This is a genomic window from Uliginosibacterium sp. TH139 (genome assembly GCF_002855595.1).
In the GTDB taxonomy this organism is placed as follows: domain Bacteria; phylum Pseudomonadota; class Gammaproteobacteria; order Burkholderiales; family Rhodocyclaceae; genus Uliginosibacterium; species Uliginosibacterium aquaticum.
In genome coordinates, this window is the sequence record NZ_PKRR01000013.1 from 1 (window position 1) to 46,932 (window position 46,932).

Sequence of the window (46,932 nt, forward strand, 5' to 3'; positions counted from 1 at the left end):
CTTGAACTCTTCCGTGTACCGCTTGCTGCTCATAGACACCTCGACTTGGTCGCCAGTTTAAGGCTACGAAGTGTCTAGGAAGGCCGGGGCGATTCAGTGTGCCGGCCGACATCAAGCTCAAAGACCCCAAGGATTTCAAGCTGGTGGGCAAGCACGCGCCACGCAAGGACTCAGCGGACAAGATCAATGGCAAAGCGGTCTACACGCAGGACATCCACCTGCCCGGCATGCTGACCGCCGTGGTGGCCCACCCGCCGCGCTTTGGAGCCAAGGTGAAGTCTTTCAATGCATCGAAGGCCAAGGCCATCAAGGGCGTAGTCGAAGTCGTACAGATCCCGAACGGTGTCGCCGTGCTGGCCAAGGACACCTGGTCCGCCAAGAAGGGGCGCGATGCACTGCGCATCCAGTGGGACGAATCCAGCGCCTTCAAGCTTGGCAGCGAGCAGATCTTTGCGCGCTACCATGAGCTGGCCAAGCAGCCAGGCGCCGTCGCACGCAAAACGGGTGATGCCGATGCGGCCTTCGCGCAGGCCGCAAAAGTGATGCGTGCCAGCTACGACTTCCCCTTCCTCGCACATGCTGCCATGGAGCCGCTCAACTGTGTAGTACGGCTCGGCAAGGATGAATGCGAGTTGTGGAACGGCGAGCAAATGCAGACCGGCGATCAGATGGCGATTGCCGCGCTGCTCGGCATCAAGGTCGAACAGGTCAAGATCAACATGCTCTACGCAGGCGGCAGCTTCGGCCGACGCGGCAGCAAGGACTCTGACTACACGCTGGAAGCCGTCACCATCGCCCAGGCCATCAAGGGTCGCGCGCCGGTGAAGATGGTTTGGTTCCGTGAAGACGATATGAAGGCCGGCTACTACCGTCCGGCCTTCCACCACGTCATCGAAGCCGCGCTGGATGCACAAGGCCGCGCTACCGCCTGGCGCCATCGTCTGGTCGGCCAGTCCATCCTGACCGGTTCACCTTTCGCCGGCATGGTGCAGAACGGCATCGATCCAGTGTCGGTTGAGGGCGCTTCGAACCTGCCCTACGCCATCCCTGCCATCCAGGTAGATCTGCACACGCCCAGCGACATCCAGGTGCCGGTGCACTGGTGGCGCTCGGTAGGCTCCACACATACCGCCTACTCCACCGAAACCTTCATTGACGAGCTGGCCGTGGCAGCCGGTCAGGATCCGGTGGCCTACCGCCTCGATCTGCTGAAAAACCATCCGCGCCATACCGGCGTGCTGAAGCTGGCGGCCGACAAAGCCGGCTGGGGCACGCCCCTCGCACCGGGAGAAAATGGCGATCGCCGGGCTCGCGGCGTGGCTGTGCATGAATCCTTCGGCAGTTTCGTGGCCGAAGTCGCCGAGATCACCATCAAGCCCGATGGCAGCCTGCGCGTGGATCGCGTCGTGTGCGGGGTCGACTGCGGCATCGCGATCAACCCGGACATCATCCGCGCACAGGTCGAAGGATCGATCGGTTACGCCCTGTCTGCCGCGCTGTATGGCGCGATCACCTTCAAGGATGGCGCGGTCGAGCAATCGAACTTCCACGACTATCCGCCGATCCGCATCAACGAAATGCCTAAAGTCGAAGTGCATCTCGTCGCGTCCGGCGAGAAACCCACCGGGATTGGTGAGCCTGCCGTACCACCGCTGGCACCGGCCCTGGCCAACGCCATTGCGGCAGCTACCGGCAAGCGCCTGCGCGATCTGCCTTTCAAGACCGAAGGGCTGAAAGCCTGATGGACAGCATCGACCTTCAGGTGCTCTCCAGTGCACAGCGCTGGGCTCGTGAGGGCCGGCGCTTTGCCTGGGTTACGGTCGCCCACACCTGGGGCTCGGCGCCCCGCCCGCCGGGCGCCTGGCTGGTCGTTCGTGAGGACGGTCTGGTCGAAGGCTCGGTGTCCGGCGGATGCATCGAGGACGACCTCATCGCACGCATGCGCGAGGGGCGCCTCGGTGTGGAGCGCCCTTTCCCGCTGGTTTATGGCGTCACCAAGGAAGAGGCCGAGCGCGTCGGCCTGCCCTGCGGTGGCAAGCTGGAAGTGGTCATCGAGCCCTGCCCGGACCCGGTGATGCTCGATGAACTCGCCGCACGCTTGGCCGCACGGCAACTGGTCGTCAAACATGTGGACCTCACCAGCGGCCGCACCACGCTAAGCGAAGCACAACGCGGCGATGCCCTGCGCTGGAATGGCGAACGCCTCACCACCGTGCACGGCCCGCAATGGCGACTCCTGATCGTTGGCGCCGGGCAGATCTCGCGTTATCTCGCACAGATGGCCCTGGCCCTCGATTACGCCATCACCGTGTGCGATCCGCGCGAGGAATACAGCCCCGGCTGGGATGTGCCCGGCACGAAACTTGTCACCGCCATGCCCGACGATTGCTTGCTGGAGATGAAGCCAGACGCGCACTGCGCTGTCGTCGCCCTCACTCACGACCCCAAACTCGATGACATGGTGCTGCTCGAAGCCCTGCGCTCGCCCGCCTTCTACGTCGGTGCCGTGGGCTCGCGGTTCAACAACGAAAAACGTCGCGAACGCCTGATGAGCCACTTCGATTTTTCGCCAGAGGAACTGCAGCGCCTGCACGGACCGGTCGGCCTGCCGATCGGCAGCCATACACCGCCCGAGATCGCAGTTTCCATCCTGGCCGAAATGATTGCCGTGCGAAACGGCATCTCCCTGCCGCGATGGAGCGCCGCCCCCGCAGCTGCTTCCGACGCCCTCGCTTGCAGCATCGCCTGATCATATGAACAAGATCGTAGGCCTTCTCCTGGCGGCGGGCAGCGCCCGGCGCTTTGGCGGCAACAAACTGCTGCAGCGCCTGCCCGATGGCGAACTGATCATCGCCGCCAGCGCACGCACGCTGGCCACCAGCACAGACCGCTGCATCGCCTTGATCCGCCCCGATCAGCCCCAGCTACGCCACACGCTCACAAACCTCGGTATCGAATGCATCGAAGTCATCCATGCAGACGAAGGCATGGGCGTTACGCTCGCTAGCGGCGTGCAAGCCACGCACGAGGCTGCCGGCTGGCTGGTGGCGCTCGGCGACATGCCCTGCATCAAGCCGGACACCGTTCGTGCCGTCGCAAAGGCTATCCGTCTGGGGGCCGATATTGCCGCGCCATTCCATGAAGGCCAGCGTGGCCACCCGGTTGGCTTCGCCGCCCGCTGGGGCGAAGCACTTAGCGTGCTGACTGGCGATACCGGCGCGCGCAACATCCTGCGCGAGCAGGCCAATGCAATCGTACGCGTGCCGGTGAATGACTCCGGCTGCCTGCTGGATATCGACACGCCTGCCGATCTGCAGGCGTTGTCATCCACTCAAGGGTTCGCATGACGTACGCCTCTGCACGCCACCGCCTGCACATCCTGGCGCTCACTACCGCACTGTTTGCAGCCCCGCTTTTTGCTTGCGCTCAGTCAGTCGCTGCGCCAGGCAAGGACACCCAACCGATGAAAATACGTCTGCTCATCCATGGCCAAGTCATCCCCGCCACGCTCTACGACAATTCCAGCGCCCGCGACTTCTACACCATGCTGCCGCTCACGCTGGCGCTTGAAGACTACGCCGCCACAGAGAAAATCGGCTACCCACCACGCAAGCTCGACACCACCGCTGCGCCCGAGGGCCACGCCCCGGCAGTGGGCGACATCACCTACTACGCACCCTGGGGCAACCTCGCGCTGTTCCACAAGGGCTTTCGCTATTCCAGCGGGCTGGTGAGTCTGGGAAAGATCGAATCAGGTGTTGAGCTGCTCAGGCTGTCGGGGAAAGTTGCCGTAGTGGTAGAGCGGGTGGAGTAAGAAGCGGTTTACCGTCTTACGGTGAAGCCGTGATCAGGGCTCACGCGCTGCTCGGAAATGACCAAACGCAGAAGGGGCGCCTGGCGCCCCTTCCTGCTGATCAGCCCCCACTCACAATACGTAGGCCGAAACTTCGCTCTGCATCTTCCGCGCGAGTTCATCGAGCTCGCGTGCAGCCCCTGCACCGGAGCGGGCTGCCCGGGTGCTTTGCTCGGTCATCTGCGCGATGCGTTCCACGGCCTGGGCCACTGAGGTGCTGGCGGCACCTTGCTCACGAATCGAATCGCTGATCTCGTTCACCAGATGCACGGAAGCTTGCGCACTGCTGCTGATTTCGCGAATGGCCTCGCTGGCCTGGCTCGCGCGCTGCACGCTGCCACCCACTTCGGTCACCGCGTTGCGCATGCTCTGCGAGGCGTTTTGTGCCTGACTGCGCATGGTGTTGATGGTTTCAGTGATCTCGTGCGTGGAGCTGGCCGTGCGCTCAGCCAGCTTGCGAACTTCGTCGGCCACCACGGCAAAGCCACGGCCTTGCTCCCCTGCCCGCGCCGCTTCGATCGCTGCATTCAAGGCCAGAAGATTGGTCTGGTCGGCCACTTCGCGAATCACGCTGATCACCTGGGCGATCTTGCTGCTCTGGGTTTCAAGTTGTTCGATCAGGCCTGCCGAATCATCCACAAGCGAGGCAATCTTCTGGATATCCGCCACGGTTTGTTGAACGATGCGCTCGCCATTCATAGCCAGCTTGCCGGCCTGGCTGACCTGCTCGCTGGTCTGACTGGCGTGATCACCAATGTGGCTGACGCTCACCGTCAACTCCTCGATGCTCGCGGCGATGCTGGTCGCTGAACTGCTCTGGTCTTCAGCCGCACTGGCAACCTGCCTGGAGTATTCCGCGGTATTGACCGAAGCCGCCGTCACCTGATGCACCGAGCCGGAAACCGATTTGAAGCTGTTATGCAGCCGTTCAAGCAAGCGGTTAAAGGATTTTGCCATCCGCCCCAGCTCATCTTCACTCTGGTAATTGACACGGCGCGTGAGATCCAGGCGTTGCTCGATATGCTCCACGGTACTTTCCAGCGTACTGATGCCCAGTGTGATCGAACGAACGATCCACCAGCCAAGCATGGCCACCAGCGCAACGCTGGCAATGATGATGACGGTGTTGGTCGTCACGCCATTCTTGATGACTTGCTCAGCGTGGTTATTGACGGCATCGACCTGCTCATCATTGAGCTTGACGTGTGGCGTCACACCTTGCTGATTAACGCGGACCGCCACTTCACGCAGCTTTTTCAGCTCCGCTTTGGAAGCTTCGGCATTGTTGGCATTGGAGGCGGCGAGCACCTTCTCTGCCTGGTCCAGGTACTCCTTGAAAAGCTCCCGGTCCTTGGCAAGCATCTGCTTGTCCACATCATTGGTGACCAGTGTTTTTTCGTAGTCGTCCGCCAGCTCCATCAGTTGCGTCTTGAGTTCGGCAAAACGCTTGTCCTGATCTGCTTTGTCTTTGGGCGAGTCACTGGTGGCGTGCGTCAGCACGGCGAGCCGGATGTTGATGATGGCGCGCGTCATCTGGTTGAGCTTATAGACGCTCGGAAACAGATCCTGACGGATGTTATCCAGATCACCCTTCACGTTTGACGCGGTATAAAGCCCCGCAGCCCCCACGAAGATCACCGCTGCGACAGCCAGGGCAACGACGGACCAGAGCCTTTGAACAATACTGAGCTTCATTGTGTTCCCTTATAGCGAAAGTCTTTCGGCCCGAGCTTCAGCTTCGGGCGATGGCGTTAATCAAGGTAGCTCGATGATTTCGACCCAGTTCGGATTCTTGCCCATGGCATATTGCGCAAGCAGCGTCAGCTCGCCGCTCTGCGAGTCGATGCGATAGAGACTGAGCTGATGGGACTTCTGCCCCACGGCCAGCAGGAAGTTTCCGTCTGGCGAAAGGTTGAAGCCACGCGGCTGCGTTTCGGTCGGCCAGCTGCCGATCAAGCTCAACTCACCGCTCTTGGCATCCACACGGAAGCCACTAAGGGTGTTTGAGCCACGTTCGGAGGCATACAGAAAACGGCTATCTGGTGTCAGATGCAGATCCGCCGCAGCCGGTGTGCCGGTAAATTGCGCGGGAATGACGCTGGTGGTCTGCAGCAACTTCAGTTGCGGCGTATTGCTCGCGCGCTGCAACACATGCAGGCGGCCATCGAGTTCATCCAGCAGGTAGATGAAACGGTTGTCCTTGGAAAAAACAAAGTGCCGAGGGCCGGACTTGGCCGGCAAGCTCAACGCCGGTTCGCTGCTCGGTGTCAGCGCTCCCTTCACCGGATCAAAGCTGAAGCTCAGCAACTGATCCCCACCGAGCGAACTGGCATACACGATCTTGTTATCGGGCTGCGCCGTAATCTGGTGTGCCATCGGTGGCGTAGGCAGGATCTGGGTGGCGGCCAGCGGCACCCTGTTTTCATCCAGCGGACTCACACTGACCTGATTACCGCCATAGGAAGCGGCAAACAGGAATTTTCCACTGCGATCCAGCGAAATATTGGCCATGCTCTCGGGCAGCGGCGCCGAGCCATGCTCGCTGAGCTGGCCGCTCTTGGGATCAATCCGCAAGGCCACAACGCTGTAGGGCTTTGAGCGCAGGGCCGCATACAGCAACGCCTTGTCCGCCGAGATCGCCATCGGCATTACGGTGCCGCCCACCGGCATCGTCTGCAGGGCAACGAGCTGCCCATCACGGTTCAGGGAAAAAACCGAGATGTCCTTGGACTCCGCATTGGCGACATACACCACGGTCGCTGCCTGTGCTGCGCTGGCAGAAAAGACCAGCAAGCTGACAATCAATTTTCTGAACAGACCTGGATTGTGTGTGCGTGCGCGCATCGTGACGTCCCCGAGAGATTAGGCAGAAAGTGGTACGAACTTCCCCTAATACGGCAGAGGCGCTGCTTTCTTGAGATCAAGCGTGTGCTTTTTACACAGATGCGAGCGGGAGGTTCAGCCTGTGCCCATCCCTCGCACGGCAGATCCCGAAGACTGCCCGACGAGACATTTCTGAACGGCTCAAGGCGCGGTGGAAGGCGGTACTCGAGCGGGCGCCTTGCGCTCCCGGCGGCACAGTGCCTCCAGGGTCTCGCCGACACCCGCCTCCAACCCGGCAAACACGCCGCATGGCCAGGCCGAGCTGTCGTACTGCTCCAGATACCAATAAGGCGGCTCCGAAGCACAAATCTCCATGTGCTTCACTTGCCATGCACCTTGCGACTTGTGCAGCACCACCCAGAACATCTTGTCGAGCTCAGCGTTGCAATCGTCGGCCTTCGCCCAATCGATCCTTTTGCCCGGCGGACCAACAAGCTCCCCGACCAGCATCGCCCAGCCCGAGTCGATGTTGAGCGTGTCGACCCTGATGCGTACTGCCTGCCCCGCTTTCTCAGCCGCCATTGGGCGCGCAGCGTTGAGAATTGCCGCCCGCTCAGCCAGGCCATTGCCCCACGCGCCGCCGGCGAACAGCCCCCCGACAACCCACAACGCCATTACCCATCGACCCGCAATGCGCACCCTCAACCCTCCAATTCAATGAAGTAATAGCAGCCTGCCGGGAGCACTCAGCGAGGCATACGGCTCACCACCTCAGCGCCTCACTTCGGCGCACCGCCCTTGGCCAGCAAGGCATCGACGAGATGGCGAGCCGCCGGACCGGGCACGCCCTTCTTGAGGCGAATGACGAAGCTCGAAACGCTGGGCATGCGATCACGTCCTTCCCAGCTCTCCATGTCGAGCACGCACAGTCGGCCAGCCGCCAGATCCTCCTGCACCATGTGGGCGGGCAAGCTGCCCCAGCCAACGCCAGCACGCAGCATGTGCAGCTTGGCGTTGAGGTCGGTCACGTGCCAGGCGTCGAGCGCGTGCACGCCCAAATCGGTGCTGTCGGTCACCGTGATATTGCGCGTCCACACGATCTGCATCTGACCGCGCAACTGCCCTAATCCGATGGGGCCACGGATGGCGGCCAGCGGATGGCTGGGCGCTGCGACCGCGACCAGCGCCTGATCGACCAGCTGACGAGCCTCGAACTCATTGCCCAGCGACGAGATGGCAGCGACCACACCCAGCGTAGCCTGCCCGGCACGCACCATTTCGATGTCGTCGCCGAACGGCTTGACGGCCATGCGCACGCGTACCGAGGGATAGGCACGACGAAGGCTGTCGAGCGCGCCAATGACCAGCCCCTGATCGACAAACTCATTGACCACCAGCGAGACGGCCGCCTCAACCCCGTGAGCGAAACCCTCGGCATGGCGGTGAAAGTCGTCCAGGTCTTCCACCAGCAGTCGCGCGCGCGGTAACAGGCCGCGCCCGGCATCGGTCAGCTGGGGCCGGTAGTGCGCGCGGTCGAACAACACAAGGCCGGTTTGCTCTTCCAGCGCGCGAACAGCGTAGGTAATGGCCGACTGCGCACGCCCCAGCTTGCGGGCCGCTGCAGCGAAGCCGCCGCAATCGACAACAGCGATGAAAACCAGAAACTGATCCAGGGTATAGGCACTCACTCTATCTACCAATCTGAACAACTAGATCTGAATTATAGAGTTCTCATTCTCTTTTGTAGATGAAAAGATACGTTCACCCCAACATCTACAGGAGTCACACCATGGCATCAAACATTCAACCCACCGCCTCCAAAGGCATGCGCTTCGGCCTCTGGTTTTCGCAACTGCTGCTGGCGCTCGTTTACATGCCCGCCGGCCTGATGAAGCTGACCTCGCCGGTTGCGCAGGCGGCAACCCAGATTCCCTGGGCGGCCGACGTGCCCGAAATGTTCCTGCGCTTCATAGGCCTGGTCGATCTATCGGCCGGTCTGGGCCTGCTCCTGCCCGCCCTGACTCGCATCGCACCGCGCCTGACGGTATTCGCTGCGTATGGCTCGGTTGCACTGCAGCTATGCGCCTTCTTCTTTCACATCAGCCGCGGCGAGTACTTCGTCCTCCCGATGAACCTGCTGCTGATCGCCCTCGCCCTGTTCGTGGCCTGGGGTCGCACGAAGAAAGCCCCGATTGCCTCGCGCAGCGCCTTGGCTGTCGCGGCCTCTTGAGCCTCGGCGATACCTCCACCCCTGCAGCGAAGCCCATCATGCTCGACAAAATCATCCCTGCCCGGACCGATCCCGATACACGCATGCCGGTGTACTACCTGTCACACGGCGGCGGTCCCTGGCCTTTCATGGAAGGGCCATTCCGGGCGATGTTTACTCAGCTTGAGCGCTCCCTGCAGGACATTCCCCGTCAACTGCCCGCACCGCCACGCGCGCTGCTGGTCATCAGCGGGCACTGGGAAGAAGCGCAATTCACGGTCTCCACCGCGCCACAGCCGGGCATGATCTACGACTACGCCGGCTTTCCCGAGTCCATGTACCAGATTCACTACCCGGCACCCGGCTCGCCCGAACTGGCCGCACAGGTGGCCGCGTTGCTGGAAAAATCCGGTTGGCCGGTCGGTATCGATCCTGTGCGCGGCTTCGATCACGGCACCTACAGCCTGCTTAAGCCGCTCTATCCGGACGCCAGGATTCCCGTCGTGCAGCTTTCGCTGCGCTCGCCGCTCGATCCGGCCGAACACATCAACGTTGGGCGCGCACTGACGCCCTTACGCGACCAGGGTGTGCTGATCCTTGGCAGCGGCCAGAGCTTTCACACTATGCATATCCGTGGCACGCAGGCCCGGCAGGTCTCGGAAACGTTTGACGCCTGGCTGCGGCACAGCGTGCAGGCCGAACCCGATGCGCGCGCCGCCGCGCTCATCGAATGGGAGTTCGCCCCCAATGCACGCATCGCGCATCCGCACGCCGACCATCTGATGCCTCTGCACGTGGCTGTCGGCGCCGCCGGGAACGATCTGGCGAGCTGCGTGTTCAGCGACTACATCGCCGATCTCGCCACCTCAGCCTACCGATTTGGCAAGCATCTCGAGGACTCGACATTCGATACCCTGAGCCTGCATGAAAGACATCTACACCGCCACTAGGCATCACAAGCATGGCTAGCATGCACCGGAGGATTTCCCCATGAACACATGCAAACAGGCGCCCGGCGCTTTCATCCCCGTGATTGATCGCAACCGTTGCGAAGGCAAGGGCCCCTGCATCAACGTGTGCCCCTACCAGGTGTTCGAGATGTTCACGCTGCCACCCGAGGCGCGCGAAACACTGAGCCTGAAAGGCAAAATCAAGGGCTTCGTGCACCGCTGGCAGCAGGCCAACGTAGTGTTGGCCGAGCGCTGCATGGCCTGCGGGCTGTGCGTGTCCGCCTGCCCCGAGCAAGCGATCACGCTGGCCCGAAGCTGAAAGACTGCAGTGCGGGTTTTACGATTCAGGAAGAAGCGATCAATCTTCCGCTAGGGTTTGCACCCCACCCTTGAATCGGGGACCCCATCATTACCCTCCCGTACGCGGTGAAGTCAGTTGAATACCGTAGCGCAGGGCGTAGTTCGGGTGACGCTCAGCGGAATCGGGGGCCGGCTCGACACACCAGACAAAAGCCCCGGATTAAGGCGATACCTTCATCCGGGCTTGTTTTCGGATGGCAAAAGTAGGGTGCGCATTGCGCACCCTCTCGCCGGATCAACCACAACAAGGACTGCTCAAGAAGCTGGGAGGGATGGTCGTGAGATCCGCGTGCGCGGTGCGCACCCCACAAGGCTACGAATATCCGGGGTACGCGGTACGCCGGGCATTCATTCCGGGTTACGGTCTTAACTACATGAACATCCGATAGTCGTAGACGTCATTCACGATATCTGCTGACTGCTTCACCACTTCAGCAAAGACCTGAGAATAAACAAGCGTTACTGGCAGTGTTTTGTATAGCGTATTGTTGTTCCAGTCGACCTTGGTGAGGGCAAGAATGCTCGCGCATGTCGCATGCCATCCCCCTGCACCGGAGAAACGGCGCAACATTATCGGACTGGGAAGAGGTTTCAGCGGTGCTTCCTTGAAGACAGGCTGACTGGGTTTTTGCTGATTGATGCCATGGACAGACCCTTGTGTCCAAAGCAGACATTCGTTTTCAGTGAGCGGCTGATAAAGGCCGCGATCAACGGAATATCCTGCAGGGGCCGCGTTCTTGCTCCATTTGTCCGGCCCATCAATCTTTAGCCCATACCAATTGGTTCCGCGCATAATTTGAACCAGCTCTATCTCCATCCTCGATCCGAATGCATCGAATGCGCCCTGGATTTCATCCTCGGTGAAATGCGTTGTCTTGTGGACATAGATTTTCTTTGGCATGCGGCCATTATGCGAGTTTTGATAAAGCAGAAGGCTTTTCGATAGTACCGACTGCATCTCTTGATACGTCAGGTAAGGATTGCCTTTGCGATCGGTCGTGTACTCGCGCGTATCGTAGGCGATGAACTCGAAACCGGTGCCGTCCGGATCGAAGACCTGGCTGCAACAGGTGCTGTATTCCACACCGCTCTCAAGCTTTTTGATGGCGTAGCTAAGCCCGATATACGCCTCGTCTTTGTTCCAATCAGCGAGTTTCCACGGAATGCCGTTTGCCTTTGCATAAAGGGCGACACTCATTCCCCAGGCAACCTGCGCGCGGCACGTGCGTTCGAACATGCTGTCGTTGATGATCTGGATCGGAATGCCAAGCGGAGCAACCTTTGCTTTAATCCTGTCGTGAAGATTGAAACCTTCGTACAGATAAGATGCCTTCCAGGCTGCGGGCAAGTGGACGATCAAAACGTCGAACGTGTGCTTGAGTTTTTTCAGCGGAAGGATGGCCTGCAGTATCAAGTCAACTAACCCATGGCCATTTCCGGCTGCGGCCAGGGCATAGCACTCATTCGGTGTGGCAATGCGTAAAGAGTCAGTCGCCTGGACAAGTCTCGCCCGAAAAACTGTCTCAAACCCTTCGTATGCGATGTAGTAATTGGGGGCTTCACGCACTTGCTGCTTGTTAATCAATTCATTGGCGAGCTCATCAAGCCTAGGAAGGAGATCGTTGGGAGCAAGGTATGCAAGGCGAACCAGTTTTGGTGCGCCGATGTCGAGGCTGTAGGGGCCATAGTCCGTCAGGCCGCGCAACGGATGAGCGTGCGTTTTGCTTCCCGCGAAAAGTAGTTGCGGTTCTGGCAAGATGGAATTGGCTGGCAGCGCATTGGGGTCGTTAGACATTCTTGTCGCTCCTTCTGCTGAACGCCGAGCGCATGCTGATTTGAAATTGCGCAGAATGTTCGGTGTCTTTGTATGCAGTCACGCTAGCGTCGCCCTTACCAACACCACCGAGAAGAACTTCGATCCAAGCGCTGAGAAGGTTGGATGCTTGTTTGTTCCATCGGTATATCTTCTTCTTGCGGAGAAAGACCGTCGCTTCCTCGCGCATCTTGTTTGGAGAAATCCACACGTCAGGTTGCAGCAACAACCACAGTTGTCCGTCCCTTTCCTCAATCTTCAGCGAAACAGCCTCTGCCCAATACACATCTTTGAGGCCAGGAACCCGGCCATTAACAACGCCGTTGTGTAGCTTGCCGTCAAAGTCTTTCCTAGAAAGCGCGTCTCGCATAGATTTCAATGCATCGCTGTGGGCCTGCTCGTGGTGGGTGATGGCATACCAAGTCTTGTTTTGCTTACGCAACATGAGAGGCTTGTCGGCTACCAATGCGGTTGCAACGGTATGCTCCACCATCGACTTAAAGTAGGTTGAAGCGTTGATTGCATGAACCAAATCATCGATCTCGAATGACGTGATCGACTTCACCCGTTTGGGCTCATAAATCTTGGCAATCTCCTTACCGTCTCCCCAGAACAAAATGCGATCTGTGTGGCAAACCGAGCAAGGAGGTTGCTTCTCAAACAGGACGCTCTTCAACTCACCAATGTCCACAGCTCCGTCATAGTCGATCGTGCCGCAAGCGCTTGGAAATCCTGTGATTCGAAGTGCGTTCGTGCGAAGCATGGGATACGCGTTGCCTACAGGAGGCAGCGGAATTTTGACTTGTTTGGTAGTGGCGCTTCTGACCTTTGCGTCAACGTCCGGACTCTTCTCAGCGATCAATCTCCAGATTTTTGCCAACATCTCGTCGAACGTACCAGTTTCGACGATCCCGCCTTCAATGCCTTTGCTATTCGCATAGTCCATCAACTCACGCACTGGCGCTTCGACACGAGATATTTGGGTAACAGTCCAATACAAACCGTGGGGAAAAGCATTGTTCTGGTCAATCGCTTCCCGGAGCATTGCCATTACATTGCCGTCTCGCCCACTGTATCCGCTGACGATCATTCCGAAGCGAGAGGCGGCAGCCACAAGGCATTTCTGAATTTCACGATCATTGTGCAATAGATCGTCGCTTAGGTTCTTCACGCTCTGATAGCGAAAGTCGCCGTGAACTTTTGCGTAAAAAGGAAAACTCTCTGCGTTCAGCGCTTCAAGCGCTGCGTAAGAGCCTTCAAGATGAAAGGTCGTGAGATTTTTGCCTGCAATAGAAGCGTAAGCTGATTCGACGACCTCGTCGAAATTCGTTGTGAAGATGATCCGGGAAAGACCTAGATGGATGAGTGCTGCTAGCGCGCGGTGGCCGATCGTCGAGGAAATCTTCCCTGTCGCAAGCGCCTCATTGAGATACCTCTGTTGTGCGGCATAGTCTTTTCCAAAGAGCAGCTCGAAATAAAAGGAATATTCGGTTGGGTCCCAAAGAGGCGGAAAGCCTTTGCTAACCATGTACGCTTGTATGCGAGCTTGGACAAAGCGATTGCTCACGTCGTGTGCAACAACGTCCTGATTTTCCTGGGCGCAGTAGTATCGTCGTTTAAGGTCCCAAGTTAGGTCTGTTGCAGTCGGAAGGCCGGAACTACGAGACGCGCCAGCACCGAGGAACCACATTAGTTGCCGCCCGGTTTGGGCGACATGCTGACGGAATTCGATTTCATTGATTACTCGTGCCGGCATATTGAGCATTTCCTCGTTAAGTTGCAGAGCCTAAATGCTGCCAGGGCTAGTAATCCAACATTTAGCATCACACCCCTCCCCCTTCTTCAGCTCCCCAACCTTCCCCGCCATCGTCGGGTTCCCCCCGCGTCAGCCGCTTGATCATCACATCCTGCGCCTTGTCGTTCGCGAGCCGCAGATTGCGATCCGTGCCCAGCAGGGCTTCCTTGGTCTTCTGCAGGTGGTCGATGGATTTGACGATCTCGTCGATGACTATTTAGGACCGGAGTAAGGCGAGGTCGTAAGCACATCTGCATGCCATCTTACTCGCGCTCAGCGCGAATAAAGATTCGATGACTGCGTGAAATTCATGACAACCGGGACTTTGTTCACACCTCGAATTGCCGCAGCGCAGACTCCGGCACATGCAGTTCTTCGCGCTGGTGCGCCGGCCTGAAGGTGGGGCCGCCCTAGCAGAGGTGCGCAAGGCACCGGGCGAGCGCACTCATCAGGAATTCGCCGGCATCGAGCCGAAGCCTCCGGTGCATTGCAACGCTGGGGCTTGCATCGCTCAATCTGGCCAGCAGCCGAGTGCCGCTCACGTGCGGCAATGCGTGTTTGCAGAATCAGGCAAGAAAACCACCGGTCTGTGATACCGCCTCGAACTCGCATATTTCTAGACTTTCCCTATCGTCAGCCACGCATAGATCGGTTCGCGGGGTGTTCGACTACAGCCTTACCCAATTCACGGAGATCGTAAAAATGGGCATTCACATCTCGCGAAAGAAGTTCATCCAGAGTGCGCTTGTTGGCTGCGCTGCCTTGATGGCGCTTGCGCATTCCGCACTGGCCGCTAAAGCGGAAACCGAAAAGGGAAACACCATGCAATTGACACAGGAATGGGACAAGACCTTCCCCAAGAGCAGCAAGGTCGATCATCAGAAGGTCAGCTTCAAGAACCGCTATGGCATCACGCTGGCGGCCGATCTCTATCTGCCCAAGGATCGCGGCAACAAGCGATTGCCCGCATTGGCCGTAGGTGGCCCCTTCGGCGCGGTGAAGGAACAGTCTTCGGGCCTCTATGCGCAGACCATGGCCGAGCGCGGCTTTGCGGCGCTGGCCTTTGATGCCTCGTACACCGGCGAGAGTGGCGGCGAGCCGCGCAATGTGGCCTCTCCCGACATCAATACCGAAGACTTCAGCGCCGCTGTGGATTACCTCGGCCTGCATCCTGCGGTGGATCGCGAACGCATCGGCATCATCGGCGTCTGCGGCTGGGGTGGCATGGCCCTCAATGCCACGGCGGTAGACAAGCGCATCAAGGCGGTTGTGACCAGCACCATGTACGACATGACCCGTGTGATGTCCAAGGGTTACAACGACAGCATGGCCCTGGAGCAACGCACGCAAGCGCTGGAGCAGATGAGCCGCCAGCGCTGGGTGGATGCCGAAAAAGGCAGCCCCGCTTACCAGCCGGCTTACAACAGCCAGCCGGCCAGCGACGCACCGCAGTTCATGAAGGATTACTACGACTACTACGGCACCCCGCGTGGCTACCACAAGCGTGCGGTTAACTCCGGCAATGCCTGGACGCAGACCACGCCGCTATCGTTCATGAACATGCCGATCCTCAGCTACATCAAGGAAATCTCGCCGCGCCCAGTTCTCTTCATTCACGGCGAGAACGCGCACTCGCGCTACTTCAGCGAAACCGCCTATGCGGCCGCTGCGGAGCCGAAGGAGCTGCTGATCGTGAAGGGTGCCTCGCACGTTGATCTCTACGACAACAAGGCAGGCAAGATTCCTTACGATCGCATCGCAGACTTCTTCAGCAAGCATCTGAAGTAATGCCCCGGGGCCGAGCTGGCGCGCCTGGATGGCAAGCCGGCTCACAGGCCTCACGCCCTGAAGTATTTAGCGCTAAGTCTGCGTAGCCCGCCGCCTACAAGGCGGGCATGCCCCCTCAGTAGAGAAACCCCATGCCTCCCCTCCCCTCACAGTCTGCCCTCTCCGGCCTGACGGAGAAGCAGCGTCGCCACGCCGTGCTATCCATGTCCTTATGCGTGGCGATGCTGATCGCCGCCGAGTTCATGCCAGTGAGCCTGCTCACGCCCATCGCACGCGATTTGAACGCGACGGATGGACTCGCTGGTCAGGCGATTTCGATCTCCGGCTTCTTCGCGGTGATCGCCAGCTTGGGCATCGCGAGGCTCACTGCCCGCCTCGATCGCAAGCCGGTGCTGATGGCGCTCACGGCCGCCATGCTGATCTCGCTGGTGATGATTGCGATGGCGCCCAACTTCGGCCTGCTGATGCTGGCGCGCGCCTTACTGGGGATCGTGATCGGCGGCTTCTGGTCGCTGGCCACCGCAACCGTGACGCGCCTGGTGCCGCCCGATCAGGTCGCGCGTGCGCTGGGCACGCTCTACATGGGTAATGCGGTAGCCACGGCCTTCGCCGCCCCTATTGGCAGTTATCTGGGCGGCATCATCGGCTGGCGCGGGGTGTTCTGGGTGCTGGTGCCCATCGTTGCGCTGAACCTTGTCTGGCATTGGCGCAGCCTGCCAGCCTTGCCGCCACAGGTAGGCAGCGCAGCACTGGGGCCACTGGGCCTACTCAAACGCCGCAACGTGCGCTTTGCACTGCCGGCGGTGATGCTGACTTTCGCTGGCGCCTTCTCGGCCTTCACCTATTTTCGGCCCTTTCTGGAAACCCAGACGCATGTGAGCCTGCCCCAGCTCTCGATGCTGCTCTTCGCCCTGGGTCTGGCGGGCTTCGTGGGTACACGCGGCGCCAGCATCACGCTGGACAAACACCTCTATCGCCTGCTCGGCTGGTCACCCTTTGCACTGGCCATCGTGACGCTGGTGCTGCTGCAGGTCAGCACCTTGCTGTGGCCGGTGGCCATTGCGCTGTTCATCTGGGGCACGCTGTATTCCGCCATTCCGGTCGGCTGGTCTGCCTGGATGGCACATGGAGTCAGCGATCAGGCTGAGAGCGCAGGCGGGCTGATCGTCGCCGCCATCCAGCTGGCGATCCTGCTCGGCGGCGCTTTAGGTGGCCTGCTGCTGGATCACGTGTCGATTCAGGCAACTTTCGTCGGCAGTACGCTTCTTCTGGTGCTCGCTTCACTTATCGTGGGCAACGGCAAGCGCCTCCGGCCTGCGCTCTGAATACTTCAGCCGAAAATCCGTGATCAAGCCAGCCGGCTCATCATGTCCTTGATGATGGCGTGCTGAAAGCTCCACAAGCCGCCCACCTGCTGCGAGCGACCGACTTCCGACTGATTGATCGTTGCGTGCAAAGAGCGGCCGTTCATGGCTTACCTCCACGCTTGAGAGGGATTCCATGCCTGCACCTGACGAGCACTCTGGCCGGATGCATCCGCCGATTTGGCCGGGGCTCGCCCGTACAGGCCTGGTTCAAGTCGCGTAGCAGGGGATTAACCCCGATTCATGGGCGTGAGTCTGAACAGACTTCGGCTCGCTCCCCTGCTCCAGTTGAATCGCGTGATCGAACAGGTTCGCAAGCCGGCTCTGGTGGCTCACGCTGACCAGGGTCATGCCCGGCAATTCACGCCGCAGCATCTCGTGCAATGCCACTGCCGCGCTTTCATCGAGCTGGCTGGTGGCTTCGTCCATGAACACGCAATCCGGCCGCTGCAACAGCACCCGGGCGATCGAGAGACGTTGCTGCTCACCACCGGAGAGCACGCGCGACCATTCCGCTTCCTCCGCCAGACGTGTCTGCAAGGCCCCCAGCCCGCTCAACACGAGGGCCTGCTGCATGGCGGCCTCCGGCAGTGGATGAACTGCGGGATAGGAGAGGATGTCGGCCAGACTGGCTGTGGCGAGATAGGGATGCTGCGGCAGGAACAGGCTGCGCCCCCGCTGCAGCCGCAACTCGCCCTCGAAGTAAGGCCACAGCCCTGCGAGGCAGCGCAGCAGGCTCGACTTGCCCAGCCCGCTCCGCCCGGCCAGGCGCACCCAGCTGCCGGGCTCCACCCGGAAACTCACCTGCTCCAGCAAGGCGCGGCCATCCGGCAGATTCACATTCATGCCCAGCGCTTCCAGGCGCTCGGCCTGCTCGAAGCTGCGCACGCTCACCCGGGTGTTTTCAATCGCCAGCCGGAACTGGGTCAGGCGTGCCACGGTGGCCTTCCACTTGGCGATCTCGTCATACGCCTGAATGAACCAGCTGAGCGCTGAAGCCGTCTGGGTAAAGGCGGTGCTGATCTGCATCAGGCCACCCAGCGTGATGGACTTGGCCATGAAAGATGGCAAGGCTGCGAAGATGGGTACCAGTCCATTGATCCGGTTGTAACTGACCGAGAAAAAACCCAGCGACCGCTCGCGATTCATCAGGGCGCGCCAGTTCCCGGCGATCTCGCCGAAGCGTTGCATCAGCCGGCGATGCTCATGCGCCCCGCCACCATAGAAAGCAATCTGCTCGGCATGATCGCGCCGGCGTAAGAGCTCAGCGCGCAGATCGGCCTCGCGCCGCTGTTGTTCGTAGTTGAGCGATTGCAACACATGGCCGATGCGCTCGGCCACGAAGCTGCCGAAGATCGCGTAGCCCAGCGCAAACCAGACGAGGTAGCCCGGAATGCGCACCGACTGGTCCACGAAAGGCAGTACCAGATCGCTGGAGAGCCCCCACAACATGCCAGCGAAAGACACGATTCGCGTCACCGCGCTGATGAAGGAGCGCAGGATGTCGAGGCTGTCGGTCACCAGCAGGTTCACGTCTTCAGCGATGCGCTGGTCGGGGTTGTCCGGCTCGCCGGCAAGGCCGAGGCGGTAGAAGGCGTTGTCGTGCAGCCAGTCCGCCATCAGCTGCTCGGTCATGAAGGCCCGCCACTTCAGGATCAGCAGCTTGCGCAGCCAGTCGAGATACACCGCCATCACCACCGCGGCTGCGACCAGCAAGCAATACTTGCCCAGAAGCGGATAGATGCGGGCGGTATCGACCACCGCCAGCGCATCGTAGAAATCCTTGTTCCAGTAGCTGAACCACACGTTGAGCTGCACCAGCAACACACCAATGCCGATCACGCTCGCCAGCAGCAGCCAGGCGAGGCGGCTGTGCCGCGTGCCCCAGAACGGGCGCGCCAGCGCCCAGAAATCCCGCAGCACGCTCATTGGCCGGCCCCCTTGCCTTCCACCGCCGGCAGCAGGATTACGCTGGCCATGTCCCGCGTGAGGGCGAGCTCGGCAGCGAGCGCGCGCAGGGTCCGCACATTCATGCCGTCGAGCAGGTGCTGGCTGTCCGCCAGATAGCGGGCATCTCCCCAGCGCGCATAGCTCAGCTGGAGGCGAGCGAAGCGTGACCCGGCATCCTCGCGCCGCCGTCCTTCGGCGGCCTTCATGTTCCGGATCTCGGCCTCGAGCAGGGCATCGTCGAGCCGCGCTGGCAGTGTGGCCAGCACCTTGTGTGCGTGGCCCCAGAGCTCATCGATGCGTGCCGGGTCGGTGGTGAAATACAGCTCGCTGCCCAGACGCCCGCTCGCGGGGTCGAGCGTCATCGTGAAGTTCAGGCGGTAGATGCCGTTCTGCGCTTCCCGAAGCTCGCTGCGCAACACGCGGTAAGCGACGCGGGAGAGGATGGCAACGCCCACCGCGCGCTCGGGTGACCAGTTCATGGACTGACTGCCGATGGCGCGCACGCTGGCCTGCGGCTCAATGCCGATGGCCAGCCGCGACTCATGTCGGCCCGCGCGCTGCAGCAAGGGCTCGGCGGCCACCGATGCCGGGTCGCGCGGAATGCCTGCAAGATGCCGGCCCAGCAACCCACGCAGCACCTCAGGCTCGATCTCGCCGGCCAGGAAGTAGCGCACCGGCGCGGCAGACAACTGCCTTGCCAAGTCCTCGATGCGCGCCTGTCCCGCCTCACCCTCCAGCGCCAGCAGCGCTTCGGCGGTGGGGGAAGCGTCGAGCTCGGCAGCGGCGAAACGCAGTACGGCCATTTCGCGAGCCAGCGCGGCGCTGACACTGGCCGGCTGGCGTGCGATCTGGCGTGCAAGCTGGCGCAGGCTGCCACTCAAGGCCTGCGGATCGATACGGCTGGCCGTCTGCCGCGCCGCATAAAGCCGCAGAAGATCTTCCAGCTGGGCCGCTGTGCTTTGCCCGCTGTAGCTCAGGCTATCGTCCTTCTGCTCCTGATTGAGGTTCAACTTCTGCTCGCTCGCCCAGCGGCTCAAACTGCCCGGCGGCTGGGTGGCGGGATCGGCCTCGCGTGCGAGCTGGGCCGCGATCTGCCACTGCCAGGCCGGAGCTCCCGACTGGCGATAGCCGGCTGCCGAGCGGGCGGCAAAGCGGAGCTGCGGGTCCTGCGTGCGATGCCAGATGAATTCATCGCCGTTGGAAAGCTTCCAGCGGATGACATGGTTCTTTTCATCCACCTCCTCGGCCATGAGCCGACCGACCGGGCCCGGCTCCGGCGCCCGCGCTACCACCTTGGCAGGCGCCGCCTGAGGAACCGGCAAGGGCTCGGACGCAATGCGTGCGCGCAGGGCCTCCACCTCGGCCTGGCTAGGCAGGCGTAGCGGGCTCAGACCGGGTGCCAGCATGAACAGCAGCTGATCCGGGCTGGCGAGCCATTCGCGCACGCGTGCCTCCACATCCGCCGCCGTGATGCTGGCCATGATGGCCTTCACCTCGGCCTGCTTCTGTTGTGGATCCTGCAGGATTCGCCTCTCCACGAGGGCCTCCCCCAACAATTGCTGCCAGGTGCTGATGTCACGCCTGGCATGACCCTCCAGCGATTTGTCATTGAGCCGGTGGACCTCCGCTATCTCCTCGGCCAAGGCCTTGCGATCCACGCCTTCACGCCGTAACTGCTCCTGAGCCAGCAGGATCTGGCGTAGCCCTTCCTGATGGCCTCCGAGCGCCACACTTGCCGCGAAACCGAGCGAAGCCACGTTCCCGCCCAACTCGCCCCGGCTGCTGGTGAGAGACTCCACCGCAGATGGCAGTGCGCCCGCCCGCTGGCGCACTGTATGGCGCACCAAACGTTCGGCCAGGCGATCAATCAGGCGATTGCGAAAACCGGCCCGGTTCTGCTCCGGGTCACGCTTAAAACGAAACACCCAACCCACCTGGCTCGTACCACTCTCGGCATCCTGTACACGCGCAATACGCAGCTGGGTGCCCAACACCGGATCAGCTGGATTGCGGGCAGGTAGCTCCGCCGGTTCAAGCCCGGAAAAGCGAGCACGGATCTTCAGCTCCATTTCGGCGGGATCGACATCTCCGACGATCAGCAAAGCCATATTGCCCGGCCGGTACCAGTCAGCATAGAAGCGGCGCAAGGCACTGGCCGGCTGAGTACGGATGCTGGCCTCGCTGCCGATGGTGGGGCGGGCCGGATAAAGCGAACCGGCACGCAGCAGCGCACGGCGCTGGCGCTCCATGCGCTCGGTGAGGCCCAGCTTGGTCCGCCACTCCTCAAGGATAATTTTGCGTTCGCTCTCCAGACCAGCATCCGGGATCTTTGCGCCGCCGGCGATTTCTGCCAGCACGTCGAGCGCGGCCATCATCCGCTCTGGGCGCTTTTCCGGTGACAGCATGTAGAGCGTGCGCTCGAAGTTGGTCTGCGCGTTGTAGTGCCTGCCGACTTGCCAACCCAGGCTGGTCATGTAGTCCCGCAAGCCTTCGGGATGTTTCTGCGACGCATGGAAAACCATGTGCTCGACCATGTGGGCGACCCCGGACTGGTCATCGCGCTCGTCCAGCGAGCCGACGCGCACCACGAGCTGCATCGAGACCTGGGCCGAGCCATCCTTCACTGGCACGATGTAGTAGGGAAAGCCATTGGCCAGCTCTCCGCGCACGACACGAGGATCCCACAGGAATGCACCGGGCTCCGGTGCTGCACTGGCCAGCAGCGGCAGCGCGCAAGCAACCAGTAGGAATAGGGCCCGCAGCCAGGCGGCTGAACAGAAACGAGAGATGAACGGCATGAAGACTCCTGCCGCACCCGGCGAGGGCGCGGCTAGACGGGTGATGACGGGGGCGGTCAGAACGAGTAGCCGAGTTCGAGTGCGAAGCTGCGACCGCGCTCGTAGGTGGCGTAGGTGGAACTGGCGGAAGTCTTGTTCTTCTGATCGGTGATGTTTTCGATCGTGAGCTTCACTTCGAGACTCTGGTTAGCGTGGATGCGCGGCGTCCAGCTGATCACCGTATCCAGTGCGATCGAGCGCGGCAGCGAGGTTTGCTCCCATACATCCACCGTCGTGCCTTCGTAGGTGGTTTCACCGTTCTGCAACATCTGGCGATAGCCATCGCGGATACGCAGGATGTTGGTGAAGCTCAGCTGCTGTGCCGGCAGGCTGCTCATGGCACCGATGCGCAGCGTCCAGGGCCGGTTGTAGTTGTCAGCCGGCATCTCCGAATAACGGATGAACTTGCCGTCGTACTGGATGATTTCGTCATTGGCGAGTGCCGTGCCATAGACATCCGCGTAAGTCGAGTAATTGGATTTCACATCACTCTTGTTCACGGCAAACCAGAAGCGGGTGGCAACCGGGCCAGACTTGAAGGCCTTGTTGCTGTTCCAGCTGAGCGTCAGATCCTTGCTCAGGCTGCCACCTTCATTGGTGTAGACGTAGCACTGGTTGCTGTTGCAATCGGTCTGCTTGGTCACCAAGCGCTTGACGATCTGATCCTTCCCGTCACGGCGGGTGAAACGCAGGCTCAGGGGCCCGTTGAGCCAGTCGCTGTCGTAGTTCAGGCCGGCAGTCAGCTCATCGTCATACGGGCTGCGCATATCCTCGAGGCGATTGCTGGGTTTGGTCTGGGTCGCGCTGCTCCAGGCCAGGGTGCCGCTGCGAGTCTGGGTGTAGATGAGCGAGCTGACTTTTTCCTGCATCGCATAAGCGAACAGGTTGCGGCCGTAATAGCGGTTGGCACCGATATTCAAGGACAGCGGCTCACTGGCTTGCCAGGTGAGGCTCGAACGCGGTGAAAGATTGGTGTCTGCCGTCAGCGAATCGCGATCCACACGACCGCCCAGACGCAGCTTGAGATTGCGCCAGCTTGCCTCGTCTTCCAGGTAGGCCGCCCAGGTGTTGGCATCCACATCAAAACTGCCAGCCTTGTAGGTCATCAGGCGGCGAAAGTACTGCCCCACCGTCTTGCCCTTCGTCGGCGTGGTGGAGCAGGCTTCGCTATCGAGTGCACCGGTACTGGTCTGGCAGCGCGAGATCGCACCGGAAGTTGGTAGATCGGCCACCGTCAGGTAATAGCGCGTGTCTTTCAGGCGGGTGTACTCGGCATGCTTCTGCTGGTACTCGAGGCCGCTGCTGACGCGGTGCCGGGTGTCGCCCAGCGAGAGTTCATGAAAAGCGGACTTGAGCTTGTAGCCCAGGTTCTGCATCTTCTGGTCGATGTCGCCGAAAGCACCCTCGCCGCTGCTGGCATTGCTCTGGCTGGCATCGCCCCAGTTCTTGTCCGCCGACCAGCGCCAGTCGCGGTAGTAATCGGCATCGCTGCGGCGCGACTGGTCGGTTTCGGAAAACGAGATCTGCTGGCTGAGCGTGGCGGGCGCCAGTCTCGACTCCAGATGCCCCGCAAGATTTAGACCGCCGGATTTGATCGTGTAATCGCTGTTGCGATAGTTCTCGATGAAGTAGCTGTTCTCCGTCGGTGCATAGACGAGCGAAACATCCCCCTTGTGGGCGCTGCCGGCGGGGGCAAAGTCGGTCTTGATCACCAGCGTGTCCTGGATCCGCTGCTGGGTGACTTCGCGGCTCTCGGTGGTGCCCGCATTGGTCGTCGAAAAGCGGTTGAGCGGAATGTCGGATTGCTTGCGAACCACGCTCATCAGAAGGCCCCAGGAGGGATCCGGGCGGGTTTCAAGGGTGGTCTTGTAGGTCCACTTCTTGAAGCGGGGCTGATTGTCCGCTGTGGAGGAGTTTTCAAATTCCTCCTGTTTCGCCGGATCGATGAAGAGGTGAGTCCAGTCCGATGAGGTGTAGCCAATCGCGAGGCTGCCGCCAAAGCGTTTGCGTGCCGAGCAGATCTTTGCGTCCACCACACCGCCGGTGAAGCGCCCGTATTCCGCGGACACGTTGGAATCCTTGACCTCCACATCGCACAGGATGCTGCTGTCGATCGCCAGCGCTTGGGCATTGCCCGGGATGTATTCAGGATTGGTGGTGACGATCTTGTTGCCCGGGTCGAGATCATTCGCAATCGACACACCATCCAGCAGGATTTCGTTCTGATACGGCTTGGCGCCGTGAATGCTGATCTCCGCCGGTGCTATCTCGCCAGCCGTCTGCGAAGAGAGCTGGGCTTCGCTGTACTGGATGTTCGGATTGAGCTTGAGCTGACTGGTGAGATCCCCGTTAATCGCCGGCATGTTGCGGATCATCTGGCGATCGAGCTTATCCACCCCGGCCAGATGACGGGCAACGACCTTGACCTCGGCAAGCTCCGGTGCCTCGCTAGCATTTTCCGTGGCGGCCTTGCGGGCGGGTGCCGATGCGGGCGTGCGGCGCAACACGAAGCTGCCCGAGGCCGTCTGTGCAGCCTCGAAACCACTGCCCGCGAGCAGCGCCGCAAAGCCCGCAGCTGTGCCGAAACGGCCCTGCACGCCCTTGGACTCTAGCCCCTTGAGCTGGGCTGCATCAAAAGCCAGCACCACGCCGGCCTCGGCCGCAAAGCGGTTCAAGGCCTCGGCGAGCGGCCCGGCGGCAATTGCATACTGACGCTGTGGGCTGGAGGCAGGCGTTGCCTGAGCATGAGCGCCGGCCTGCAAACCAATGACCAGACTGGCTGCCATCAGGGCCATGACAAGCGGCTGCGGACGCGCTGGGCAAGCCGCTGTGGCGAGGGGAGAAAACGGGCTGCGCGGGGGAAGTAAAAACATGTTGTAGCCTGCGAATGAGAAGTGTTTCATTCGGTAGGCCGAACGAGCGCACAAAAAGGACACTCTCCGCAGCAAATTATTTTGCGCACAGTGCGGAGTCCGCCCTGGCCTGCCCTGAGTGAAAGCCAATCCTTGGTCAGATTGCGCAGCTGATGAGCAACACGCTCCGGATTTCGGCCCGCTCGCCTGTGGCTAGCCAGCCGAATCAGTCGCGCCGGGGCAAGAGACGCAAGGCGCCGGCTGCTGTGGTCTCGACACGCAATCCGTGCAGAGCGGCAACGCTCTCCAGTGAGTGGGCGGGCTGATCGACCAGATAGCTGCCGGACACGCGCAGGCCGGCAATCCGCGCATCGCATTCGATGGCTTTGCCGGACTGATGTGCGAGCGCAGTCGTGAAACGCGCCAGCGGCATGTCCAACACCACCAGCAAACCTCGCGTCCAGGCATCATCAGCCGCCGATGACGCTACCGGCACACCGACGGCGCTAGCCGAGAAACGCACGGCCTGCCCGGCCGCGATACGCAGCGGCGAGGCTTCCCGCTGCGGCTGGGTTAGCTCGACCGCATGCTCCTGCACCGCCAGTGTCGTGCCGGACTCGTCTTGTTGCAGGGTGAAGCGGGTTCCCAGCGGCCTGACCTGCCCGTCCCGCGCCACCACCAGGAGTGGTCTGGGCGAAGTACCCGCCGCCGGATCGTGGCCGCTCTGCACCTGCAACTCCCCGTCTTTCAGACGCAGCTCGCGTCGCCGGGCATCAAAGGAGATGCCGACGGTGGTCGCTGAGCCCAACAGCAGCCGGCTACCGTCCGAGAGTTTCACTACGCGGCGCTCCCCCTGTGCGGTGGCCACCCATTCGACGGGCGCTTCTGGTGAGGCACGCATCAACAGAAAGGCCAGGCCACACGCCAGCATGAGCCCGGCACAGGCTGCAAGGCGCTGGCGCTTGCCTGACGCCGCTGCATCCAGCGCACGGCGCGTCTGGGCGGGTGCCTGGGTCAGCAGCCCCTGCAAGCGTTCAACGCGCGACCAAGCCTCGCGGCACTCGGGGGAACTGTCGTGCCAGCGCTGCCAGGCGGCGTGGTCCGTAGCACTCGCCTCACCGGAGCACAGACGTACATACCAGGCTGCCGCCGCCTCCAGATGCACGGCAACACCGCCGCTCTGCTCTGCCTTCACAGACACTGGAGGCATTGCAGCACCGCTTTCTGCATGTACTTCTTCACGCTGCTGACCGACACGCCGAGTTCGGTCGCGATCTCGGCATAGCTCCAGCCATCCAGTTGCGACAGCAGGAAGGCCCGCTTGGCCTTGGCACCCAGACCATCCAGCATGCGATCAATCTCGAGCAGGGTTTCGAGCAGGATGGCCCGCTCCTCAAGCGACGGCTGGGCGGCCTCCGGCAAGCTGGCCAGCTCGGCAAGATAGGCACGCTCCAAGTCCTGACGACGGAAATGATCGACCAGCAAACCACGCGCGATGGTGGCCAGGTACTGTCGCGGCTGTTCCAGCTCGGGCGGCCGCTCACCCGCCTGCAGGATGCGCAGGAAGGTCTCCTGAGCGAAGTCTGCAGCCCGATCCGAGCAATATCCCAAACGCCCGCGCAACCATCCCGTGAGCCAGGAGTGGTGCTCGCGGTAGAGGCCTTCGTGAGTCAGGGCAAGCATTGTGTGTCAGGGGAAGCATTATGTATTTATGAGAATGATTATCATTTATACAGGTGCTTCGCACAAGAGCCATTACATCGCCCGAATTCGCTCAGGCCTTGCGAACGCCTCCATCCGGCCGGTGCAGCGCCACTCTATTCAAGGGCCTGTGCCGCAGGTATTGCAGCCTGGGCCCGACGAGCGCCACGCCTAACCCGTCTGCTCAAGTACGTTCTGAAACGCAATCTCGTTCCGCAGCGTGTTGTACCCGGCGTCACCGGCATAACTGCACTCGCCGCTCCCGCTATCCACCCCACCTAACAGAGGACAGGCGCCGAACAGCTCAGCCACCCAGTCGACAAATGCACGCACTTTCGGTGACAGATGACGGTTCTGCATGTAGGCCACCGAAATCTGCATTGGCGCTGGCGCCAGCTCGGGCAAGACCTCGACCAGCGCCCCCGATTCAAGCAAGGGCAAAACGGTAAAGCGGGCCGGCTGGATCATGCCGAACCCCTGCAAGGCACAGGCAATGTAGGCATCCATGTCATTGACTGAAACGCTGCCCTGCATCTTCAAGGGCGTCGTCTGACCATCAACAATGAAATCCCAGTCGAAGTTGCGGCCCGTACGATGCGAAAAATAATGCACGGCAACATGCTGCTTCAGGTCATCGAGGCTATGCGGCACGCCATAGCGTTCGAGGTAATCGGGTGTCGCGCAGGTAATCATCTTGATCGCACCGATTCGCCGGGCCACCAGGGTTGAATCCTGCAAATCACCGGCCCGGATGACGCAATCCACCGCTTCACGTACCAGATCAACCAGACGGTCCCCCATGCCGATGACCAGCTCGACATCTGGGTAGCGCGCGCGAAATTCGCACAGACGCGGGATCAGCACGAGGCGACCAATAGGCGAAGGCACATCGACACGCAGGCGCCCCTTGGGCCCCTGCCCCACATCCCGAAACGACGCCTCAGTCTCCTCGACCTCGCCAAGGATGCGGGCGCAATGCTCATAGTAGGCGGCCCCGTCCGGCGTCAGGCTGATGCGCCGCGTGGTCCGGTTGAGCAAGCGTACCCGCAGCAGGGCCTCGAGATTCTGAATGATGGTGGTCACGGTTGCCCGTGGCAGGCCAAGCATGTCTGCCGCACGGGTAAAGCTGTTGGCGTCTACCACCCGGGTAAACACCTGCATGGCCTGGAAACGGTCCATCCTGCGATCTCCTGAGATCTTTGATTGTTTGCTGCTGATGAATAGTATTGTTTAAAACGACGTATTTATCCAGCCAGAAACAACGCAGAGAATGGCTCCATCCCAATTTCTGGCAGTCTCCTGCCCTGGATGCGATGCAAGCCACCACCCCGCAGCCGCCGCAAGACCTGAGCATTCCCGGCCCAGCCGGCCCGCTCGCTCTGCGCGTATACCGCCCCGGCACCGCCCGGGCGGGCTTGCCCATCGTGCTCTATTTCCATGGTGGTGGCTTCATCGGCGGCAGCCTGGATGATGCCCATGCCGCAGCAGCGTTTATCGCTGAGCACACGCCGGCCTTGGTCATTGCCGTCGATTACGCCCTGGCCCCGGCCAAGCCCTTCCCAGCGGCCCCCGAGGATGCCTATGCCGCTGCGCGGTGGGCCGTTGAGCACGCCGCCGAACTAGGCGGCGCTCCTGAGCGGTTGGCGGTTGCCGGCGACGATGCCGGCGGCAACCTGGCGGCAGCCCTGAGCCTGATTGCCCGTGATCGCAATGGCCCGGCCATCCTGGCCCAGGTGCTGGTCGGACCAATGCTCGACCCGAGCATGACCCGCCTTGGTGACGGCGCCCGCCTGAACTCGGATCTCAGCGCCGCGACCTGCGCCGACTGCTATCGCCAGTATCTGCCCCAGCCGCGCCAGCGCCTGCACCCCTACGCGTCGCCGCTGGTTTCGGTACGCCAGGCAGGCTTGCCGCCGGCATTGATCATCACGGCGGAATGCGACGTGCTGCACAAGGAAGCCGAGACCTATGCCGAAGCCTTGATCGCCGCCGGCGTTGCCACTCAGGTCGTGCGCCTGGCCGGCCTCAAGCACGCTGCACTGGCCAGCCACCGCCCAGCACTGGCTGAAATTGCCCATTTCCTGCGCCGCCGTCTTGGCGAGCAAGAGATTCCGGCAGACCCGCCCGACGCGCTGGATCAGCGCAATGAACACCAAAGCCCCCCCAGATCCTCGTCAGAAACCCGATAAGCCCCGCCCCCATTATTCAAACCCCCCAGAGGAATCATCATGCCCCTACGCCAAAAAAGCTTCGTTCTCGCCGCCGCCCTGGCCGGCCTCTTCAGTCTCGGAGCTGGTCTCGCCGTTTACCACGGCCAGGCCGGTGCAGCCCCCAACACTGCGCCGGCCGCGGCCACGGTGGATGTCGCCGAAGTCATCGGCCGCGCAGTCACCGAATGGCAGCAATACTCCGGCCGCCTCGAAGCAGTGGAGCGGGTCGAGATCCATCCCCAGGTCTCCGGCATCCTGACTGCCGTGCATTTCAAGGACGGCAGCCTGGTCAAGAAGGGTGAGCTGCTGTTCACCATCGATCCGCGCCCCTTCGCTGCCGAGGTAGCCCGTGCCGAAGCCCAGCTCGCTGCGATGGACGCTCGCGTCGCCTACACCGCCAGCGATCTGGCGCGCGGCGAACGACTGCTGGCCGAAAACGCCATCGCCCGCCGGGATTTCGACGAGAAGCAGAACGCCGCCCGCGAAGCCAAAGCCAACCTGCAGGCGGCCAAGGCTGCGCTCAATGTTGCCCAGCTCAATCTCGAATACACCCGCATCACCGCGCCGATCACCGGCCGCGTCTCGCGTGCAGAAGTCACCGTTGGCAATCTGGTCGCTCCCGGCAACGGCCCGGCGCTGACTTCGCTGGTCTCCGCCGATCGCATCTATGCCGCCTTCGATGTCGACGAGCAGAGCTACTTGAAGGTCGTCAGTGGCAGCCAGGGCAAGGCACTGCCCATCCATCTGGGCCTCGCCAACGACGAGGGCTACTCGCTTCAGGGGCGGCTGAGCTCGGTGGATAACCGCCTCGACAGCAGCTCCGGCACCATCCGCCTGCGGGCCTTGGTCGACAATCCGGACGGCAAGCTGCTACCCGGCCTCTATGCCCGCATCCGGCTTGGCGCATCCGGCCAGCGTGATGCCGTGCTGATCGATGAAAAAGCGGTCGGCACGGACCAAGCCAGGCGCTTCGTACTGGTGGTCGGCGAAGGCAACCAGACCGCTTACCGGGAAGTCCGCCTGGGCAGTCTGCAAGACGGCCTGCGCGTCGTCGAAAGCGGTCTCAAGGCCGGCGAACGCATCGTGGTCAACGGTCTGCAACGGGTACGCCCGGGCGACCCGGTGACCCCCAACATCGTCCCGATGGGCGCTGCCGTGCCGGCTGCCGCCAAGGGCTGAGGACTCACCGTCATGAACATCTCAAAATTCTTTATCGACCGGCCGATCTTCGCCGGCGTACTCTCCATCCTGCTTCTGCTCGCGGGCGTGCTGGCAGTGTTCCAGCTGCCGATCTCGGAGTATCCCGAAGTCGTGCCGCCTTCGGTCGTCGTGCGCGCCCAATATCCCGGCGCCAACCCCAAGGTGATTGCTGAAACGGTGGCCTCGCCATTGGAGGAGTCGATCAACGGCGTCGAAAACATGCTCTACATGCAGTCGCAGGCCAACAGCGACGGCAATCTGACGGTGACGGTCAATTTCAAGCTCGGCGTCGATCCTGACAAAGCCCAGCAACTGGTCCAGAACCGCGTCTCGCAAGCCTTGCCACGCCTGCCCGAGGATGTGCAGCGCCTGGGGGTGACGACGGTGAAAAGCTCGCCGACGCTGACCCTGGTGGTGCACCTGATCTCGCCGGACGACAAGTACGACGCCACCTATCTGCGCAATTACGCCGTGCTCAACGTCAAGGACCGGCTGGCCCGCATCTCCGGGGTCGGCGAAGTCTCGGTATGGGGCGCCGGCAACTATGCCATGCGCGTCTGGCTTGATCCGCAGAAAGTTGCCCAGCGCGGCCTGACCGCCAGTGAAGTGGTGGGCGCCATCCGCGAGCAGAACGTGCAAGTTGCAGCCGGCGTGATCGGTGCCTCGCCGAGCGCGCCGGACACGCCGATGCAGTTTTCGGTCAATGCCCAGGGCCGCCTGCAAAGCGAGGAAGAGTTCCGCGACATCGTGCTCAAGACCTCTCCCGACGGCAGCGTTACCCGCCTGGCTGACGTCGCCCGCGTCGAGCTCGATGCAGCGGAATACGGCCTGCGCTCACTGCTCAACAACAAACCCGCCATCGGCATGGGCATCATGCAATCGCCCGGCGCCAACGCCCTCGAGGTTTCCTCCCAGGTGCGCGCAGCGATGGCCGATCTGGCAAAAGACTTCCCGGCCTCGGTGGAATACCGCATCGAATACGACCCGACCCAGTTCGTGCGCTCCAGCATCAAGGCCGTGGTGCACACCCTGCTCGAAGCCATTCTGCTGGTCGTGCTGGTCGTGATCGTTTTCTTGCAGACCTGGCGTGCCTCGATCATCCCGCTGCTCGCCGTGCCGGTCTCCATCGTCGGCACCTTCTCGCTGATGCTCGGTTTCGGTTACTCGATCAATGCCCTGTCGCTGTTCGGCATGGTGCTGGCCATCGGTATCGTGGTCGATGACGCGATCGTGGTGGTTGAAAACGTCGAGCGCAACATCGAGGCCGGGCTGACGCCTCGCGACGCCACCTACCGGGCAATGCGCGAAGTCAGCGGGCCGATCATCGCCATCGCGCTGACTTTGGTTGCCGTGTTTGTGCCGCTCGCCTTCATGACCGGCCTCACCGGCCAGTTCTACAAGCAGTTCGCGATGACCATCGCCATCTCGACGGTGATCTCGGCCTTCAACTCGCTGACCCTGTCCCCGGCCCTGGCCGCCATGCTGCTCAAGGGCCACGGCGAAACACCGGACTGGCTGACGCGGCAGATGAACCGCTGGTTCGGCGGCTTCTTTGCAGCCTTCAACCGCTTCTTCGGTCGCGCTTCCGAGAGCTACGGCCGCGGCGTCACCGGCGTCATCGGTCGCAAGGCCTCGGCGATGGGCGTGTATGCCGTGCTGCTGGGGCTGACAGTGGGCATCTCCTATCTGGTGCCCGGCGGCTTCGTGCCGGCCCAGGACAAGCAGTACCTGATCGGCTTCACGCAATTGCCGAACGGCGCCTCGCTCGACCGCACCGAAGCGGTGATCCGCAAGATGGGTGAAATCGCGCTGGCACAACCGGGCGTTGAAAGCACCATTGCCTTCCCCGGCCTGTCGATCAACGGATTCACCAACAGCTCCAGCGCTGGCATCGTGTTCGTGACCCTGAAACCCTTTGATGAACGCCATGGGCCGGAACTCTCGGCAGGCGCCATCGCCGGCGCGCTGAACCAGAAATACGCCGCGATCCAGGAATCCTTCATCGCCGTCTTCCCACCACCACCGGTGATGGGCCTGGGCACGGTGGGCGGCTTCAAGATGCAGATCGAGGACCGCGGCGCCATCGGCTACGCCGAGCTGAATGCGGCCGCCAATGCCTTCATGGCTGCAGCATCCAAAGCGCCGGAACTGGGGCCGATGTTCTCCAGCTACCAGATCAACGTGCCCCAGCTCGATGTGGATCTCGATCGCGTCAAGGCCAAGCAACAAGGGGTTTCGGTGACCGATGTGTTCGACACCATGCAGATCTACCTCGGCTCACTGTATGTGAACGACTTCAACCGCTTCGGCCGCACTTACCAGGTCCGCGCCCAGGCCGATGCACCGTTCCGCGCCCATCCGGAGGACATCCTGCAACTGAAGACGCGCAACAATCAGGGCGAAATGGTGCCGCTCTCCTCGCTGGTCAAGGTGCACTCCACCTTCGGCCCGGAAATGGTCGTGCGCTACAACGGCTATACCGCCGCCGATATCAACGGCGGCCCGGCACCCGGCTATTCGTCGGCCCAGGCCGAGGCAGCCGTCGAGCGCATCGCCGCAGACACTCTGCCGCGAGGCGTGCGTTTCGAGTGGACCGATCTGACCTACCAGAAGATTCTCGCAGGCAACGCCGGCATCTGGGTCTTCCCGATCAGTCTGTTGCTGGTCTTCCTGGTACTCGCGGCACAGTACGAAAGCCTGACCCTGCCGCTGGCAGTGATCATGATCGTGCCGATGAGCATCCTGGCCGCGCTCACGGGCGTCTGGCTGACCGGTGGTGACAACAACATCTTCACCCAGATCGGGCTGATGGTGCTGGTGGGCCTGGCGTGCAAGAACGCCATCCTGATCGTCGAATTCGCCCGCGAACTGGAACTGCAGGGCGCGACCCCGATCGATGCGGCCATCGACGCAAGCCGCCTGCGCCTGCGCCCGATCCTGATGACGTCCATCGCCTTCATCATGGGCGTCATCCCGCTCGTCATCTCAAGTGGTGCCGGCTCCGAAATGCGCCATGCCATGGGGATTGCCGTCTTCTTCGGCATGCTCGGCGTGACCTTCTTCGGGTTGTTCCTGACCCCGGTTTTCTATGTGCTGCTGCGCACCCTCGACAAGCGCCACAAGCTGCACACCGCAGCTCCGCATGAGGCTCCGATCACCCCGGCTCACACCGCCCCTCAGCGTGCGGTCTGACCCCCAGGAGAAATGAACATGAAACATCTCACTTCGCCCGCCCTCCATGCCGCCCCGGCGGCGGTCAGGCCCCGCAGCCGGGGTACGGCCACCCGGCTGTTCCCGCTGCTGGCGGCACTGCTGACGCTGGCCGGCTGCTCGCTGGCCCCGGCCTATCAGCCACCGCAGGTCGAGACGCCGGCCGCCTTCAAGGAGGCACCCACTGCGGCGCAATGGAAGACCGCCGAACCCGCCGAAAACGCCCCGCGCGGTGAATGGTGGAAAGCCTTTGCCGATTCGACGCTCAACGAACTGGAAAGCCGTGCCGCAGCGGCCAACCAGGATCTCAAGGCCGGCGCTGCCCGTCTGAGCCAGGCCCGTGCCCTGCAACAGAACGCCCGTTCGGCGCTCTTCCCGCAGATCGGTATCGGCGCCGGAGCCACCCGCCAGCGCCCCTCGCCAGCCTCGCAAGGGCTAGCTGCAGACGCCGACACCGATATCTCGACGTTGTGGCGGGCGCAAGGCACCGTTGCCTACGAAGCCGACCTGTTCGGCCGGGTGAGCAGCAGCGTCGATGCCGCGGCGGCCACCAGTGCGCAGCGCGAAGCCCTGTTCCATTCACTGCAACTGGCCATCCAGGCCGATGTCGCAAATGCCTACTTCTCCTTGCGCGAACTCGACGCCCTGGCCGCGCTGTATGCAGACACCGTCACGCTGCGCGAGCAAAGCACCCGCCTCTTCCAGCGCCGTTTCGATGAAGGAGACATCAGCGAGCTGGAGCTAGCCACCGCCCGAACCGAACTCGCCTCGGCCCGCTCGGAAGCCATCGGCATCGCCCGCCAGCGTGCCGTGGCCGAACACAGCCTGGCCATCCTGCTCGGCGAGGCGCCGGCCGCCTTCGCCCTGCCCCCTCAGCCGCTCGACCGGGTTGAGCTGAAAGTGCCGGCCGGGCTACCGTCCACCTTGCTCGAAAGACGTCCGGACATCGCCGCCGCCGAACGCGCGATGGCCGCCGCCAATGCTCGCATCGGCACGGCGCGGGCCGCCTTCTTCCCGCGCCTCTCGCTGACCGGGGCACTGGGTTACGAGTCAGCCGAGCTGGGCGATCTTTTCAAATGGAGCAGCCGCACCTTCCTGCTGGGTCCGATGGTCGGCACGCTGCTTTCGCTGCCGGTCTTCGATGGTGGCGCTCGTCAGGCGGGGGTGGATCAGGCACGTGCCGCCTACCTCGAAGAGGCTGCCAACTACCAGCAGACGGTGCTGCGCGCGTTCAAGGAAGTAGAGGACAACCTGGCCCATCTGCGTCTGCTCGAAAGCCAGACACAGGCTCAGGACGAAGCCGTCAGCTCGGCCCGGCGGGCCGCCCGGCTATCTCAGGTCCAATATCGTGAAGGCTCGGTCAGCCACCTGAATGTGATCGATGCCGATCGCAGCGTGCTGCTGCAACAGCGCGTAGCCGTTCAGCTCGAGGCTGAACAGGCGCGGGCTACGGTCAGCCTGATCCGCGCCATTGGCGGTGGGTGGCAGGCACAGGCCGCCGTCAATTGACCCGTAAGCAGTGAAAACACCTGTGTGAGCAGGCGGGGCCAAGTCCGCCCTCACACGGGCCCCGCATTCATGATGCGGAGGCTTGCCGGGCAGAACAGTCGTCACATAAGTGAAATTCGCCCAAGCCCCAATTGCCGCGCGCTGAAGGGCATCCTCCGGTGCGGGCAACCCTGCGTCACTGCGCGTCGGCCTGCTCCGGCTCCGAGGGCTGGGCTTCTGGGCTATCGGGCAAACGCAGCACATGTCCCATCCGCTGCCGTTTGGTCTGCATGTAACGGTGGTTGTCCGGATTGGAGGGCACTTCGTGTGATAGCGACTCCAGTACCTTCACGCCCTCGCGCTCCAGCGCCTGTCGCTTGGTCGGGTTGTTGCTCATCAGCCTGATGCTGACAACACCCAGATGGCGCAGTATTTCTGCCGGCGCCGCGTAGCTGCGACGATCGGCCGGTTGCCCAAGCGCCAGATTCGCCTCGACGGTATCCAGGCCCTCATCCTGCTTGGCGTAGGCCGCAATCTTCTGCTGCAGGCCGATGCCGCGCCCTTCGTGGCCCCGCACATAAATACAGACCCCGGTGCCCGCAGCCGCAATGCGTTGCAGGGCAAGCTCCAGTTGCTCACCGCAATCACAGCGCCGCGAACCGAAAACGTCTCCGGTCAGGCATTCGGAATGCACGCGGACGAGCACCCCGGTCTGCCCCTCGACAACACCGCGCACGAGTGCAAGATGCTCCACACCACCATGCTCACGGAAGGCATGGACACGGAACTCGCCATGCGCTGTCGGCAGGACGGACTGAGAAATCTGATCAAAGATGGACATGAACTGACAAACCTGACTGCTCGAAGGCTGTTCGACAGCCGCGCTCTGAGGTGGTTCGAAAACTCCGGAGCATCCCGCCCCGAGGCTCAAGGGATAGTGATCGCGACCCACTAGCGATGTACGCCGCGCTTCCGGAGGAATCCGCTATTTTGCCCGGCCTTGTGCCCAAGCCCAAAGCACTATCTCGTCTATGCATTGCGCCAAAATCCATCGCCAGGTGATGAATTGAGTGATCCGCCCTGATTTGGGAACATGCAGCCCCTTGCACTGGGCCTGCCTCACCGGAACGCGCCAGCTCGTTGTACCCAAACAAAGGGGCGGATCGGCCATGGCGATCTGCTCAACACTTACCGTGAAATAAAGAGCGCGGCGTCTCTGCACAGCGCGCAGGCATTCAGAAGAACCAGCGCGCATAGGCTTCCAGCCGCCAGTTCGAAGTCTTGGTCGTGAACTCAGCGTTTTCCGGCCCGCCGAGCAAAATCGCCCGACTACGCAGTTCGAGATTCGAGAAGCCGGTATAGCTGACTTCGGGCTGGATCTGCCAGCTGCCGTCACCGATATTGGCCATGGTGGTCAGCGCCACGCTGCCATAAAGCCAGCCAAAGGGCTCAGCCTTGCTAGCCTTCAGATAGAGATAGTCCTGCCCGGGATTGGCTTTGGCATAGCCGGACTGAGCCACCGTGCGCGCCTTGCTGCTCAAGCTGGCTGAGGCCCCCTGAACCGTAGCGCGGTCCATGAAGGCGTAGTAATCGTCCAGCTCATCTGCCGTATAGCCACCACCATTGTGGTAGTACTCACCTATCAGGGTGATCTCGCCAAGAGTCAGGTAGCGAAGGCCAATCAGAAATGCGTTGTAATCGAGTGGCGTGCTGCTGGAGACGCCACTTTCGCTGACCGTAGTACGCGTCGCATCCAGGGTGCGCGCCCACTCGCCATGCACTTCAAGCGCAGGACTCAGGTTGCGCGAGAAGTCGGCACCGAAGCTCTGCGGACGCGCGCCCTCTCCCCGCCACATCAGATCTACATCGGTATCCCAGGCGAGCAAATAAAGTTTCGCAGCCGGATTAGGGTTCTGCTGCTTGCCAAAATCATTATTCAGGTTGTCGTTTGTGGGTACGGCGAGCCCTGTCAGACCAAGGGCGCTCACCGGCCCGGCAAGGCTGCGGTTCCACTCTACGCCAGCCATCACAAAGCCCTCCCGGCTGGCAGTAGGATCGACCGGATCCTTGGGGCGTTCCACAAACCCCACTGGGTTCCAGGCATAGCCCTTGCCCCAGCGCTGCACGCGCTTGCCAAGGTCCACTGTCAATGCAGGCCCCGCGCTCCAGCGTAAGCCACCGTCCATCAAGGCCCCATAGCTCACGCGTTCGAGCAGGGTGTCCGCCGCATAACTAGCCTGGGCTCGTGCATCGGCTGTAAAGCCGCGCCAGCTGGTCTTACCGGAAAGCTCCAGGGTGGTCGTGGTGCGATTGAGCCAGTCGCGCGGTGCTTCACCCGGGTACGCAATACGGTAAGCCGAGCTGTCGCCGCGCAGACTGAGCGTTTCGAACTTCTGCTCGAGGTAGCCGCCGAACTCGTAAGGTTTTTTCTCGAATTCGCTGGCATCGAATACAAACTCCTCTGCCTGCGCAGCCATGCCAGAGAGTATCCAGAGCATGGCCACAGCACATGCTTTCATTTACGCAACTCCTCCAGGCGCGACATGAAACCCTGCGTGAACACTTCATCGCTGACCACGCGCTTCTTCAGACCGGAGTAGAGCATCACCGACTTGTAACCCTTGTACAGCGGGCTATCCGTCTCGACCGTAGCTGGCCGCTTGATGCCGCCGCCGAAGTCCTTGATGTCCTTGAAACGCAAGGTCTTGATCAGCATGCCGCTGGAAGCAAAGGCCTCAATTTCAAGTGGCAGTACGGTTTTCTTGTCGACCACCATCTTCAATTGGTCGTAGGCGACTTCCACCGTTTTCGCCTTCAGTGTGAGCAGGTAAGTGTCGCCCTGATCTTCGGCGCGGGTTACGGTGTATTCCTCGGTGTAATCAATCCGCAGGATGTCGGCATTGCTGAACACGCCGCCGGTAATCGACTGCTGGCTGGTGATGCGCATCGGTTTGCCTACGCTGGGCACGTAGAGCCACATGTTGTCACCCTGGCGGAGCGTACTGCGGCCCTTGTCGCTGGCGGGGGAGAGAAACAGGGCGGCGACGTTGTCCTTGCCCTTCTTCACCGAGAACAGTACGAATTCCTTCTTCGTCCCGTCCGGTTCGATGTTGATGAGCTTGCGATACATCTCGTAGCTCTCCGGTTCCAGATTGCGGTCGACCTTCTGCAAGATGGCGATGCCATCAATGGCGGACTGGCTGAGCGAGGTGGCGAAGATGGCCACAGCAGCCAGTGAAAGTGCGATGAGTTTCTTCATGGTGAGTCTCCATTTAATTCAGGGACATCGGGTTCTGTAAGGCCGACTTCAGTCGGCTATCTACATCGGGTGTGTGGCTCAAGCCGCACTTGCCCAGTTACACGTGTTTCAGCGCCTGAATCGGGTCCATATTCGCTGCACGCCAAGCCGGCTGCAGACTGGCCAAGCCGGACACCAGCACCGCCAGGCACAGCACCAGCAGCACTTCGCCCGTCGCCAGATCCGGCACCAACGAGAGCTGGCTGCGGCCGTAGGTGAATTCGATGGGCCAGGCATGGAACACGGCGACCAGCGCGTAACTGATGGCCACCCCCACCACCGCACCAGCCAGCCCGAGCAGCAGCCCTTCACCGAGGAACAGGCCCATGATCTTGCCGGGTTTGGTGCCGATGGCGGCCAGGGTGCCGATCTCGCGGATGCGCTCATACACGGCCATCAGCATCACATTCATCACGCTCACCAGCACGATGGCGATCAGCATCACGCGGATGAAGAGGGTCATCAGGTCGATCATCTTCACGATGGTGGAGAAGGGCGACAACTCCTTCCAGGTATGCAGTTCGGTGGCCGGCTTGTCTTCCTTGTTTCTGATCGTGTCGAGCTGACTGGCAAGGCGTTGTTGCACTTTCTCCAGCCCGTCCAGGCTCTTGAGGCGCACGGCGATTTCCATGACTTCGGGCTTGTCCATGCGCAGCAACTCGCGTGCATCCTTGATGTGGATGTAGCCATCGCGCCCGCCGGGGCCGGTCACCTGATCGAGGATGCCGCGCACCGTGAAGGGCCGGGCATTGACCGAGCCGGAGGCGTTGGTGACGACCAGCACCACCGAGTCACCCACCTTCACCTTCAGGCCTTTGGCCAGCAAGGTGGGCAGTAGCAATTCGCCTTCCTTGACCAGTACACCGGTCTTGTCGCCATCGAGAATGCGTTTGCGCAGAGCGGGCACGGTGGCGTCTTCCGCTTCGGGTTCGATGCCGTTGAGGCGGATCGCACTGGTCTCGGCGTAGTTGGAGAACATGGCGCCCATCTTTACCCGTTTCGAGTAGGCCACCACATCCGGATCTGCCTTGAGGAATTCTTCAACCTTGTCGCTGGCCTTAGGCTGCAGGTTCATGTTCAGCGGCGAGTTGTCGGTTGCGGCCTGATAGCCTTTGCGGTGGACTTGCAGGTGGCCGAGCATGCTGTCGGTGATTTCACCGACCATGGTTTGCTTGAAGGCGCCGGCGGTAGCAACAAAAACCAGCAGAGCCACCACGCCTAGCGTGATCAGGCCCGCCGTGAGCAGGGTGCGGCGTTGATAGCGCATCAGGTTGCGCGCCGAGAGTTTCAGGGTCGCAATCATGCTGCACCTCCTTGCTGGTGGAGTGTTCCGTCTTCGAGAACGAATGTCAGTTCGGCCTCGCTCATGATCTTCGGGTCGTGGGTGGAGAACACGAAGCTGGTGCCGAAGTCGTCGCGCATCTTTTTCATCAGATTGAGGATGCGGTAAGCGGTGTCATGGTCGAGGTTGGCGGTCGGCTCGTCGGCCAGCACCAGCTTGGGTTCGCCCACCAGCGCGCGCGCCACGGCGATGCGCTGCTTTTGCCCACCGGAAATCTGGTCCGGCCGCTTGTCTGCTTGCTCGGCCATGCCGACCGCGTCGAGCATCTGCATCACGCGCTCGCGACGTTTCGCTTCGGACCAGCCGCGTACCATCAGCAACGGGTACTCGACGTTCTCGTAACAACTCAGCACCGGTACCAGATTGAAGTCCTGGAATACGAAGCCAAGATGTTGGCCGCGAAAAGCGGCAGCGGCGTTGCGTGACAAGGTTGAAATGTCTTTTCCATACACCTTCATCGTTCCGCTGCTAGGGTGATCAAGACAGCCGATCAGGTTCAGCAGGGTCGACTTGCCGCTGCCGGAAGGGCCGACGAAAGCGGCAAAGGCGCCTTCGCCGATCTCGAAATTCACGTCTTTCAGTGCCGGGTATTCGATGTCGCCCACCCGGTAGATTTTCTTGATGTGTGTCGCTTGGATCAATGACATGGTTTGTCTCCCGTTTTGATTCCTGATGCCGGATCTAGGGCGGACTTCAGCCCGCCTCCAAGCTTGGCGTGCGACTGAAGTCGTACCTACGAAAACTTGCTCAGCCGAACTTGATGAACATCTTGGAATAAGGGGCTTTGATTTTTCCCAGTGCTTCTTTGACCTTAGCCTTGTCCTGCGAGAACAGGGCAGCCTTGAGGTCTGTCACCGACTTCTGAAGGGCTGCATACGAAGCCTTGAACTCTTCATTGCCGCGAAAATCTGCCGAGGCTTCGCTGGCGAGCTTGTTGGCGAGCATTTCCAGCGCACCTGTCTGGGCGGTGAGCTCCAGAAAACCGTTAGCACCGTCGAGAATCTTCGGGCCTTCGATCAGCACATGCTCCATCTGTGCGTGATAGGCATTCATGTGGTCGCTGAACACGATCACGTTGTTGCGAGCGCGCAGCTGGGCCATTACATCACGGGCTTCTTCCAGCGTTTCGTGCGCTTCAATTAACTGCCCCTGGTCGATTTCGGCAGCTGCTTTGTCATATACCTTGCTGACCTCGGCGAGCGAATCGGCAAACTGGGTGTCGCGGTCGTAAGGAGGCGGCGCCTTGACCATGAATTGCTTGAGGATGCTGGCCCAGGTTGTGCGTGCCTGAGCAATAGCTTGTTGTGCGTCAGGCTGTGAGGCCTGGTTGGTCTTGAAGAGCGCTGCGCGGTAAGGCGCATAGGCCTTCTGCATGGCGTCGGTAAAGGGGTCAGAAGCGTTGGCTATCCCAGTCGCAAGCAGAAAGCTGAAGATCAGGGCGGGCTTGAACATGATGTTTCTCCGGTCAGCAGTAGATAACTGAAGTGTGGCTTCCCCCCGGTAGAAAACTGTTAGCAGTTTGTCCTGCTTTGTAAGCAGATGTTGCCAACGGGAACTTTGGCAACATCTGCATGCACATCACGCCGATTTCATGGTGTAGGCATTTTGGCGGGTGAGCGTGGATCAACATTAGCCTTGAGGCCACCGCTGAAGCTCTTCACATCAAAACCTTCCTGTATCAGCAGGCGAGCCGCGAAGTAGCTCATTTTTCCGAAAGCACAGACGGTAAGGACCGGACGCGTGCGATCCAGCTTGGCAAGATTGGCTCGCAGGGTTGGAAACGGAATGTTGATCACGTTTGCGGGCGCCGGGAAGGCTTCAGCCAGGGGCTGGGGGCGCACATCAACGATCTGCACCTGTGGATCGGTGGGCAATTCTGTAATGTGGCGCACCAGTCCGTCACGACGATTGCAGGCGGTGAACCCGGCGAGGTTGATCACATCCTTGGCCGAGCCGAAAGGCGGTGCATAGGCCAGTTCCAGATGACACAGATCGTCAATCGTCATGCCGCCGAGAATCGCGGTGGCCATCACATCCAGCCGCTTGTCTATGCCTTCAAAGCCGGTGGCCTGGGCACCTAGCACACGACCACTGTTAGGCTCCCACAAGATCTTGAAGCTGAGCGGTTTGGCGCCGGGATAGTAGCCAGCATGATGCTGGTCATTCACAGTGACCGTTGCATAGGGTTTGCCTGCTGCTTGCAGACGTTTTTCGCTCCAGCCAGTAATGCCGGCAGCCACCTCGAAACCACGCACGATGGCCGTACCCAGCGACCCGGGATAGGGGCGCGCTTTGTCCGCCATGAAGATGTGATCCGCAGCCACCCTGCCCTGACGATTGGCCGGCCCGCCCATGGGCACGTTGACCGGGCTGTCGATCACGCGATCGCGGGTCTGCACCGCATCACCGGCGGCGTAGATCGACGGGTCGGAAGTCTGCATGAAATCATTCACTACGATGTGGCCGCGCGGGCCAAGCTCCAGCCCAGCATCGTGTGCGAGTTCAGTATCGGGTTTGACACCGATGGAGAGAATCACCAGATCGGCGTCCAGCACCTTGCCCGAGTTCAGGTGGCAGCGCAGATGACTTTCTTTAGGCTCAAAACGTGCCACGCCATCGCCCAACGTAATCCCTATGTTGTGACGACGCAGTTCGGATTCGAGTAGTGCCGTCATCGGTGCATCAAGCTGCGGGAAAATCTGCGTCTGCAATTCCACCAACTCAACCGAGAGGCCTTTGTGGCGCAGTTGCTCAGCCATCTCGATACCGATGAAACCAGCGCCGATCACCACTGCACGCATGCCTTCATCCGTGGCAGATACGATGCGGTCCATGTCCTGCAGATTGCGCAGCGTGAACACGCGATGATCGTCTATGCCAGGCAGCGCCGGGCGCAGTGGTGAAGCGCCGGGGGCCAGCATCAGCTTGTCGTAGCTAATCCATTCGCTGCGACCATCGGCGAGATACTTCACCTCCACGCGCTTGCCGGCTCGGTCAATCTTCACGGCCTCGCAACCGGTACGCACATCAAGATTCAGCAAGCTCTTGAGACTGGCTGGAGTCTGTACAGCAAGAGCCGTGCGATCGCAGATCTCTCCGCCTACGTAATAAGGCAAGCCACAGTTGGCAAAGGACACGTCCGGCCCGCGCTCGATCATGATGATTTCGGCATGCTCATCAAGACGGCGCGCACGCGCAGCACAGGAGGCCCCAGCGGCCACGCCGCCAATAATCAGCAATCGGTTTGAGGTGCTCATGGCAGATCCTTTCGGCGAGTGAGTGGAAGTTTTGCCGTTCAGTACTTCAACTGGACACTTATCCGGCTGCCTGTGGCAGGCAGATCAAAGGCGCTATCGGCAAAGGCGGGTGGGCCGAAGACAGCAGGATTGTTGGAGAGGCCATAGCCTTCAAGCGGGAACATCCCCAGGCGCAAATCCAATTTGCCACTGGCATTTTCATCGTGATAGGCCATCAACGCGTAAGACCCGGGCGGAACATCCTCAAATCGCAGCAAGGCTTTACCGCTCTGTGCCGGCACGACCAGCACACGAAAGGCCTGCGCCTCCTTGCGGAATGCGTCTTGAGGACGATAAAGGCTTGCCCGCAAGCTGCCACTGGCATTGCGCACACCGGCCACTTCGACCTCCAGCGAGCCACTGGTTGGGGTTTGCGCCTGCACCGTGAGCGCACAGAACAGAAAGAAAACAGAGAAGAGGCGATTCATCGTGCACTCATCCTAGAAAAGGGGAAGCCCAGCGCACGATATCCTGCGCCGGACGGGCACCTGCTTCGCGTGCCACTTCGTTGCCGGCCTTGAAGAGGGCTAAGGTGGGAATACTGCGGATACCGAAACGTGCGGCGATCGTCGGTTGGGCTTCGGTATCCAGCTTGGCTAGCAAAGCACGGCCATGCAGCAAGCGCGCCGCCTCAGCATACATCGGCGCCATGCTCCGGCAGGGACCACACCAGGGCGCCCAGAAATCCACCAACACCGGCAGGCCATTACGCGCAATCACGGCATCAAAACTGTCTGCTGTGAGCACGACTGGCTCAGCCGGAAGAATCGGCTGCTTGCAGGCTCCGCAGATCGGACCATCCTGAAGACGCCCGGCTGGCACGCGGTTGATGGCCTTGCAGTGGATACACACGATCTCCATCACGCTTCTCCGGTAGACAAACCAAGACGATATTATTCTACTATTTGGTTATATAGCAATCTTAAAACTCAAAAGCTAGTAGCACTTACCGGCACCATGACATATGCAAGTTCGGTCAGTGCGAAGAGTTCGCGATGGCATGGAGTCTGGCTACACAAGTGAAAGTCGCCGATCGTGAATACGGTTCAAGCGCTGGCATGTCCAGGAAAATCAGGATTTCACCGAGCAAGATGAAGAGCTCCTGTTTCACGCCATCAAGCAGGCAGCACAGCTGGAGGTCTGCGCCGACAAAGTCGCACCCCTGAATCAGCAAGATCTAGTCAATGAACAGTCAAGCTTGAGGCTGCGAGTAGACGATGCCTGGCATAGGGCCAGGCCATGGTGGTCACGCACATCCTCTCTCTTCCGCAAGGTGTTTCAGGCGGCCTTCACGAAGGATAAAGCTGGCCCTGATGTGGGGGCATCGCTCACCGCATTCGGCGTGAGTCAATGGGTGCGCAGGGCTGCCGCGAACAAAAGCGATCATTGCTTATGCATGATTTTGTTATTAGCAATGCGATTTTTATTCGTTCTCTTGATAAACGGTGTTTCATAAAGTGTCCATGTCGCCTCACTCAACAATGAAAGGACACCCCGATGAAGTTCTCCCCGCGCAAGAAAGTGCTCGCAGCCGCCCTCTTCAGCCTGCTCGGCGCAGCGCAGGCACTGGCTGACGTCACCCTGCTGAACGTTTCCTACGATCCGACCCGCGAACTCTACGAAGACTTCAACAAGGCCTTCGCGGCGGACTGGAAAGCCAAGACCGGCGAGACCGTCACCATCAAGCAATCGCACGGTGGTTCGGGCAAGCAGGCGCGTGCCGTGATCGATGGCCTTGAAGCCGACGTCACCACTCTGGCCCTGGCTTACGACATCGACGAGATTGCCAGCATCGCCAAGACTCTTCCCCCAGACTGGCAGAAGCGCCTGCCCCACAACGCTTCCCCCTACACCTCGACCATCGTTTTTCTGGTCCGCAAGGGCAACCCGAAAGCCATCAAGGACTGGAATGACCTGACCCGCAAGGGCGTCGACATCATTACGCCGAACCCCAAGACCTCGGGCGGTGCGCGCTGGAACTATCTCGCAGCCTGGGCCTATGCCCTGCAGCAACCGGGCGGCAATGATGCCAAGGCCAAGGATTTCGTGAAGAACATCTTCAGCAATGTGAAGGTACTCGATTCCGGCGCCCGCGGTGCCACCACCACCTTTGTCGAACGTGGCATCGGTGACGTGCTGCTGGCCTGGGAAAACGAAGCCTATCTGGCAGTGAAGGAACTCGGTCCGGACAAGTTCGACATCGTGGTGCCCTCGATCTCCATCCTGGCTGAGCCGCCGGTTTCCGTGGTGGACAAGGTCGTCGATCGTCGCGGCACTCGCAAGGTGGCCGAAGCCTACCTGAAGTATCTCTACTCGCCGGTCGGCCAGGAAATCGCAGCGCAGAACTACTATCGCCCGATCGATCCGGCCATTGCCAAAAAGTATGAAAAGCAATTTACCAAGGTGAAGCTGGTCACCATCGACGAAGTCTTCGGCGGCTGGCAGAAAGCCCAGAAGACCCACTTCGCTGACGGCGGCGTCTTCGACCAGATCAGCATTCGCTGACAGCACGCGCTGTTCCAAGCCAGGCGAGGCTGCGTGCAGCCTCGCTCTTTCCTGCGGAGGGCCTTACGCCATGTCAAAAATCCTGATCGTTCCGGGCCTGCATGGCAGCAGCCCCGAGCATTGGCAGAGCTGGCTGGAAACAAAGCTCCCGGGCACCCTGCGCATCGAACAGGATGACTGGGCCACGCCCCATCTGCCGCGCTGGGCTGGCGCCATTCGGCATGAACTGGACCGCGCCAAGGGGCATGTCTGGATCATCGCCCACAGCTACGGCTGCCTCGCAACAGCACTGGCCACCACTGGCTATCAGAACAAGGTTGCGGGCATCATGTTTGTGGCGCCTGCGGACCCGGACAAATTCGATGTGGCCAGCTATCTCGCCCACGAAAAACTCGCGTTCCCGAGCGTCGTCGTGGCTTCCAGCAATGACCCATGGATGCGCCTGACGAAGGCCGCCTACTGGGCAGACCTGTGGGGCGCACGCCTGATCAATCTCGGCAATGCCGGGCATATCAACGTGGATTCAGGCTTTGGCGCATGGCAGGAAGGACTCGATATCTTCGAGCAGTTGCGCAAGACGCAGTCCGATCTGCCGCTGGGTACGCTGGACCCTGATTTCCGCTTCGATGCAGGGAAGAAAACGCCAGCCACCCGGAAGTCCCGCCAGTTCAATCAGCGCCTGCAAGCGAACTGGCACCGCTGGCTCTATGGCGACGAAAAACCCGTCGTGTGAAGGCCACCGCCCTCCTCATCCACGGGCGTGTGCGCCACCTCATAACCATTCTTCTCGAGCAAACGCCGGGCTTTGACGAGGCGCGCCTGCAAGCGACAGAAGCGCAGGCTGCTGCGATAGTCATCCGGGCTGTTGGCCAGATCCAGGCCATTGGCGGCCAGCCAGCCACGAATGATGTTTAGACTCTTGCCACCGATTCCCGGCATGCGTGACAGCGTGTGATAGTCCAGCAGCGCGACATCTTCGGGCGTGAAATCACGCCGCTCCAGCAAGGCACGCAATGCGTTGATCTGACGGGTGTTCAATACACCTTCTGGCATGGCGGGAAGAGCTCCTGATGGCGAAGAGGGGTGGAGGGTTTCCTTGATAGTAAACAGGCACACACGCTGAGCCGAACGAATAAATCACGATGTACTTATTCAACTTTCAGCCCCCTGCCCGCTGAACACCGCACGGCGAATCAGCATCTGCCCAGCCCCCGGCCACGACCGGTATAAACTTTCCTCCTCTCACCACGCCTCATCCGCAGCATGCCCATCCAGTCCAAACTCCCCGCCGTCGGCACCACCATCTTCAGCGTGATGAGCGCACTCGCCGCCGAGCATGGCGCGATCAACCTGTCGCAAGGCTTTCCGGATTACCCCTGCGACCCGGCCCTGCTGGAGGCCCTCGCCGCTGCCGCACATGCCGGCCACAACCAGTACGCACCGATGGCAGGCCTACCTGCCCTGCGTGCTGTGATCGCCGCCAAACTCCAGCTACAGCATGGCATTGCAGTCGATGCCGACAGCGAAATCACTGTCACCGCCGGCGCTACCCAGGCATTGTTCACGGCCATTGCATGCGTGCTGCAGGCGGGCGACGAAGCCATCCTGCTCGATCCCTCCTACGACAGCTATGCCCCAAGCATTCTCGCGCAAGGCGCGAAACCGGTGCATATCGCACTCATGGCACCGGACTTCAAGGTGGACTGGGAACAAGTGGAGCACGCGGTGACGCCGCGAACCCGACTCATCCTGATCAACAATCCGAACAACCCGGCGACCTCGGTGTTTTCAGCGGCCGATCTGGATGCGCTGGCCGCGATAGCCGAGCGCCATGATCTGCTCGTGCTGGCCGATGAAGTCTATGAACACCTCATCTACGACGGTGCGACCCATCAGAGCGTGCTGACTCATCCAGCCCTGCGTGCACGCAGCTTCGCGGTGTATTCCTTCGGCAAGACCTTTCACGCCACCGGCTGGAAGATCGGCTACTGTGAATCGCCCCGGCTTCCCTAGACTGCTCCGAGCTTCATGAAATACTGCTTTTCGTAGTCTATCGGAGACATGCCATTTGCGTGGCTATGTCGCCGT

The 46,932-nt window shown here is 61.1% G+C and carries 40 protein-coding genes; 17 read left to right on the top strand and 23 right to left on the bottom strand.

The window, feature by feature from the left end; translation table 11 throughout:
* The first annotated feature begins 98 nt into the window (after positions 1–98).
* Genes C0V76_RS18905 through C0V76_RS18920 form a run of 4 tightly spaced genes read left to right on the top strand, consistent with a single transcriptional unit; the run spans position 99 to position 3,814 of the window.
* Positions 99–1,742, top strand: a complete 1,644-nt coding sequence (locus C0V76_RS18905; RefSeq protein WP_101944472.1) for a xanthine dehydrogenase family protein molybdopterin-binding subunit — start codon at positions 99–101, stop codon at positions 1,740–1,742.
* A complete protein-coding gene (locus C0V76_RS18910) occupies positions 1,742–2,749 on the top strand; it encodes an XdhC family protein (RefSeq protein WP_101944473.1) in 1,008 nt (335 codons plus the stop codon). Before C0V76_RS18905 ends, C0V76_RS18910 begins: the two co-directional genes overlap by 1 nt.
* Before the next feature lie 4 nt (positions 2,750–2,753).
* The gene (locus C0V76_RS18915) at positions 2,754–3,347 is read left to right on the top strand and encodes an NTP transferase domain-containing protein (RefSeq protein ID WP_101944474.1); all 594 of its coding nucleotides are present in this window, start codon (positions 2,754–2,756) and stop codon (positions 3,345–3,347) included.
* Entirely contained in the window at positions 3,344–3,814 is a 471-nt protein-coding gene (locus tag C0V76_RS18920) for a cyclophilin-like fold protein (RefSeq protein WP_254048303.1), read from the top strand. Before C0V76_RS18915 ends, C0V76_RS18920 begins: the two co-directional genes overlap by 4 nt.
* Positions 3,815–3,925: 111 nt before the next feature.
* Here the strand turns inward: C0V76_RS18920 and C0V76_RS18925 are convergent, their stop codons facing one another.
* From C0V76_RS18925 to C0V76_RS18940, 4 genes are all read right to left on the bottom strand, one after another.
* Positions 3,926–5,548, bottom strand: coding sequence for a methyl-accepting chemotaxis protein (locus C0V76_RS18925; RefSeq protein ID WP_101944475.1), 1,623 nt, complete (start codon positions 5,546–5,548; stop codon positions 3,926–3,928).
* Between the two features lie 60 nt (positions 5,549–5,608).
* Positions 5,609–6,697, bottom strand: coding sequence for a beta-propeller fold lactonase family protein (locus tag C0V76_RS18930; protein WP_101944476.1), 1,089 nt, complete (start codon positions 6,695–6,697; stop codon positions 5,609–5,611).
* Positions 6,698–6,877: 180 nt separating this feature from the next.
* Entirely contained in the window at positions 6,878–7,375 is a 498-nt protein-coding gene (locus C0V76_RS18935; protein WP_143707474.1) for a hypothetical protein, read from the bottom strand.
* Between the two features lie 80 nt (positions 7,376–7,455).
* Positions 7,456–8,364: a LysR family transcriptional regulator gene (locus tag C0V76_RS18940; RefSeq protein WP_158239296.1), complete on the bottom strand. Its 909-nt coding sequence runs from the start codon at positions 8,362–8,364 to the stop codon at positions 7,456–7,458.
* Positions 8,365–8,465: 101 nt separating this feature from the next.
* On the opposite strand from C0V76_RS18940, the gene C0V76_RS18945 reads away from it, so the two are divergent.
* Genes C0V76_RS18945 through C0V76_RS18955 form a run of 3 tightly spaced genes read left to right on the top strand, consistent with a single transcriptional unit; the run spans position 8,466 to position 10,154 of the window.
* The gene (locus C0V76_RS18945) at positions 8,466–8,906 is read left to right on the top strand and encodes a DoxX family protein (protein WP_101944479.1); all 441 of its coding nucleotides are present in this window, start codon (positions 8,466–8,468) and stop codon (positions 8,904–8,906) included.
* 38 nt (positions 8,907–8,944) lie between these two features.
* The gene (locus C0V76_RS18950) at positions 8,945–9,835 is read left to right on the top strand and encodes a class III extradiol ring-cleavage dioxygenase (RefSeq protein WP_101944510.1); all 891 of its coding nucleotides are present in this window, start codon (positions 8,945–8,947) and stop codon (positions 9,833–9,835) included.
* 40 nt (positions 9,836–9,875) lie between these two features.
* Positions 9,876–10,154: a 4Fe-4S dicluster domain-containing protein gene (locus C0V76_RS18955; protein WP_101944480.1), complete on the top strand. Its 279-nt coding sequence runs from the start codon at positions 9,876–9,878 to the stop codon at positions 10,152–10,154.
* A 411-nt stretch (positions 10,155–10,565) separates the two neighbouring features.
* Here C0V76_RS18955 and C0V76_RS18960 read toward each other — a convergent pair whose 3' ends face one another.
* Together C0V76_RS18960 and C0V76_RS18965 are read right to left on the bottom strand one after the other, a co-directional pair.
* Positions 10,566–11,990, bottom strand: a complete 1,425-nt coding sequence (locus tag C0V76_RS18960) for a nuclease PIN (RefSeq protein ID WP_101944481.1) — start codon at positions 11,988–11,990, stop codon at positions 10,566–10,568.
* Positions 11,983–13,764 carry an SIR2 family protein gene (locus C0V76_RS18965; RefSeq protein ID WP_101944482.1) on the bottom strand — a complete coding sequence of 594 codons (1,782 nt, stop codon included), beginning with the start codon at positions 13,762–13,764 and terminating at the stop codon, positions 11,983–11,985. Before C0V76_RS18965 ends, C0V76_RS18960 begins: the two co-directional genes overlap by 8 nt.
* Positions 13,765–14,168: 404 nt before the next feature.
* On the opposite strand from C0V76_RS18965, the gene C0V76_RS19980 reads away from it, so the two are divergent.
* From C0V76_RS19980 to C0V76_RS18985, 3 genes are all read left to right on the top strand, one after another.
* Entirely contained in the window at positions 14,169–14,396 is a 228-nt protein-coding gene (locus tag C0V76_RS19980; protein WP_101944483.1) for a hypothetical protein, read from the top strand.
* Positions 14,397–14,625: 229 nt separating this feature from the next.
* Entirely contained in the window at positions 14,626–15,591 is a 966-nt protein-coding gene (locus C0V76_RS18980; protein ID WP_254048304.1) for an alpha/beta hydrolase, read from the top strand.
* Between the two features lie 131 nt (positions 15,592–15,722).
* Positions 15,723–16,916, top strand: coding sequence for an MFS transporter (locus C0V76_RS18985; RefSeq protein ID WP_101944485.1), 1,194 nt, complete (start codon positions 15,723–15,725; stop codon positions 16,914–16,916).
* Positions 16,917–16,939: 23 nt separating this feature from the next.
* Here the strand turns inward: C0V76_RS18985 and C0V76_RS20360 are convergent, their stop codons facing one another.
* The 7 genes from C0V76_RS20360 to C0V76_RS19015 form a co-directional block, all read right to left on the bottom strand.
* Positions 16,940–17,062 (bottom strand): hypothetical protein, encoded by a 123-nt coding sequence (locus C0V76_RS20360; RefSeq protein ID WP_256376440.1) that lies wholly within the window; start codon positions 17,060–17,062, stop codon positions 16,940–16,942.
* Between the two features lie 103 nt (positions 17,063–17,165).
* Positions 17,166–18,884, bottom strand: coding sequence for an ABC transporter ATP-binding protein/permease (locus C0V76_RS18990; RefSeq protein WP_101944486.1), 1,719 nt, complete (start codon positions 18,882–18,884; stop codon positions 17,166–17,168).
* Positions 18,881–21,703 carry a M16 family metallopeptidase gene (locus C0V76_RS18995; RefSeq protein WP_101944487.1) on the bottom strand — a complete coding sequence of 941 codons (2,823 nt, stop codon included), beginning with the start codon at positions 21,701–21,703 and terminating at the stop codon, positions 18,881–18,883. The genes C0V76_RS18990 and C0V76_RS18995 overlap by 4 nt, the downstream gene beginning before the upstream one ends.
* A 56-nt stretch (positions 21,704–21,759) precedes the next feature.
* Positions 21,760–24,537, bottom strand: coding sequence for a TonB-dependent siderophore receptor (locus C0V76_RS19000; RefSeq protein ID WP_158239297.1), 2,778 nt, complete (start codon positions 24,535–24,537; stop codon positions 21,760–21,762).
* A gap of 283 nt (positions 24,538–24,820) precedes the next feature.
* Positions 24,821–25,804, bottom strand: a complete 984-nt coding sequence (locus C0V76_RS19005) for a FecR domain-containing protein (protein WP_101944489.1) — start codon at positions 25,802–25,804, stop codon at positions 24,821–24,823.
* Positions 25,786–26,277 (bottom strand): sigma-70 family RNA polymerase sigma factor, encoded by a 492-nt coding sequence (locus tag C0V76_RS19010; RefSeq protein ID WP_101944490.1) that lies wholly within the window; start codon positions 26,275–26,277, stop codon positions 25,786–25,788. The genes C0V76_RS19005 and C0V76_RS19010 overlap by 19 nt, the downstream gene beginning before the upstream one ends.
* A 189-nt stretch (positions 26,278–26,466) precedes the next feature.
* A complete protein-coding gene (locus C0V76_RS19015) occupies positions 26,467–27,474 on the bottom strand; it encodes a LysR family transcriptional regulator (RefSeq protein WP_101944491.1) in 1,008 nt (335 codons plus the stop codon).
* 134 nt (positions 27,475–27,608) lie between these two features.
* On the opposite strand from C0V76_RS19015, the gene C0V76_RS19020 reads away from it, so the two are divergent.
* The 4 genes from C0V76_RS19020 to C0V76_RS19035 are packed head-to-tail and all read left to right on the top strand — an operon-like array spanning position 27,609 to position 34,424.
* A complete protein-coding gene (locus C0V76_RS19020; protein WP_101944492.1) occupies positions 27,609–28,484 on the top strand; it encodes an alpha/beta hydrolase in 876 nt (291 codons plus the stop codon).
* Between the two features lie 39 nt (positions 28,485–28,523).
* Positions 28,524–29,684, top strand: a complete 1,161-nt coding sequence (locus C0V76_RS19025) for an efflux RND transporter periplasmic adaptor subunit (protein ID WP_101944493.1) — start codon at positions 28,524–28,526, stop codon at positions 29,682–29,684.
* Positions 29,685–29,696: 12 nt separating this feature from the next.
* Positions 29,697–32,897, top strand: a complete 3,201-nt coding sequence (locus C0V76_RS19030; protein ID WP_101944494.1) for an efflux RND transporter permease subunit — start codon at positions 29,697–29,699, stop codon at positions 32,895–32,897.
* An 18-nt stretch (positions 32,898–32,915) separates the two neighbouring features.
* A complete protein-coding gene (locus C0V76_RS19035) occupies positions 32,916–34,424 on the top strand; it encodes an efflux transporter outer membrane subunit (protein ID WP_101944511.1) in 1,509 nt (502 codons plus the stop codon).
* Positions 34,425–34,599: 175 nt separating this feature from the next.
* On the opposite strand, the gene ribA is transcribed toward C0V76_RS19035, so the two are convergent.
* The 9 genes from ribA to trxC all read right to left on the bottom strand — a co-directional run bounded on the left by ribA (position 34,600) and on the right by trxC (position 43,200).
* Positions 34,600–35,244, bottom strand: a complete 645-nt coding sequence (gene ribA / locus C0V76_RS19040; RefSeq protein WP_101944495.1) for a GTP cyclohydrolase II — start codon at positions 35,242–35,244, stop codon at positions 34,600–34,602.
* Positions 35,245–35,638: 394 nt separating this feature from the next.
* Positions 35,639–36,922, bottom strand: coding sequence for a hypothetical protein (locus C0V76_RS19045; protein ID WP_101944496.1), 1,284 nt, complete (start codon positions 36,920–36,922; stop codon positions 35,639–35,641).
* Positions 36,919–37,662: an outer membrane lipoprotein-sorting protein gene (locus C0V76_RS19050; protein WP_101944497.1), complete on the bottom strand. Its 744-nt coding sequence runs from the start codon at positions 37,660–37,662 to the stop codon at positions 36,919–36,921. The genes C0V76_RS19045 and C0V76_RS19050 overlap by 4 nt, the downstream gene beginning before the upstream one ends.
* Before the next feature lie 97 nt (positions 37,663–37,759).
* Entirely contained in the window at positions 37,760–39,004 is a 1,245-nt protein-coding gene (locus tag C0V76_RS19055; protein WP_101944498.1) for an FtsX-like permease family protein, read from the bottom strand.
* Positions 39,001–39,690 carry an ABC transporter ATP-binding protein gene (locus C0V76_RS19060; RefSeq protein ID WP_101944499.1) on the bottom strand — a complete coding sequence of 230 codons (690 nt, stop codon included), beginning with the start codon at positions 39,688–39,690 and terminating at the stop codon, positions 39,001–39,003. Before C0V76_RS19060 ends, C0V76_RS19055 begins: the two co-directional genes overlap by 4 nt.
* Positions 39,691–39,790: 100 nt before the next feature.
* Entirely contained in the window at positions 39,791–40,495 is a 705-nt protein-coding gene (locus C0V76_RS19065; RefSeq protein ID WP_101944500.1) for a hypothetical protein, read from the bottom strand.
* A 137-nt stretch (positions 40,496–40,632) separates the two neighbouring features.
* The gene (locus C0V76_RS19070) at positions 40,633–42,300 is read right to left on the bottom strand and encodes an FAD-dependent oxidoreductase (protein ID WP_101944501.1); all 1,668 of its coding nucleotides are present in this window, start codon (positions 42,298–42,300) and stop codon (positions 40,633–40,635) included.
* Positions 42,301–42,338: 38 nt separating this feature from the next.
* Positions 42,339–42,767 (bottom strand): DUF2141 domain-containing protein, encoded by a 429-nt coding sequence (locus C0V76_RS19075; protein WP_101944502.1) that lies wholly within the window; start codon positions 42,765–42,767, stop codon positions 42,339–42,341.
* A 7-nt stretch (positions 42,768–42,774) separates the two neighbouring features.
* Positions 42,775–43,200: a thioredoxin TrxC gene (gene trxC / locus C0V76_RS19080; RefSeq protein WP_101944503.1), complete on the bottom strand. Its 426-nt coding sequence runs from the start codon at positions 43,198–43,200 to the stop codon at positions 42,775–42,777.
* A gap of 636 nt (positions 43,201–43,836) precedes the next feature.
* On the opposite strand from trxC, the gene C0V76_RS19090 reads away from it, so the two are divergent.
* Together C0V76_RS19090 and C0V76_RS19095 are read left to right on the top strand one after the other, a co-directional pair.
* Positions 43,837–44,844 carry a sulfate ABC transporter substrate-binding protein gene (locus C0V76_RS19090; RefSeq protein ID WP_101944505.1) on the top strand — a complete coding sequence of 336 codons (1,008 nt, stop codon included), beginning with the start codon at positions 43,837–43,839 and terminating at the stop codon, positions 44,842–44,844.
* 70 nt (positions 44,845–44,914) lie between these two features.
* Positions 44,915–45,577 (top strand): alpha/beta hydrolase, encoded by a 663-nt coding sequence (locus C0V76_RS19095; protein WP_101944506.1) that lies wholly within the window; start codon positions 44,915–44,917, stop codon positions 45,575–45,577.
* Here the strand turns inward: C0V76_RS19095 and C0V76_RS19100 are convergent.
* Positions 45,550–45,897, bottom strand: a complete 348-nt coding sequence (locus C0V76_RS19100; protein WP_101944507.1) for a hypothetical protein — start codon at positions 45,895–45,897, stop codon at positions 45,550–45,552. The genes C0V76_RS19095 and C0V76_RS19100 overlap by 28 nt on opposite strands.
* A gap of 210 nt (positions 45,898–46,107) precedes the next feature.
* On the opposite strand from C0V76_RS19100, the gene C0V76_RS19105 reads away from it, so the two are divergent.
* Entirely contained in the window at positions 46,108–46,857 is a 750-nt protein-coding gene (locus C0V76_RS19105; RefSeq protein WP_101944508.1) for an aminotransferase class I/II-fold pyridoxal phosphate-dependent enzyme, read from the top strand.
* The last annotated feature ends 75 nt before the right edge of the window (positions 46,858–46,932 follow it).

Coding starts and splice junctions, on each gene's coding strand:
- C0V76_RS18910 (WP_101944473.1), top strand. CDS start 1,742: ATGGACAGCATCGACCTTCAGGTGCTCTCCAGTGCACAGCGCTGGGCT.
- C0V76_RS18915 (WP_101944474.1), top strand. CDS start 2,754: ATGAACAAGATCGTAGGCCTTCTCCTGGCGGCGGGCAGCGCCCGGCGC.
- C0V76_RS18920 (WP_254048303.1), top strand. CDS start 3,344: ATGACGTACGCCTCTGCACGCCACCGCCTGCACATCCTGGCGCTCACT.
- C0V76_RS18925 (WP_101944475.1), bottom strand. CDS start 5,548: ATGAAGCTCAGTATTGTTCAAAGGCTCTGGTCCGTCGTTGCCCTGGCT.
- C0V76_RS18930 (WP_101944476.1), bottom strand. CDS start 6,697: ATGCGCGCACGCACACACAATCCAGGTCTGTTCAGAAAATTGATTGTC.
- C0V76_RS18945 (WP_101944479.1), top strand. CDS start 8,466: ATGGCATCAAACATTCAACCCACCGCCTCCAAAGGCATGCGCTTCGGC.
- C0V76_RS18950 (WP_101944510.1), top strand. CDS start 8,945: ATGCTCGACAAAATCATCCCTGCCCGGACCGATCCCGATACACGCATG.
- C0V76_RS18955 (WP_101944480.1), top strand. CDS start 9,876: ATGAACACATGCAAACAGGCGCCCGGCGCTTTCATCCCCGTGATTGAT.
- C0V76_RS18960 (WP_101944481.1), bottom strand. CDS start 11,990: ATGTCTAACGACCCCAATGCGCTGCCAGCCAATTCCATCTTGCCAGAA.
- C0V76_RS18965 (WP_101944482.1), bottom strand. CDS start 13,764: ATGCCGGCACGAGTAATCAATGAAATCGAATTCCGTCAGCATGTCGCC.
- C0V76_RS19980 (WP_101944483.1), top strand. CDS start 14,169: ATGCAGTTCTTCGCGCTGGTGCGCCGGCCTGAAGGTGGGGCCGCCCTA.
- C0V76_RS18980 (WP_254048304.1), top strand. CDS start 14,626: ATGCAATTGACACAGGAATGGGACAAGACCTTCCCCAAGAGCAGCAAG.
- C0V76_RS18985 (WP_101944485.1), top strand. CDS start 15,723: ATGCCTCCCCTCCCCTCACAGTCTGCCCTCTCCGGCCTGACGGAGAAG.
- C0V76_RS20360 (WP_256376440.1), bottom strand. CDS start 17,062: ATGAACGGCCGCTCTTTGCACGCAACGATCAATCAGTCGGAAGTCGGT.
- C0V76_RS18990 (WP_101944486.1), bottom strand. CDS start 18,884: ATGAGCGTGCTGCGGGATTTCTGGGCGCTGGCGCGCCCGTTCTGGGGC.
- C0V76_RS18995 (WP_101944487.1), bottom strand. CDS start 21,703: ATGCCGTTCATCTCTCGTTTCTGTTCAGCCGCCTGGCTGCGGGCCCTA.
- C0V76_RS19000 (WP_158239297.1), bottom strand. CDS start 24,537: ATGGCCCTGATGGCAGCCAGTCTGGTCATTGGTTTGCAGGCCGGCGCT.
- C0V76_RS19005 (WP_101944489.1), bottom strand. CDS start 25,804: ATGCCTCCAGTGTCTGTGAAGGCAGAGCAGAGCGGCGGTGTTGCCGTG.
- C0V76_RS19010 (WP_101944490.1), bottom strand. CDS start 26,277: ATGCTTGCCCTGACTCACGAAGGCCTCTACCGCGAGCACCACTCCTGG.
- C0V76_RS19015 (WP_101944491.1), bottom strand. CDS start 27,474: ATGGACCGTTTCCAGGCCATGCAGGTGTTTACCCGGGTGGTAGACGCC.
- C0V76_RS19020 (WP_101944492.1), top strand. CDS start 27,609: ATGCAAGCCACCACCCCGCAGCCGCCGCAAGACCTGAGCATTCCCGGC.
- C0V76_RS19025 (WP_101944493.1), top strand. CDS start 28,524: ATGCCCCTACGCCAAAAAAGCTTCGTTCTCGCCGCCGCCCTGGCCGGC.
- C0V76_RS19030 (WP_101944494.1), top strand. CDS start 29,697: ATGAACATCTCAAAATTCTTTATCGACCGGCCGATCTTCGCCGGCGTA.
- C0V76_RS19035 (WP_101944511.1), top strand. CDS start 32,916: ATGAAACATCTCACTTCGCCCGCCCTCCATGCCGCCCCGGCGGCGGTC.
- ribA (WP_101944495.1), bottom strand. CDS start 35,244: ATGTCCATCTTTGATCAGATTTCTCAGTCCGTCCTGCCGACAGCGCAT.
- C0V76_RS19045 (WP_101944496.1), bottom strand. CDS start 36,922: ATGAAAGCATGTGCTGTGGCCATGCTCTGGATACTCTCTGGCATGGCT.
- C0V76_RS19050 (WP_101944497.1), bottom strand. CDS start 37,662: ATGAAGAAACTCATCGCACTTTCACTGGCTGCTGTGGCCATCTTCGCC.
- C0V76_RS19055 (WP_101944498.1), bottom strand. CDS start 39,004: ATGATTGCGACCCTGAAACTCTCGGCGCGCAACCTGATGCGCTATCAA.
- C0V76_RS19060 (WP_101944499.1), bottom strand. CDS start 39,690: ATGTCATTGATCCAAGCGACACACATCAAGAAAATCTACCGGGTGGGC.
- C0V76_RS19065 (WP_101944500.1), bottom strand. CDS start 40,495: ATGTTCAAGCCCGCCCTGATCTTCAGCTTTCTGCTTGCGACTGGGATA.
- C0V76_RS19070 (WP_101944501.1), bottom strand. CDS start 42,300: ATGAGCACCTCAAACCGATTGCTGATTATTGGCGGCGTGGCCGCTGGG.
- C0V76_RS19075 (WP_101944502.1), bottom strand. CDS start 42,767: ATGAATCGCCTCTTCTCTGTTTTCTTTCTGTTCTGTGCGCTCACGGTG.
- trxC (WP_101944503.1), bottom strand. CDS start 43,200: ATGGAGATCGTGTGTATCCACTGCAAGGCCATCAACCGCGTGCCAGCC.
- C0V76_RS19090 (WP_101944505.1), top strand. CDS start 43,837: ATGAAGTTCTCCCCGCGCAAGAAAGTGCTCGCAGCCGCCCTCTTCAGC.
- C0V76_RS19095 (WP_101944506.1), top strand. CDS start 44,915: ATGTCAAAAATCCTGATCGTTCCGGGCCTGCATGGCAGCAGCCCCGAG.
- C0V76_RS19100 (WP_101944507.1), bottom strand. CDS start 45,897: ATGCCAGAAGGTGTATTGAACACCCGTCAGATCAACGCATTGCGTGCC.
- C0V76_RS19105 (WP_101944508.1), top strand. CDS start 46,108: ATGCCCATCCAGTCCAAACTCCCCGCCGTCGGCACCACCATCTTCAGC.